This is a genomic window from Paenibacillus sp. IITD108 (assembly GCF_036541265.1).
Lineage (GTDB): Bacteria > Bacillota > Bacilli > Paenibacillales > Paenibacillaceae > Pristimantibacillus.
In genome coordinates this window covers 57,672-115,342 of sequence record NZ_JAZHCT010000004.1, presented here as the reverse complement: position 1 = coordinate 115,342, position 57,671 = coordinate 57,672, and the positions used below count along the sequence as shown (strand labels likewise).

The window sequence follows — 57,671 nt, the reverse complement described above, 5'->3', positions numbered from 1 at the left end:
CTGCCATTTTATTGAGGAAGTAACGGTCATGTGAAATAAACAGAAGCGTTCCCTCATAATCGACTAGCGCAGCCTCCAATACTTCCTTGCTGAATAAATCCAAATGGTTAGTCGGCTCATCCAATATTAAAAAATTGGCTTCTGCAAGCATAAGCTTCGCAAGCGATACGCGCGCTTTCTCGCCGCCGCTCAGCGCAGAGATGCGTTTCAGCACATCCTCGCCGCTAAATAGAAAGTTGCCTAATATCGTGCGGATGCGTGCTTCTTCTACATGCGGATAAGCGCTCCACAGCTCTTCCAAAACAGTGTTATTGCGGTTTAAGTGCGTATGCTCTTGGTCGTAGTAGCCGATTTTGACATGGGCGCCAAATTGCAATGTACCTGTTCTTGGCTTGTGCTCGCCGACTATAATTTTGAGCAGTGTTGATTTTCCAATCCCATTGGGACCAATAAGTGCTACAGTTTCTCCTCTTGTCAGCCGGAAGGATACGTGCTCAAAAAGCGGCTTGTCTTCATCATTGAAGTCTATCGACAAATTATCCACAGTAAGAACTTCTTTTCCAGTCATACGTTCAATTTCAAAGCTGAAGCTCGCCCGTTTAAGATCTGCAAGCGGTCTGTCGACTCTATCCATGCGTTCAAGCGCTTTACGGCGGCTCTGTGCTCTCTTGGTAGTGGAGGCGCGTACAAGGTTGCGCTGAATGAACTGCTCCATTTGAGCAATTTCATCCTGCTGCTTTTCATAGCGCTTCAAATCGGATTCATATTGGGCCGCTTTAAGCTCAATATATCGGCTGTAATTGCCGGTATAGCGTTTTGCGGCATGACGCTCAATCTCAATGATGGTTTGCGTGAGCGCATCGAGAAAATAACGGTCATGAGATACGACCAGAATTGCTCCAGAATAAGCGCGTAAATAATTTTCGAGCCAGGTAAGTGTTTCAATGTCCAAATAATTGGTGGGCTCATCCAGCATCAGCAAATCGGGAGCCTGCAGCAACAGCTTGGCCAGCGCCAGTCTTGTCTTTTGGCCTCCGCTTAATGTTTCAATCAATGTATCTGGCGGGAACTGTCCAAAGCCCATTCCGTGCAGAATGCTTTGAATTTTAGTGTTGACTTCAAAGCCGCCCTGATCACGAAACCAATCAGAACGCTTGGCATAGCGATCAAGAATTTCCTCGTACTTTTTTTCATCGGCATGAAGACGGGGATCAGCGATTTGCTGCTCGAGATCACGAAGCTCCTGCTCAGCAGCTATAAGGTGCTGAAATACAGAACGCATCTCAGCCAATATCGTTTTGTCCGTTTGCAGACCGCTGTTTTGAGCCAAATAGCCCAGCTTTGTTTCCTTGGACTTATGTATGTCTCCAGAATCACATCTAAGCTCGCCTGCAATAATTTTGAGCAGAGTAGATTTTCCAGCTCCGTTGACACCAACTAATCCTATGCGATCCCGTGCTTGAATTTGAAAAGAAATATTAGTTAATACAGCATTAACGCCGTAGCTTTTTGAAATGTTAGAAACCTGCAGCAGCATCTTTTTAAAAGCCTCCAATATAGTCAATATTGTTCAAAGAACGGCGAAGCCGTTTATCCTGTTGTAATAAATTATAATCTTTACTATGCCGGAAAAATAGTTCTCTTCGTAGTGTACCATAAACTAGCATCTTCATTGGCGAAAGTTGTATAACAATGGTACACTACATATAGATGAAATCATGGCAAAAATGCGGAACGGATGACCAGTTATGGAATCTATACATAATGAGCCGGCTAAGCAGGAGCTGCGACGCTCGATGAGCCGGATGAGAGACAGCCTTGAGCTCGAAAAGCGAAAAGCTGCTGGAATGGCAGCAAGCGGCCATCTTATACAATGGCTTAAGCAGAGAAACAGCACTTCTGTAATGATATATATTGCTTTTCGCAGCGAGCTTGAGCTTACTGAGGCCATGCAATGGAGCTGGGACAACGGCATAAAGGTAATTGCGCCGAGAAGCATTGCTGCAGATCATTCGTTAGAGCTTTATGAAATAAACAGCTTGGAGCAGCTGCAGGCCGGAGCATATGGTATTATGGAGCCTGATCCTGCTGTATCCAGAAAGATAGACTTGTCAGAGCCGCCGGATGTCGTTGTAGCGCCCGGCATCGCTTTTGCTTCCAATGGGGGAAGGCTTGGTTACGGTGGCGGGTATTATGACCGTTTTGCGCAAAAGCTTCGGCAAAGCGGCAAGGCGATTGAGACGATTTGGGTGGGTGCTGCATATGAACAGCAGCTTGTCGATCATCTTCCAACCGATAAGCATGACCAGTTTATGGACTGGCTGGTAACAGAGAACGGGATGAGAAGTGTATTAAAGAAGAAATAATATTAATCTCATTAATCATCTCTCCATGAACATGTTATAGTAGAAGAGATATATATTAAAAAAGATAATTTATCGCAAATAAAAAGGCTTAACTAGAAAAAGGATTTATGTTTATTTTATAGAAATATTTATTGAGGATGGGAGGAAAGTGACATGCAGTGGAAGGTTGCTTTGTTAACGGCTAGTGACAAGGGGTCAAGAGGCGAGCGGGAGGATACCAGCGCTCAGGTGATACGGGAGCTTGTTGAGGAAGAACTCGGCGGCGTTATTGTCGACTATCGTATAGTACCTGATGAACAGGACGAAATCATGGCTGCGCTAATAGAGATGACAGAATACTATCAGGCTGATTTAGTGCTGACTACTGGTGGAACAGGTCTTGCTCCTCGTGATATTACGCCAGATGCTACTTTGAAGGTTATTGACAGGGAGGTTCCAGGCCTGGCTGAAGCCATGCGGATAGGCGCTTTGCAAAAATCAAGAAGGGCGATGCTGACAAGAGGAGTGTGCGGCATTAGAGGCACCTCGCTTATTGTAAACTTGCCGGGCAGCCCCAAAGGTGTACATGAAAGTTTGATTGCTATTTTGGACCAGCTGCCGCATGCACTTAGTATCGTATCTGGCAAGTATGGCGCATTGACGGAGCATATTGATTAATGTATAGTCAAATAATTGTCATACAATGAAGTTTCATGCCATGCTAAGGTTATGTTATTATACTGATAGCTGCAATTAATGATCGTTATCTATTGTTTTATATGGAAGTGACCAAAGTATTATAATAGGTATACGGTATGAGAATAGTTAGCCTGCATTAACAGTGCTAAGGAGGAATAAAGATGGGTGGAATAGGTGCAACAGGGATTATATTGCTTGTGCTGGTAGCGCTCCTGCTTTTCGGTCCGAACAAGCTGCCTGAACTGGGACGAGCTGTAGGCCGCACACTGCGCGAATTTAAATCCGGAGCAAGAGAAATTATGGATGAGGATGACAGCAAGAAACGTGTGGAAGTCAGCCAAACCGAACAAAAAGATAAGGACAATAAGCGGTTGCCGGATTAATCGGGCCCGCTTTTTTATTGAATACAATAGAGGCTATCATAGAGGAACGCGCATGAGGAGGTGAGCCGTTAGCAATGGGGGCAAAGGAAACAAGCAACGCAAAGTCTGCTGCAGAGAGTATTGCCGAAGGGGGACTTATGTCCGTTTTTGATCACTTAGGCGAGCTTCGCAAAAGATTAATTTATATTATTGTTGTATTGGTGCTCGGGCTTGTTATTGGCTTGCTGCTCGCACAGCCGATGTACAAATTTTTAATGAGCCAGGATCCTGCCAACACGATTTCACTTCATACCTTCTCACTATGGGACGGTATTAGCATGTATATGAAATTCGCGTTTATTATTGCGCTAATCATAACATTGCCATTTACAGTCTATCAGCTATGGTCTTTCGTTAAACCAGCTTTAAGGGAGAATGAGCAGCGCTCAACGCTTAAATACGTGCCACTTGCATTATTTATGCTTTTGATCGGCTTGGCATTTTCGTATTTTGTCGTTTTTCCGCTGGCATTTAACTTTACCCGTATGGTCGCAGGCCAGCTGGAGCTGGAGGAAACATTCGGTATAGCCCAATATTTTTCATTTATGTTCAATATCATCATTCCAATTTCCTTATTGTTTGAGCTGCCTTTAGCCATTATGTTTTTAACGGCGATTCGCATAGTTAATCCGATTAGATTGCGTAAAATGAGAAGAATTGCTTATTTTGTAATGGTGTTCATAGGCGTGACCATTACACCGCCAGATATTATATCGGACATTTTGGTCGCCATCCCGCTAATCTTATTGTATGAACTAAGCGTATGGCTGTCCGGCATGATCTACAAAAAGCAGCTGGAAGCTGATAAACGCTGGGAAGAAGAGTTTGATCGAACGGCTGGGAGCTAGGTTAGACAGTAGTAAGTGAGTGCGGTAAAAATAAGTCAGATAGAAGCTAAGCCAAAAACGGAGAAGATCGCCAACCGCCATGATCATCAGGCAGGGGAGGCGATCTTTTTATGTATTGCCTGCTTTGCGTATGCTTTTTGAGGCTAACTGTATTTCATGTAGTTAGTTTTAGGTGATTTAGCTTTTTTATGATACTAAGGGGAAAACTCGGGTTGTTGGAAAAGCTCTGCAGCAGCTTAATAGCCCGGATAACAGACCTAAAGCGGTAAGCGGGAAACCATCGATTCGTTGTAGTATTTAATATCCGAGCAAAAGTCGTAATGCCAGCTGTTTAGAATTGTAACGGAACTGAGAGGCTCTATTTAACAATAAAAAGGTGTTTTAAAACTGTAACGGAACTGTGGAGCGCTATAGGTGATCTTTTCCCCGTTTAGGTAGTGATTTTGAGTAAATAAAGTCTCTCAGTTCCTTTAGATTTTAGAATAAGCTGATTTCCGTACAATAGCGTGTCTAAGGAGGGTGTCGATTAATTGCGATAGGGCAACAAGCAATCGAAAGGGATGCTACTACGATCAAGTTTGGGATTCCGACCGCTGTTGTAGTCCGATTTTTTTGATTAAACAACTCCTGTAAAGGATAAAGTTGGCCTACAAAGGCGGACGCTGCCGCTTCTCCATTCCCAATCTTGCTCTTCGTTCCCCTTTCTTATTACTTATCAATAGTTGCCAACAATTAATCGACACCCACCTAAGTTCTAATGTGGGTTATACCACCTGACCATTTCGTTTACTTAATTTTTTTTTATACAGCTGCAAGTTTCTATCCACTGCGAACATAAATTTGTTCTATAATTTTTTAGAATGTTTAGCGAAACGCAGCATACTTATGTACGAGGCTTGCGTATGGACACAAATTATTGGCGCAATGTTGTGAAAATTAGACTGTAGGACTTGAAATTACATACAAAAATGAGTATTATAAAAATGATTGTTAGCACTACACGCTTACGAGTGCTAACAGAATGAACATAAGCTATATTTTAGAAGGAGGCTATTTTCAATGATCAAACCTTTGGGTGAACGCGTACTAATCGAACCAATCGCGAAAGAAGAAACAACTGCAAGCGGTATTGTATTGCCAGATACAGCAAAAGAAAAGCCGCAAGAAGGTAAAGTTGTAGCCGTTGGCAGCGGTACGCTAAAGGACGGCGTGCGTGTTGCATTGGAAGTAAAAGAAGGCGATCGCGTTCTATTCTCCAAATATGCGGGAACAGAAATCAAGTATGAAGGCAAAGAATACTTGATTATGAAAGAAAGCGACATACACGCAATTTTCGGCTAAGACCGTCTAACGATACTTAATAATTAAAATCAGGAGGTTAACGATAATGGCTAAAGATATTAAATTTAGTGAAGACGCTCGCCAGGCAATGCTGCGCGGTGTTGAAGCTCTGACAAATGCAGTTAAAGTTACGCTTGGTCCTAAAGGACGCAACGTAGTTCTTGAGAAAAAATTCGGCAGCCCGCTCATTACTAATGACGGTGTGTCTATTGCTAAAGAAATCGAACTAGAGGATGCATTCGAAAACATGGGTGCTCAGCTAGTTAAAGAAGTTGCTACAAAAACTAACGATGTTGCTGGCGACGGTACAACTACTGCTACTGTTTTGGCTGGCTCCATGATTCGTGAAGGCTTGAAGAACGTTACTGCAGGCGCAAACCCTATGGTTATCCGCAAAGGTATCGAAAAAGCAGTTAAAGCAGCTCTTGTTGAGCTGAAAGCTATTTCCAAGCCAATCGAAGGCCACCAATCGATCGCTCAGGTTGCTGCTATTTCTTCTGGTGACGATACAGTTGGACAATTGATTGCTGAAGCTATGGAAAAAGTAGGCAACGACGGCGTTATAACAGTTGAAGAGTCCAAAGGCTTCGAAACTGAGCTTGAAGTTGTAGAAGGTATGCAATTCGACCGCGGCTACATTTCTCCATACATGATTACTGATACTGACAAAATGGAAGCGGTACTTGATAACCCGTACATTTTGATTACAGATAAAAAAATTACGAACATCCAAGAAATCTTACCTGTGCTTGAAAAGGTTGTTCAATCCGGCAAGCAGCTTCTAATCATTGCTGAAGACGTTGAAGGCGAAGCGCAAGCAACTCTTGTTGTGAACAAATTGCGCGGAACATTCACTTGCGTAGCAGTTAAAGCTCCTGGATTTGGCGATCGCCGCAAAGCAATGCTTCAAGATATCGCAGCTCTAACTGGCGGTCAAGTGATTACAGAAGAGCTTGGTCTTGACCTGAAATCAACTGACGTTTCTCAGCTTGGTTCCGCACGTCAAGTTCGTATTACAAAAGAAAACACAATTATTGTTGACGGCAGCGGCGACAAAGCTGATATTACAGCTCGCGTTAAGCAAATCCGTACACAATTAGAAGAAACAACTTCTGATTTCGACCGTGAAAAATTGCAAGAGCGTCTAGCTAAGCTAGCTGGCGGCGTTGCGGTAATCAAGGTTGGTGCGGCAACTGAAACTGAGCTTAAAGAGCGTAAGCTTCGTATTGAAGATGCTCTTAACTCTACTCGTGCTGCTGTTGAAGAAGGTATCGTATCCGGCGGTGGTACAGCTCTAATTAACATTTATGCTGCAGTTAAAGCAGTTGACGCTTCTGGCGACGAAAAAACAGGCGTGAACATCGTTCTTCGTTCTCTAGAAGAGCCAGTTCGCACAATCGCAGCTAACGCTGGCGAAGAAGGATCTGTCATCGTTGACCGTCTGAAAAAAGAACAGCTTGGTATCGGCTATAACGCTGCTACTGGCGAGTGGGTAAACATGATTGATGCAGGTATCGTTGACCCTGCTAAGGTTACTCGTTCCGCTCTTCAAAACGCAGCATCTGTTGCAGCTATGTTCTTGACAACAGAAGCGGTTATCGCTGACAAGCCAGAGAAAAACGCTCCTGCAATGCCTGATATGGGCGGCATGGGTGGAATGGGCGGCATGATGTAATCAAGGCTGTAAAGCCTTGTGAGGCAAGGGTTTCTCTTCGGAGAAACCTGGATTGCCCACATTGTGTAAAATGAAGACACCTTAGAGTGATGGAAATCGCTCCAAGGTGTCTTCTGTTATTTAAGAAAGTGAGGAGGTCTTGCTTTGGAGATTAAGCATCTTGAGCAATTTTTTGAATACGTAACTACGCCGAATATTGAGGTGTATAATGAGTTTAGCCTTCAGCACGAATTAGGTATTTTTTGAGAACGACATTCCCACAATATAAAGTACAGTTTGAACGGAATGTTTCGTATTTTGGGATTAGTCATACAGTAAAGAAGGAAATTGATATAAGTATTGTAAGTGGCAAGGATAGATTCGCTGTCGAGTTAAAATATCCGACGAATGGCCAGTATCCTGAGCAGTTGTATTCATTTGTTAAGGATATTAAATTTATGGAGCAACTAAAGGAACAGGGGTTTTCAAAAACGTTTACTATGGTTCTGGTAAAGGATCGCCCATTTTATGAAGGCAAGGACAATTCGGGCATATATGATTACTTTAGAGGAAGCAAGGTAGTTCAGGGAAGGATTTATAAACCAACAGGACAACTAAAGAATAGCGATTTTATTGATGTGGCTGGGGTGCATCGAATTGATTGGAGGTTATTGGATGATAGGAGGAGGTACTTCATTGTAGAAATATAAATTCTGCCCTAAACTTGCTAGGACAGAATTTATATTATACACCTCTCATCAACTCACTGAATTTTTGGGACGCTTCTTTTTTCATCGTTTTGGTGACATGAAGATAAACGCGCTTTGTGATCTCGTCGTCCTGGTGTCCTAATCTTTCCATAATCTCATGAATGCCGACTCCAGCCTCAGCAAGCAACGATGTATGCGTGTGACGCAATGAGTGAGGGGTTAATGCCTCGTTCAAGCCAGCGAGTCGTAGGAGCCTTCTCATGCGGTTCTGGATCGTTTTAATGAACTCAGGATAGCCCATATCTTTCCCTGTTTTGGCAAATACAAAATCTTGATCGTAATACACATCTCGATGGAGCATCTTAAGCTCATTTTGACGACCTTTCAGCTTCTCTAGCTCTTTAAATACCAGTGGATCTAGCTCGATGGTTCGTTTCGATGTGCTTGTCTTAGGTGTCAGCAAATGAAACTCAGTTGCCCGATTTGTAGGATTGTAATATGTCTTTGTTACGGACAACGTGTGTTCCTTAAAGTCGAAATCCTTCCACTTCAATGCACAGAGTTCACCGACTCGAAGTCCACTATAAGCAAGGGTCAGGAAGATTACATAGTCATTCGTTAATCCCTTCTTTTTCGCTGTTTGAAGAAGTTGCGTTAGCTCATGTTTTTCAAGGTATTTTATCTCATTTTCCTCCGCTTCAATTTGTTCAACTGTCTTTTGGGGGCGAGGCAACTTTGCATATTGCGTTGGATCGTTTTTGATGATTTCTAACTCAATTGCCTTGGTAAATAGCATTCGTCCTGTAGAATGAACGCCGGCAATCGTATTTAAAGCAAAGCCGCGCTCATACAAGTCTAGCAGGGCATTTTGATAAGCTTTTCGAGTAATGTTTTTCACCTGATGATTTTGAAAATAATCGAGCAATCGAGATGCTTCATGCTTTCGAACACGTATGGTACTAATTTTAACTGTAGTTTCATAAGGTTTCAGCCATTCATCAACTAAAGTAGAAAATAGCATTTCTTTTTCCGCTATATAGGTTCCTTCCATAAGCTCTGTATGCATCGCCGCACACGCAGCTTGAGCCTCCTTCTTAGTCTTAAAGCCACCCATTTGTCTTTGGATTCGTTTGCCCGTTAATGGATCTCGACCGATATCAAGGGTGAAAGACCAGGTCGCATCACAAGTACAGCGTTTTCCGGCGCACTTACAACCACGTTTTCTAAAGTAGCCTTTCATAAATAATCATCCTTTCTAAAAAGTGTAGAGATGGCAAAAGCCATCTCTACGTAGAAGATTCCGTTATGCTGATATCGCATTGGCATTCGCACGCTTGGAATCTAGCCATTTGAAGAAGTCGTCTCTGTATACGACTTTTCTACAGTTGATGACGAGTAACGGGAAATCGGGGGCTTTAGCAATTTCGTAAGCAGTTGAGCGTGAGACACCTAAAATTTCTTGCACGTTCTTGATTTGTAGAATTAACGGATAGTCCAATTTGTTCATAGATCGTAATCCTCCCATGTCGTCGTAGATTGATTGCTTGAAGAGCGACTGTGTAAAGCTCGGAGTCCCATATTGCTAATCCCTCTGCAAGATCAAACTCGTAACCATTCCAAAGGTTTAGCCCAAGTCGAACAAGCGCGTTTGTTTGCCCTGTTAACGGCGATGCATTACCGTTAATTAAGTTGCTGGGACCATTCTCTGCTAAGGATGCTAAATGCTCAAAATACCAGTCAAATGGACCATCTATTTGGTGTTCGAGCGAAAAGCACTTGAAGATTTCAGGGTGAGATGCAATGTAACAGGTTGATGCGTACTCTTGATTTATGCAACCAAATTTTTCAATGCAGCGCATAAAGTTAATTTTGTGCTGATTGTCGGTATAGAACATTGTCTCTTCGATTATCTGTCTCATTTACACACCTCGATTCATTATGCTATATACATAATGTATATTTATTGGCCGGAGTATTGCGCTTAGCGGCGTTGAGACTTGATTTGTGACAGCTTCTTTGAATTGTACTTATCAAAAGCACTCACGATATCAGGGCCGAATCCATAGAGAAGCTTAAGCCGAAGGAAAATTTGAGTTTTCACACTTGAAGCAAGCTCTATTGGAATTCGTACGCCATCGCTAATTGTTAGGTCGGATTCTTCCATATTTTCGCAGTCCGCAAATGACCGTCTTACCTTGGCGTGGAAATCCATGTGATCGAAAGATGTTTTCGTAAACGAAGTCATAAATTTGTATAAGTCGTCCGTCACTTGCTCCAGAGTTATAAAATTTTTCATATCTTATCTCCCCCAGCTTGTTTTTTCTTAAGGCGCTTGAGTTCCTTATGAGCTTCAGGGTGCCCATATTCTCGAGCCTTTTTTAAGTGGGACTTTGCCTTGGTGTCATTTGCCTTGAATATCGTACCGGACGAATAATGTGTTCCTAGTGAAAAATGAGCATCTACAAGTCCGGCCTCCGCAGCCAATTTCAATAGTTTTTTTCCCTTTTTTTGCGTTTTTTCTTCCTCTAAGTACAACTCGGCTAATTTGAATTGGGCTAAAGGGAAATCTCCGCATTTATCAAGCCATCTCATTGCTTTTTTAATATCGTCTTCACGATCATTCGTAATCCCCCGAATGTAGCTTTCAGCTAACCAGACGGCAGCCCAGGGGTTTCCTTCCTCGGCTTCATCACGCAACCGTTCGAGTGATTTACGATCATCCGAGTTGCAGTAGTAGGTATAAGCTACAACGATTTGCTCATGAATTGTGGGTGTATTTTTCTTGTAAACTTGAACTTGATTCATATACATTCCTCTTTTCTGGTTTATTGGGGTACCCTCCCGGATATATTGGGTACGATAAAGCCTTGATGTATCGGCGTGCTAACCAACTTGCCAAGATGCCAAGGTTAATGTGGAATTATCAAATAGTAAGGATATTATTCTTCTTCATCCCACAATCTAAAGGCATCCAAATCCAGCCGAATTACACTTACCCTCTGGCCATTCACTTTAATACGAACCGTTTTTGTGCCGTCCTTATTGTTATCAGGCTTTAATATTCCGCGCATAAATAAGCGGTCGATTAACGATCTTTTGGATACTGGAAATTCGATTCCTAGTCTGCCATAAAAGCTTCGAACTTCGCTGTATGCCAAATCAGGAAGAAGGTAGAGATTGCTAAAATCCCGGTAACCGATCAGTGATTTGTTCTCAGGAGCATCAACAATTCTATTTTGTCTTCCTTCAACCGTAATCTCTGGAATATGCGCACGATTAGAAGTTATGAGCTGTGCAAATGCATGGATAAACATATCTACTTCGTTGTTTCTCTTCAGATACAGGTTTTGATCTTGTATCCACTGCAGAAGCATGGATCTGTTCTCATCCATTCTAAGATCGAAATCGTAGAGCGTAAGAAAGCCCATCTGTAACCCATACTTCATAAAGCCGTTAAAAGAGGCATCTAACCATGATGCCGTTGTAATAAGACGGCCGTGCGAATCGGGATGCGCAGTCGCAAAAAAATCTTTGCTTGTTAAAAATGCTTGCTTTAGGTGTTCCACAAACTTTTCGAAATCTTCCGTAATCGCTTGCAGGTAGAATTTTATTGCTGTCGGGAAGCAGGTCCGATTTCTTTGGGCTGCAGTTAGTTTTTCAAGGTTAATGTCTTCTTTTCGAACTTGGATCATAAAGCATCTAGCCAAGGAGGAGAGGCTTTTAAAAACATTATCTTCAGCTGTTATCGCAGCTAATCCGCCGGGCTTCATATGCACCGCTTTGTTTTTAGACTCCATTTTCTGACGACCTACGGAATCTCCATATGCCCTAACGATGTTTTCCAACTTTTTCTCTGTTTCATGCCTTTCAGTGGAACTGATTGATGGTGCAATATCATCGATCAGGATTACTGTATCGCGCATGGTTACCATCATTTGTTCCATTGCGGGTCCTGTCGCCTTAAAATTGATTGGGACGGCATCGGCGTATTGCTCGTACATATTGAAAAATACCTTTGATATGCTTGTTTTCCGGCTTCCGCTTTCACCAAACTGATAGTATACAAAGTCCGGCTTATAGCTCCAGTCTTTAAAAACAGAGTTCATTAAACTTAGAAGCATAAATGAAAGAGCAGTATTACTTATTTCTATGGGTGCGATTGGAAGCATGGTGTTGAGAACAAATTTAAATGCACTTTTTTCCGAAATATCGGCGGTCTTTAAATGAAATTCCTTTAGCGAATCATTGATAATAACATGGTCTGTGTAATGTTTCCCAATAATATTCGTGCCAGTGACATATATGCTTTGCCCGTTTGAATCCTTAATCCAACCCAGGTTACAATACTCGTCGACATAGGGGACGAACTCGTTGATACGACAAATAATGTCCTGAATATATTGTGCTGCATTCGAAATGTTTGGTGATATCCATACTTTGAACCCCCATTTTTCACGAATCCATTTCATGGATGAAAATTCTGTTGGACTTAAAATGACCGGTTCCAACAAAACCATATTCCTAATGCCCATTATGTGGATTTTGCGACTTATCCCGCCGGATCGATGTTGACGAATTTCTCCGCAAGGAAGAAAGAGGGTATCGGTTAGTAATTGAAATTTTCTGCTGTCGCCCTCACCTACTGCGACTTCAATTCCTCGCTGGCTGAATCGGTACTCAGGATAACTGCCGCTGAGGCAATCCGTAAGAAGTTCAACAGCATCCGATTCACATAGGGAGGAGGGATCAAGTCGCCAACGTGTAAACAGATCAAAAGAATTTTTACGCATTAAACTTTGCTGGTGCACTGTAACATCACGTCCTAATCTTTTCGTTTTTATTAAGTTGTCAAAGAGCCGACTTCTAAATAGATAACCTGCACATCATGCCGAAGATTGCTGTCCTTTTGCTGACATTCACGTTACCTCCCTTCCGCATTTGGTAATTTTGATTCTACTGGACTCACGAGCTCGTTATTAATAACCGTTTAGGAGCCAATTTATTGGTGCCCAAAATGGTAATAGCCCCTTCGTTAGAAAATATAAAAAAACCAAGTTCAGTATGGAACTGGACTTGGTCATAGGCATGATTCTTAATCTTTTTTTGTTTTCCGAACTTTATCAAAGGTTCGCAAAAATGAATTTAAGAATGTTTCTTTACGAAAGATGGGGCCAATTTCCGCTTCGCAATGTTTGACAAGATTTTCGGAAATTATGTAGGAGTTAAGAATCCCCATGAGTAAGGGCTCATTTCGAAACTCTTCAGTAATCGGATTGTCATAAAGTTCATTCCTTATCCACGATTCAGCATGTTTCTTAGACATAGGCAATTGAGTCTTTAGCTGAAACGATTTTAATTTAGTCTTATATATGATCGGCGCGACTAAATCGAAAATTACTTGTTGATTAGACGACAGATGATCCTCATTACTGGTGACGGGAAAAGAGATGTTATTGTAAGGTGCGTCAACGCGGAAGACCTGCTTTAATAAATAGTACGTATACATTTCCATGATCGGAAATGTAAATTGCGATAGCAGATAAAGGCTCTTAGTCATGTATTCGATGGAATCGTTCTGTTGATATTCGCTATATTTATTCAAGAGACGGTCGCCCAAGATTCTTTTTACCTCGTATTGATTCCGCCAAGCGTTTTTGTTTTTTTCTCTGCCTGATTGAACAATTCCTTTATCCTCATATTGAGTTTGTTGAAAGTAATGGTCAGCAAACTCAAACAAGTTGGGAGCAATGGTTTCGCTATGCGTTAGAAGGACTTTTATATACTCATTCCTAGAAAATACATTAGGAAGCAATCCCAATAAAACTATTGGCTTAATGAAATTAATGTTTTGGATCTGAGGGGTGCTTTCGACATGCGCTGCAATATGCTTTAATAGATCAAAGTTATAATTGGACTCAATTGTGTATCTCGAAACCGTACCGGAAAACCCTTCTTCTACTGATTCGTTCAATATCGCAACGAGATCACGAACGTTTTTATAGTTCGCAGATACCTGCGAGTATAAGGGATTGATGGCCCTAGACTGGATCGTTCGGGCAAAAAGGTTCTCTTGAAATGTAGGGAACAGAATTGGATCTGGACGTAAGTCGCCTGCTTTTTTTGAAGGTATGAAGTAGTTATCGCCATAGCATTTGTTTATTGCGTTTAATTGTTGATAAGGTTTGGACACATTCTTATCCTGTCCCTGATCCTTCAATAATCGATATAAACTAACGCTATCGTCAGTACCAAGTTTGTTCTCGAAGTCCATTCTCATCCGAATGTTTAAGTATAGGTGATCCGTTACGCTCTTACGAAAGAAAGTCATCTTGTTTTGTTGCGTGAATGCTTCAAGCACCTGAAAGGGGACAAATGGGAGGCACTCGTAATAAACGAAATCGACGATTTGGTTAATCGTTGGATTGTTTAGCATTCCTTGTTCTTTATCCGTTGTAAAGTCAGTTAAACCCAGCTGGTCGATAAGTTCTTTAATTCGATCAAGATTGAATATCTTAAACCCGTAAATAATGATCACTCCTTCTTGTCGGCCCACAACTTTATTTCCTGAGCGACTTCAGGAGTTAATACCTTATGGGCGATTCCTAAGCGAATGGTTTCTTCTATCCAATGAGAATCTTTTGAATAAGCCTTAATATAATTCAAATCAGCGTATGCTTGGTCAAGTTCGTTCCGAGTAAAGTAAAACAGTGCGCGGTATATATAACTAGATGGACCCAAACCAGAAACATATTCGTACGATTCGAAGTAGTCCTGCACATTTTCCGCAGACGCGACGTCCGACTTAAATCGAATAAAGAAAACGGCAGCTCGTAGATCCGGTATTTGCTGAAGAAAAGGGGATATCGTATCTTTTTTTGCAAGTTCGATAATCTGTGAATCGTAATCATCTTTGTATTCATCTGAGAAGTATATTAATTGTATCAGGGCGAACAAGTCTGCATATGGCTGCGTAGTAACTGTAGCCTTTTTTGATGAATAAGCGGAGCAAACTATCCTAATGAGGTAGTCACTCTCCGAATAATCCCCACGAGTCAATTTCTCTCCTGCCTGTACGTACGCCCCCAAACTTTTCCGGAATAAACCCAGTCTGTCTTCGACTTGCTTCTTTATTCTATCTATGTTGTCATCGAGAATTAGCTCATCCCGGTACTGCTCTTCTAACTCGAGAATCTCCCGAATTGTAACCTCGCCATCTAGTGGAGCCATTCCTTTCAAACGATCAAAAAAATTTTTGATATGGTGATCTGTAAATAACTTTGGGTAATCGTTCATGTATTAATCATCTTCAATCCTTTCAGTCTTTTTTTGCTCTTTCTAATAATATAGTCCGTGACAGCACTTCGCTGTATACGATGTGAATTTTTAACCTTGAATGACTCTATTTCTCCAGAATTCACCAAACTATAAGCGGTATTCATTCCAATCTGAAGAAGATCAGCTAGCTGGGGAATAGTCAAAATCTCATTGTAATCATCATACATTTTTTTCACCGACCTAACAGTAGTATTTGTTAGTCTACTGTTGATTAAATCACTTTATATTTCGTTATTTGACCTTATATTACTTTATAATCTCCATAACAGATTGTAAAGGATAAGCATAAAGGACAGTAAATAGATCAATCAGCACTGCTTATCCATATATTTGAGAATTAATTCACAAACTGACATTGAGATTGGTCAAGCAAATTGAGAGGAAGGAGCTTGATATATATGTATATATATTCCCTATAATAACTAAGTCAATTTTCTATTGTATGCAATACATTTCTGTGTTGTAACGAGTAGATTGTAAATTACAAAACTGTAGAAAGTACATCACTATTACATTTAAAAGAAGGAGTGCTACTATGTATCATACTGCACTTTTATTCCAGCCTATACACGCACTTGATTTTCCTAAAGTATCGTCTTATCTAGCAGCCCTATCTAAAGAAAAGAAATCCAGGCATTTTCCTGATACATTATGTCCCGATTTGCATATCTACCCTTTATACGATAAATATGGAATCATTATTATGCTACGTCGCACAAGGCTAAAAGATTCAAATCGAGCAAATTCAAATGGACGAGGTGTTGAAGTCGACAGCCAAGGTATTTATTATCATGCAATTGAAATACGATTAAACCCAAAGGTACTTATTCAAGAAAACGAATATGTGAAGGTTGCAAGAGCAAGTGACTACAATGATATCCGGGGTCAGTTTAAGAAGGTGTTAAAGCCAATTCAGAAGCTATTTGAGGGGAATCCAAGTCATGAAATATATCGATTTAACGAGTTATCTGAATATCAAGTTAAAAGATTTGATTATTGTATTAATATTCGGACCGAACTACATGAAGTCTATATGGGATTAATTAAAAGAGCTGACGTTCCTGCTCGATTTATAGTTATGAGTGAACTTGATGAGAAGACTGGAAGAAGAAAAAGTTACGACCAAAGCTTTTATCTCCAGACCAAGAAGCATTCAGTAGGTATTAATTTTTACAATAAACAATATCAAATGTATAAAGATTTTGAAGACTATGAGAGGCTCGAAGATGCTTGTAATATTATTCGTCTTGAGATCCAGTGTTTAGCTGGAAAGACTAATAGTATGAAGCAAAAACATGAGTGGAAATATCGAGATTTTATAAATTTTGCGAATGACGATATCTCGAGAAAAATGATCTATGATTACTACGAGAAAACAGTAGGATTCGAGGATTATTACACATTGGAAGAAGCCAAGAGACGTGTATTGTCATTTAAAGTCCATCGAAATAAAACCAAAGCAAAAATTGTTGAGGTGTTAGAGTTGGTGAATCAAAAACGCTCGATTCATAAAGCCAGATTAGAGTATAGCGACGAACTGTCGGATAAGAAGGCGGTAACAGAATTTAACTCTGTCATAAAAATAATAAAAAAAAGCGGCACAAACCCAGTAACCATTCCTGTAAATTGGGGATACAGCCATATTCCCAACTTGGTAGAAGAAATGGATAAGGAGTTTACGCAGCTATTGAGAGTTGTTTAATTAAATGTTCTTAAGGTAAAATGGGATTAGTCCAAAGTAGGAGAATGCAAATGCCCCTAAAGACGTGGTCTGTGTTTCATAATGGATGATGAAGCTGAAGCGCACAAAAATTTTCACCCGTTGATTTTTGCTATTTGCCTCCTGAATGATCTTTTCTGTTTCATATAACCCTTCATACTTCCAGTATCCGACACCCAATACTTCATTCAAGCGCTCTGTGATGGATTGACCTGAAAGATAACAACGATCTCCAAAGCTGTCGTAGTGATACTCGGATTAGGGGAATGGGGCGTTCAATTGCTGAAATAGACTTGATGCTTCATTGGCCATTCTTTGCTGCCTCCTTTTTGATGCTAAATTGCCGAAAATGGGTTGTTTTCAGACACATTCGGTAAACTTCAGGATGACGCTCCTTGAGCTGTTTGCTGTCTAATCCGGTTCGACTCTTATTTTCCCATTTCACCTTGTAAGTTTGAGCTATTCCGATTTCATGATTTCCCATAACAGATTTTATTCGATTCTCAAATTCAGTGATAGCTGACTCGAGAACCTTGAGCTGGTTCTTATTATCGAAATACGCTTCAATGTGCATGATCTCTTCCAGTGGAATGATGGTATTGTCCTCGGCTTTAGGGCAGAGTCGATTCAAAAGCTTTGTAGAAGCCTCAGAGCCGTCAAGAGGAGGGCAGTTGCTGACAAGTACATAATGATGCCAAAAATCATAAGCTATCCGTAGCAGCTGATTTATGAGCTCATCGTCACGCATAACCGCGTACTCCCTATATTTGTTACCGCCAATTAGTGTGGCGAAATAACCCCAATCTAGTCCTGTAACGAACATGTACCATTGTAGCTGAACGTAATAGTAGTCGGGAATATTGCCGTTGTCCCATTCATGACGCAGGTATTCACTAGCGGTTTTAATTTCCAAGATGCCACGGCCACGATTAGGACAAATAATCATACGATCCAGATTTCCGTAAGCCCAGCGATACTCTGGGTGGCAATAAATCACTTTCTTTTCTGTAATCGCCCACTCCGGATGCTCGCTAGCAAACTTACCAGCAATAAGTGGTTCAAGTCGGGTTCCCCATTCTGCGGCTTCATTGAATTGATCTTCAGGAGCTTCGCCAAGTTTTTCAAGGTAGACATGTACAGGTGTTCTCCACTTGGAAATACCGCAGATAGCAGCTAGGTCGGAACCACCGATGCCATTCCGACGATGATGGAGCCAAGTTTCGTGAGTTAGATTTTCAGTTTCAACTACAATATCAGCATGGAATTTTTGTGCCTTTGTCATAGTGAATCTATCCTCCTATAAATAAGCGAGGATTAATGTGATCGATCACATCAATCCTCGCTCCTTCAAACTTACGTAGGATGGATTACCTATAATGACATGATCCAAAACACTTATGCCAATCGTATTGCCAGTGTCTAAAAGCCTCTTCGTTATGACTATATCTTCTTCACTCGGTTCAGGATTGCCGCTAGGATGATTGTGAACACATATAATTGAAGCACTACTTCGTTTAATGGCTGGTCGAAACACTTCTCTGGGATGAACAATGCAAGCATTAAGCGAACCGATTGCTATGGTTTCCCAGCCAAGGACCATGTTTTTGGTATTCAGAAACATACAGACGAAATGTTCTTTGTTGAGATCTGTAAAGATTGGAGCCATGAGCTTATGAACATCTGTCGGTGATTTAATCTGATTAATAGGTTCAGAGGTTAAGGAGATTGTGCGGCCGATTCTAAGTGCGGTCACAATTTGCCGTGCTTTTGCCTTGCCAATTCCTTTGAGCGTAGTTAGCTCAGATTCATCAGCATGAAGTAAATCCTTCGGGGTGGGGAACATTGAAATGAGCTGTTCGACGACATAGCTGTCGGGGCTCTCATGGATGAGATTGCTGACTAATGTTTTATAGTCAGCGGACGGGTGATGGAGCATGGATTTATTCCTCCGTTCGTGGTATTGGGATGTAAAGGAAAAGAAAGATCCTAACACGGGAAGCGTATTCAGATCATAGAGCATACATATGAATGATAATCATGCAGTAGATAACAACATTTCATAGGCTTTATCGATTACAGCATTACCTTCAATGGTGCGGTTAAAGAGGTTCTCTTTAAAGGAAGCTGTCTCTCGCAATGGAGGCGCATGTGTGGCAAAGTCACTTACGGCGCAAATAAATCGATAGCCTGATTTATTAACGTGTGTTAGATCGGGAGCATCGAAGTATCTGATCTGTAGATCATTGCGTAGTTGCATGACATTTTTTTCTTGAAGTTTGGTCGCATTGTCTGACATAGGGAAGAGAAGCTCGATGTACTCCATGACCTTCTGATCCGATAGCTTGATGCGATTCAGGCGCTCCACTTCAGCACCTAGCTTATTCATATAGTGCTCAGCTAAGAGTATCGTTTTCTTCGCTTCACTAAGCTTAGACTTCACATCGCCTGTATGCATGGTCGTCCAGATTCTCTTTGCACTTGATAGCGCGAGATTCAATGTGTTCTGACATACCACTCGGATTGGTGTCATAGCGACTTTAATGCTGCCGCTGCCATCATGACTATTGGAGAAAACCATGTACGGACTGATGTGATCTCCCAGCACGATATATTGCTCTGGCAGTTTGGCTAGCAGCCAAACCTTCTTTCCGTTATGCAGACTCCCAGCGGTTTCATACCGCACACCTTCTCCAAGTAATTCATCGGTGAATTTGAATGCTTCATGATTCTGGACAATCGAATAGCGGTCAGTGACTACGCCAAGCACTCTGTGGTCGGTTTCTCGAATATTAGCCTTGTAGCCTGGGATGATCATATCATCCTGGGTTTTAATTGGTTTCTGAATCACTTTCCAATCTAACCCAGCGACTTGTAAAGCATCTTTTGAGCTGAGCGCATGCTCGACTCGATTGCCGAGTCCGTGCCATGGGGCTTCACGGGTGTAAAACATAGTTTCGATATTGTGTGCCATTTCAATCTTCTCCTTTAGAGTTGAAATTATAAAACACCTATGGCGTGTTACTGAAGTAAATAGAGAAATGACCGATGGCTTGGAATTGTCATCGGTCATTTCTCTATTCATGGATATAATATAGATTTGTGTTTTCTGGCTTTACGACAACACTTTTAGTGATTGTTAAGAATTCTACGAGATGCCTGTGTATATTCGTAATGAGGGCTATTTTCGATAATGAAGGGAGAAATTGATTTGGACGAACAACATCCGATTACGTTAGAAATCGAAGCAGAAAAAAATCCCTATTCTTATTTGCTATCCATTCCTGCTGAAGACTCCCGTTGGGAGAAATTCAAATGCTTTTGGCAACTGGAATCTCTTGACCCTGATTGGATATCAAACACGCGCATGCGAAAGCTGCGTTCTAAACAGATCTTGCTTGCCATTCTGAATGACCAATATTGCAAGAGTAATATTGAGATTACAGTTGATCATCAGGAAAGGATTATTACGTTCCGTTATCGCGATACGATAATCGGACAATTTCATCAAAGGATCATATCATTTATTCCTGTATATGCGGATGTCTATGAAGCTTCATATTCAACAATTGGACAGCGTAAGATTGCAAAGTCAGCTATTGAAGAAATTAGTAAAGCCATCTTTGGTGACCCCGCAGCAGCGAGGATTAGTTCGGCGTATAAAGAGTTTCTTGTGTTGCTCTTCAGTGCTGTACCGCGACAACCATCTGATTTATGGGTTTCAAGAGAGGCTTATGTCAATGCAATGAATGTAATCGAGGAAAAGTATAAATTGGAACCAGGAGATACGAATTTCTTGGAATGGAGGTTGACCTTGCTCGGTCGTTCACCAAGGCTAATAGATGACGAAGGGAGAAAATAAAATGAATTGTACCCAATGCAAAAAGGAAATGGATGAGAGATATATTATTGATGCCAAAGGAACGATATATTGTTCGGAAGACTGCATGGATCAGTACATGGAAGAGCGGGAGTCTTCTTATGATTCTCATCCATATGAGGATACATATTTAATTCTGCGACGGGGTTATATTGATCTACTAGATCATTGGGAGGATACATTGAACAAGGAAAAAATCAATCTTGAACTCTTGGTTGACGAGCTTTTAGAAGAAATAGATGAGTTGATCGATGATCATTCTGACTTTATTCGTGCTGAAGGAGACGACGGCCCATATGCTTGGGAAATCTATCAATATACGTTGAAGTTGAGGGAGCTTCAGAAGTATATTCTCGCATGGCGGCCAAATAGAAAAATGCTATACTGGGTTACAGGAATGGATACTAATTATGGAAGTTTGGATAAGAACCAAGAGGGAATTTACGATAAAATTTGCATGGACTTGTATTTGACCGGTTATGAGGATTTTATTCTCTATGTAATCAAGATTCATCAGCATCCCTATCACTGGGGATTGGATTATGTATTTGATAATCTGGATATGGCTAAAGAGGCGTATGAAATTTTAAAGCCGTTTTGTGATAAATATGGAGTTGAACTCTCAATTGTAGAATCTTATAAGTGTGAAGCCCATTGCGAGGATGTATTAGAGGCAGATGCTGACACTTATATCAATGGGTTTTTCTATTGTTATTCCTGTAGTGAGTCTCAAGAACGAGGAGTTTTTACGCTGCTAGAATTGAAGTCTGAACTTACTGGTATTGAAAAAAACAATGAAGAGCGCCAAGAAATAATCGAAGAGCGAAAAGATTGGGTGGCCCCGTTTAAGCGGAAAATTAAGCGATCTTGTAGAACGTATGGAATTGACACGCCGTCATGGGTTGAATAATATGTTGATTTCTTGTTTTTTTAATGAATACATCTACAGAATAACGAACGTTTAAATCAATGACAAGATTGAAGACATATGCCTTTTTTTAGTTTGTTACGTAGAAAGGGAGAGGGATAATTTCAATGGGAAAGGTGCCGCCAATTATGCGGCACCATGAACCGTTGTATATAGAGCTAAGCTCTTTTAAGTGTCAATCGTCCTATAGATCATTTGAAATTTGCAGTTTATCCTTAATTAATACCATCCGTCAATTGAGATGGACTAACTATTAAAAGCTTCGAAATTCCGACAATGTCCCCAACATGAATCATTTTCCGTAGTAATCCAGTGGATCTTTATCGCTATATATATAACCTGGTTATGTTTCTGCTGATTCTCTTTAACTAACATCTTCAAGCGTCTTATTGTTATCTTCCTTCTTTTGAACAGCGTCGAGTAGGGCGAGTTTATATTCAAAGGTAAATGAATCAATATCGTTTTCCACTGCGCCTCCATAGTAGATTAATACCATCTGTGAGTCCTTATGCCAGCTTACATCAGCACCAAGATTTTCAGTTACGAATCTTACAGGGATCATCGTTCTGCCTTTAATAATAACAGGCGGGACAGTCAGTGCTTTAGTAACTCCGTTAACAAGTGCAGTTTTACGATCAATCCATAATTCTATAGTATTTTTATTGAGCGTTATAGTAACTTTCTTTTCGGTACTATTCCAAGTTGTTGCACCGCCTAATTTGCTAATGATCGAAGCGATTGGTAGAAGCGTAGTGCCTTGACGAATAACAGGTGTGACATTATGATCATTGTCGTCGAAAAGATTTCCATCATCTGTAGTCAAAAGCCAAGGACTATTGATTTTCATTGCAAGTGTGATTGGATTAGCACCTGGAATAGTTGGTTCTTTAGGTTCCTCTGGTTTAGTTGTATCTTCCTCATCCCACGTGTACATGTTGAAAATCAGAACGTTGTCGTCCGGCCAGTATATCGTATCATTTTCGGGACCAACCACGATTTCTGATATGAAACTCAGCGGCACATAGATTCCATCACCCTCTACATACAGAGCTGCTTTTTCAAGCTTATAGACGTTGCCTGTTGATTCAAGGCAAGTTCCTGATTCATCTACTACGTATTCTGAAACTTCAGTTTTACCTTCAGTAATAGCATAACAACTACCTCTGAAAGTTACATATGAATGAGTTGATACAGTTTTAGTATCGTATTTGACGGTCTCTGTTCCACTTATGTCAAGAACGTTGAGTATTTTACCGATTGCAAACATTTCCGTTCCTTCTTTAACTACAGGGGAAGGAACATAACCCTCACTACGGCCTGACACCTCAACTTTCATTTTAGACAATACAGAAGAATCCAATAATTTCACTTTGCCTTGGACTAAAGTTACTAGATACTTTCCGTCTGGAGAAAAATTTACTAGATAAGGATTCACTGAATCACTTGATAATTCAATCAATTGTTTCTCAAATTGGTTTACCTTAAACACTTGATTTCCAATGATTGCAAAAGTACTATCAGCGTTAAATGAAACACTTCCACTTTGACCGATCTTGGCGATACGCTTATAGTCATTTTGCACATCGAATACAAGTGAACCATCTTGTCCGTTTTGACTATATGAAAGGATCAAATAATTCCCATCTGGGGAATAGGCCATATCAACAAAGTCACTATCCTTGGCGGGCCATTTAGGGAGGATATCACTAAAAGATTTTAAAATATCCCCTGTCTCAGCATCTCGGATTTGAAGAATGCCCGGTTTTCCAGATCCATAGTCTGCTTCATTTATGATAACAGCAAATTGTTTTTGTTTTGGGTGGAATCGGATAATGTCCGCATACTCATTAATCGACAACTTTAATATTTCTTTAGCAGACGCAAGATCAATGATCGAGATTTGTCCTCTTAAGCCAATAACGAGTGATTTGCCATCGTTTGAAAAGGCAAGGGAGTTCGCCATATTATCGTATCCAACCGAAATTCTTTTGTTTTCATTCCCTGACTGAGTATCATAGAATACGAGTTGTGATGATAACGAACTGAAAGGTGGACCTGCAGAAACAACAAGTTGCTTTCCATCTGGGCTAAAAGCGGCATCACGAACATACTGATACGATATATCAGTTATCTCTTTACTTTGACCGCTATTTAACCGCCAGATAAAGGCCTGTGTAGAATTACCCGCTGTAAATGCATAATTACTGTCCGGACTGACGAGTAAATGACTTGCATTTCCACCGACAAAAGTATTAGCGATTGGTAGATTGACTGGTGATTTTGCGTATACTGAACTACTAGCAAATAGAAAAAAGATAATAAATAAGAGAGTAAATAACAACTTTTTCATTTTCATGAGGCTATCACCTTTCTGTGTTATGGTTATATTGAATTGATTTGTTTGGAAAATGACTAGTCAAGATTAATTGATTCCATCATATCCCAAAACTCATCCAACAAATCATCATGCCGATCTTTAGAAATATCATTAATAACAAGATTTAGTCTTATTGCTTTAAAATTATTAAACACGATATAGTTTAAGTCTCGCATTAATCCATTCCTCATTGAATATGCAAATCCCTGATAACCACTTGTTAGATCAAGTTTTGTGAATGCATGGTATTCTCCGTCTGGATCATTTTCAAGATACCATTGCTCATCAAAACTGTACTGTTCTAGATACTCATTAAGCAAATCCGGATTACTGCTAATGAAATCGAAAGCTATTGAAATTTCTCCGATTTTATCTCTGTAAAGAATGGTATCACCCCAGGGTTCACTTGATGATTCTCCCCAGGATACTGGATAGAGAAGTGATGTTTGTGTATCTGGATCAACATATCTAATTTTATCTGTTTTTTCGGGATTATCTTGCTTTATTATGCCTTCTGTTACTTTTTTTGAGGATGCTTTCCCTTCCCAAAAGATTGCATTTGTAGTTGGTCCGTTCTTATCTACAGAATCAAATGTAATCAAGTGTTCGCCTATTTGATAGCTCAACGTCCATCCGCCTTCAAGATCGTTCTCACTTGGCGGATCAGTTTCACCTAAGATTTCTTGGATTTCATCAAATGTTTGACCAACCGTTACTCCTACAAATGAATAACCTACTGGAAAAGCTATTGATGCTATCTTTCCATATCCATTAGTTACTTGATCTGTGAAAAATATAATTCCTGGATACTTGAAAAAATATGCTCCTTCCCATACATCAATTGTTTCGGGTTCACCCATCAGCTCGACTATTTTGTCTGCATCATCACCAAGTGCTAGAGGAATACCGTCTATCTTGCCCTCATATAAACTATTAGGAAATGGAGAGACAGGCTTTAAAACCTCATGTTTTAGTGGTATTTCAAACGTAAATGGTGCTGTCCGTACTTCCCAATTATCACTGCTGCCTTCAAGCGTAACTGTGAAATTATCGCCGTCTATATTAATAGCTTCAAACACGATGATTCCTTTCGTTATTACGCCTGGCCGAATATTTGAACTATTAACCTCAGGATAATTTGCCTGGTAATTACTAACTCTCTCGAATTGTGTATTGCCTTGAATCAATGTAGAAGAGTAGGTATGGAAATCGATGGAGTTTGTTGACTCGTTTTTTATTGTGATGTAGATTCGAGTCTCCTGTTCGGTTAGTTCTACCTTGTCTACAGAAATTATGTATCCGTTCTGGTTCTGTTCCTGATCCATATTAATTGTCTTGATTGCAGGTGCAAATGCAGTTGCATAATCAGTTTTTGTAACTTTTTTTGCTATAATAGCTGGGGCTGTAATCTTTGCTCCGAAGGCATTTCTTCCTTCAAACATATCATGAACCTCTCCAACGATGTGAAGAATATCATCTTTTTGAATATCAATCGTAATGTCATCCAGTCTAATGATTGTATTTTTATGGTCATCATTTTGTGCATACACTTGGAAAGATTGATACTTAGCTGCTTTATCTGGTGATTGGAATACTCTTGCATAGAAGTCAACTTGATACCCCTTGTATGGCTTTGCATTTGTATAGAGTTGATCAAATTGTTCATCTGTCAATAATTCTTCGCGGCTTACTGTGCTGTTATTTATTGTGTTAGCAACTAATCCGATAACCACAAGTATTAGAATAGCTGCACCTGAAATCATCAATCCGATTTTTATTTTTCGGCTCAATTTGGCTGGCGTGCCATCTGGCATTAAAAATCCGATGCCGCTTAATAGTGATGTAATTGCCCCGATCATAGCGGCGATACCGATGTCTCCAGTCATCATACTTCCTAGTATTAGACCTAGTATCCCGTTCACAAGTTGTAAAATACCAACGATTCTCATTCGAGTCCTCCGGCTTGTTTGATCCTTTTCTCTTTTGAAGTTTTAATCAAGAATCCAATACCGGAGAGCAGAGCAGAAGTCGCTCCGATTATTGCTGCAATTCCGATATCGCCGTACATCATAGCTCCCATGGCAATACCAACCGTTCCCACGATTACAAGTAAAATCCCAATGATTTTCATCTAGCATTCCTCCAACGTTGTATTTTGTCTCGGGTAAATGCACACATAACAGATGCCTTCATAAATCCCTACGATTATCATTATTAATACACAATTGGTGATAATCTCAAGTGTATTAGAGCTTAGATCCTATAAGATGGTTTTTCTGTTTATAGTTCCAACTATCATTTTCATAAAGTTATATCAAGTCTCTACGTTCCCATTTGATATGGTGACCATCATCTAGCATGATGTCCAAACTATAATATATATTTCAACCATAGAGACTTACGCAATATGAATAAAACTTATCATGTGTAGGTTATGAAATATCTTGTACAAAGACCTGGCTATGATTTCGGCTAATAGAGTTATAAAATACCTGCTTTTAGGGTAGGCAAATTAATAGATTCTTAGGAATTTAGTTTTATTGAGATGATGGGTCGTTAAAGACAGCTGATATAACAGCATTCGTTATTATTTGATTTTGCGGTACATCATTGAAAGATAAAGCACCGGTCTCAAATGATCCGTCTTCATTTACAACAAATTGTAGTCTTGCTTTTACATTTGTGTCCTCATACATCATAAATCCTGTAAATTCCACAACTTGCTCGCCTGTATCAGCCTCAAAATGCTTCCAAGTAGGGCTACCAAAAAGCTATCAAATGCTACTTCCAATGTTCGTTCAGGATAATCAATAAAGTGTCCATTTTTAACTGATAACACATACGGATTGCTACTAGAAGCGATATTCGCAGTTGTATCGCCTATAGCGGTACTGATATCATTAATTGTCCTCCGTACCACATGCCGTAAGTACAAATAACATCACTACAATAAGAACGCGAAATTTGATGAATCTTATATCACTCCCTAATATTTTGTCGATTTGCAGCAAATATCCATCTTAGGAAATAGTTCTATTGCACCAATTATATACAAAGGATGAAATATAGTAAACACAAAAAAGCTTATAGTATCACTTTAAAAAGCTAATAGTTTATTATGTTAATCTCCCCAATTCACTAATGTTTAGTTGAGGGGAGGGATTTAAGTGGTTTATGAGAAACTTGGAAAGCGAATTCGAGAAGAACGACTAAAATTGAATCTCACACAAGAAAAATTAGCGGAGAAAGTAGATGTATCCGAAGCTTACATTGGTCAAATTGAAAGAGGAGAGAGGTCTATGTCTCTCGATACATTGATTAAATTATCAAATAAATTGGGTGTTACTGTTGATTTCCTTCTAAGTGATTCTGTTGATTTCAAAGAGGATCAATTTTTAGGACAATTAAGACAGATCATGTTGAATCGTTCAACTAATGAGAAACAAATGACTTTAGATATTATTAAAGTGATGTTTTCACATTTGGATAATTCCCGCTTGAGATAATGAAAGCAGGTTAGGCATAACCCGATTTAACGGCCAGAGTTAGTCTGACCGTTAATATAATAAGAGTGGTGGTTGATCAAGCGCTTGTAGTTTTGTTTTTCTCATGTATTTTCTTATGGAGAAAATTGATCAATTGCTGCTCTGTAAAATTTTCTTGTAGTTTTTTTAGAGTACCAGTCCTCGAATCCATCAAGCCTTCCAGCGAGTTCCTACCATGCCGCTTTAATTTGGTTTTGTATTGCGTTTCCTTCATTTTCTAGGTGTTCAAGTATAGATACTCTCTCAAATTGAATAGTACTCATGAATTGCACAGCGACAGATTAATCGTCTTGAATGGGAAATAGTAAAAGGATTAGTGTGCTTCACATTAATCCTCATTGTTTAAAACTGACGTATTCTTTATGACCGATGACGATATGATCTAGCACATCAATACCGATGGTTCTACTTGCCTCAATTAAGCGCTTCGTAAATTGCGACATCCTCATCACTCGGATTGGGATTGCCACTTGGATGATCTCTTTTGACGTCATTCTCACTAGGTGATATTATTTTTATACAGTAAATGATATCATCTAGTGAAGGGACGGGAGGCTTGGTGAAAAAGTTTCTTCTACGCATGACGGCAGACAAGTTCCAAACGTTATCGGAACTTGCCGAGATATCTCGAACGCCGAGTCTCAACCATTACATTAACGAAGTGCTTGAAGATCATATTACGCGAAAGAAAGGAAGGAGGAGCAAAATGGAGAAAGTCGATATCGGGGAACTGAAGGTAAGCGAGGTTAGGGAAGCGGTGACCGTTACCCAGCGCAAGTGGTATATGAAGATGCTGAGCAAGTACAATGTGTACTTTTTTTCCCCATCGAAAACGGTGACGCCAATGATGTACATTTACTTTTATGGCGACTCAAGTTGCTCACCAGCCAGATGCATCAGCCATGTTGGGAAGGTTAGCCACATTTACAGGAACGTTCAGGAAGATGAGATTCGGCATTTGCCGGAACTTAAGGCGTTGATGGCAGACCCGGAGTTTGCTGACCAGATCGATTCGTGGAAAAAGCACGGAACTTACCAGATCGCCGTTCTTTCGGAATTAGGGAAGCTAGCAAATCCGATTTTGCTGACAGAAAGTTACGTCAACCATCCAAAAATTATTGTAAATCGGACATCCTCAATCGTGAAAGGCTTTACTGCACACAAAATGGATGACTTATTTAGGACAGTGGATGGAGGTCACACGGATGAGGAAGACGCCAATTAAACCCTTGCTATCGTTGGTGGTTTTGTTTGCGGCAGGATGCAGCATGGCCTATCCAGTCCTTGGTTCTACGTGACGGTACTATGGAGTCGAAACTGCGAGTTCGATATTTTGAAACGAAAACATGGCGATCAAGTTTTACGTGGAAAACCAGATCGAGGATTACTCTCTACACATCAACACTGACGAGGACGAGAAGGAGCTATTTGACGGAATTCAGTGGGATGAAGAGGATGGGGCAAAGATAGTAGGATTTTGGCAGACAAAGGCGGTAGGTCCGCCGATACGAAGGCAATCGCCTTTATGAACAATGAACTCGGACTTAAGACAGAGTGTGTTGGCAGTGCGTCCGCGTGCAAGTAGTCATTCGAATAATATATGGGGACGGTGTTAAGTTGGTTAGGAAACTGGTTCGATTTAGCCTTAAAAAGGATGGGGTCGCCTTTTCTGAAAAGCAAAAACGTGACATTCAGATGCACGTGAATTACGACAGAAATTGGCGAAACTTCAAGGCTCTCATCTCAATCGAAATTGTATTGATTGACGATACTTCCTTTGTTGTCAGTGTCGAGGAGGAAGGCGATTCCTGGCATTCTAATTTTGCAAGGCTGCTCAACGAGAAGGCTATGCTTGAAAACCTATGTGTTGTTTTACCGAATGACCGGCAACTGTTTAATGTTGACGAAGAATTGCTGGGCTAATCTGAATTAGCAGTTTTCATAGGGGGACTTGCCGTCAGGATTCTCGATCGGTCAGGCGGCAAGTTTCTTTCTGTTCGGAGAAGATCATGATACGGTGTTTGTCAAGATAGTTGTCGCGAATTTAAGACAGCTATATTTGAGCTTTTTGCTCAGCTTGAACAATCTTCTTCGTCCAGGCTCCAATCACGGGTAGCCCTGACCAGCGACCAGGATTCGAGGTAATCGTCAAATATAGTACACCTACAATAAGCGGGAAATCTATGAGAGGATGAAGCTAATCGGAGGGAGCCCATAACGAAGAAAGAACATCGCCGTGAAGAAAGGACGGAGCGTATTGCAAACTATAAAGTGAGCGGACAGGCAATGAAAGTCTGGTGTGCTTCACAAGGCGTGACGAAAGATACCCTCAGATACTGGCTTCGGACCTTGAAGTCCGGGCATACCCCAGCCGCACCGAAGCGAGCCTCCTTTGTACCACTTACCCTTAGCGAGCCTGTCGAAGATTTGGTTTGACACTTACGAGAATAGAATATCCTGAACATAGTGTTCAGATGTTAATAAATTGGAGGTGGTAGCTTTGGCTGATAGGAAAGAGGCTCTACGGAAGCAATTAATACTCTCCAAACAATTCCAAGTTAAAATATTGCTCACAACGAGAAAGGAGATGACCTTCAACAAGTGGGAGGAGATCAAGCAGGATGAGTTGACCGATAAAGAGGTTGACATCCGATTCAAGATGGTAAAGCTGTGGTTAAGTGCTTCCTAGTATAACTTTGCTGTGGGCAAGGACAAAGATAGCTTCAGGCTGCTATTTGTTAAGGACTCCGAAGAGATCAAGGAAATGTGTAGATCAGAAGTAATTACAGGAGGGATGTAGACGCAATGTTGGAGAGAAACATAGGGACAGGTATTGGTGGAGAGAAGCCTAAGATGAGTAAGCTTAAGCTATATGGAATGCTAGCGGCTGTTCTAATCGTTGGAGGCTTTATAGCGACAATGGCTTACCAGACTCACTTGTTGAATGTCAGAGATGATGAGTTCTATGAGTCCGTAGATAGATGGTTTCATGACGAACTGAAAGCCAATAACTCAATGGCTATGTCATATGAGTGCGGCACTGGTTATATAGACTGCTATCTAATAAACATCAATATTGACGATGAGTTTGACTCCTATTCTTTTTTGGACAAACATGATTATATAGTAGAAATTACGGATGCCTACGACAAGAAGCGGAGAAGTTCTTTACGAGATACTAAAAAAATAGATGACCGCAGATATATAAGATGGGATTCTCCTGAGTCAAAGGTGGTTCTTATCACTAGCCAGAACCAATATAGCTACAATGGCAAGTTTACTGATTCAGATGGTAAAGTGTACACGAGAGACGAAATTTCCACTATAAAATACCCAGAGTCAACCAAGAAAAAGACAGAGCAGAAAATTACTGTCGGTATGACTGTGGAAGAGGTAGAGAAAATACTTGGTAAGGCTGATGAGACATTATGGACTGAAGCAGATTCCTTGGGAGATGTCAGATACCGATATTTCTATGTGGGGAAAGGCTATGTGTACTTTGCTGACCATGTAGTTTGGCAAGTGCTTTTCAAAGACTATCAAGAACCATAACCTATCGACTAGGTGAGGTAACATCTCACCCATTTTTTTTATAGCACCCAAATTTCTACCATATTATTATATTAGGATATGAGCTTGGATTTAGAACATCTAGCTCGCAGCATCATTTTCTTTGGCTTCTTCTCGTAATGGCAAGGTGAGAGCTACTTGAGTAGAAGGGAATAATTACCCAAAGAGACACCATTCACTATGAGGCCGCTGAAAAAGTCCTTCTGATGTAGATGAGGTACAACCAACCAAGAAAAGTGAGGAGGGGTTGTACCTTTTTCTTGTATAATTAAATCATCAAAGGGAGCTGGTGAGCCAAATGATTCAACTGCAGCAAATGCTGGTTGTAATCCCTACTGCATCAGAGTCCTGAATAGGCCAGTGTGCTTCCTTTATCATTATTTTCCTCGCATCGACAAATTGCTACAAATATTGTAAAATATTGTACGTTGCAGTGTCGATTGAAAGGAGTGCTCCATTGTGGATGTATGTGAATGCAGTAATAAGATTGAAGATCTGCGGAAAAAACTAATCCATGCTTTTGAATTAGCCAGGTCCTTTACTGATAAATCTGTTATTGATATTAGTGAGGCTCTAGATAAGTCACTAATCCTTTATGAAAATTGTAATTGTAGAAAGAATTTTGCAGAATCTATGGGTATATCCAAAACTAAGAAAAATGATATACAACTAGCTTTAAAAGAAAAAATGATTCAGGTTATTACTGCAAGGCAATCAAGAATCTTTTCAGATCTTTCGAAAACGAAAAGTTACTGAGAGTAAATTAAAGCCCACCTGCCACCTAGGGCTTTTTCAAGGAACTTGAGATAAAATTAAGATATTTTATGTTGCAATTCATAAAATATCCGGTTGATGTCTTGCATGATCTCGCATTAGGTGCTCAATTTATTTGTAGTATTGGAACCTAGGTAGGTAATAAGGATCATCACAGCAAACTTTAGTATTAATCGTTCTTGACATTTTTCGACGTTTCTAAGTAAAATCGTCTTAGGAAAATTTAGGAATATGGAGGGTCTGAATTTGCTTAAAAAATTTTTTTCAGTTGTTCCTGGGTTTAGGACAGGGCGATTATGGAAACGAATTTTAGCTAGTATAATGTATTTTGTTATATTCATTGTCGTTGCTGTTACCTTAGGTAACGCTAGCTCCTCTGTGTCATCTTTGGACAGCACTATTTTAAAGTGGGAAAGTGCGGCCTTCATATTTTATTTAATCGTAATCCCTTTTATTATATTGACGAATATAGGAAACTTAAGGAATCGATTGCCGTTGTTTAGAAGTCATAATGCAGTTAAAAAGATCACAGCTTGGATATTATCTTTTGTAATAGTACTTGTAGGACTGTCATATACCAGTTCCTTTCTTAGTAATAAGCATTCACCTGAATATATAGCTCTGGAGCAAAAATTAAGTGAGGAACGGTCTATTCAGAAAGCGCTTGAAAAGGGGCGGAGAGAATCCGATCAACAGGCTAAATTGGCAATGGAAGTTGAGAAGGAAGCAGTACAAGTGCATGGCAAGCAAGCGCAGATGGATAAAGAAGCAGAAAAGGCAAAGAATCAGCAAGAACCTGACAAACAAGCTAAAGGTGAGGCTGAAGAACAAGCCAAATTAGTTAAGCAGAATCAAAAAATCATAAGCCAAATTGATAATGTCATTAAAAAGGGTGACTCCAAAAAAATACTAGATATCTACTATTCATCTGATAATCAAGCTAAGGAATATATTGAAGAGAACATCTCCAAGAAATATCTCGAGATTTTAAGCGGAAGTAAGGAGATATACACTAGTAACGAAGTGGATAAAATAAAAAAATATACGATGAAATGGATTTTATAAATGAAATTGCTAATTTGAAAACAAGCGAAATTGGCATTTTGTTGACAGAGACTAAGGCACTAATAGAAACGAATACTGCCTTAATAAGCTTCAATAAAGAACATCCTAATTTGGGATATGGAATCATAAAGGATATCTCCGAAGTCCAAAATATTAACTGTTATGTGAACTATAGAATTAAGAAAAGTGGCACAAAAATAGGGGACTTTACGATTGGGAATGATAGCTATTCGGACGAATACTTTATTTCAAGCTATTCTTATTCGCAAATATTCGGTTACTTACCATCTGATGATTGGACGGCCGTTTTGCAATTGAGCGAGGCTTCGAGCTTGTCAGAATCGGGTATTTATGAAACAAGTGTAGTAGAAATTGGTACAACAAGACTTATAGACAGTAAAGGCTTTGAGAAAGACTACCCTCGCTATCGAGAAGTAACTCAAGAAGATCTTGATAAATATTATCAAGTTAATGAACTGGTGAGTCAGCAAAATGAGCTTAATCATTTAATCAATATGAGTATAAATCGTATTACCGAGCGTCTTTCATAAATCTGGCTTCAGCGTCGGAGGTCTTGAATGGATCATTTCGACATCATACCCACCAGCATATTTCTTACCGGCTACATATTCTACAAAATTTCTGATTTGGGCCAATATATTTTGTGACAACAATCCTCTTTCAGACTCAAATAATATAAAAATAATATTTCAACAAAGGAGGTTCCAGCATTAGATGTTTTTATCATGCAGGAACTTCCCCAGTGTTGGCTAATTCATCACCTACTACCAGTAATCAAAACTAATTAGATCAGACATGCCTAACTTCGTAATTCAATTATCGAAAATAGCACTATGGAATCATTCGACAAAAGTAAGTAATTTCCCGCTACATATTACAAATGCTGTAGAAATTTCTGTTGATTCCTTAATATATACAGCCTACAGGAGATTCTCAGCCATGCGATATAGAGGAGGGTCATGACGTGCGTAAATTTATGAAAGAGAGAAAATAAAGATTCAAAATATGAAGGCTCTGCAGGCGAGGAATTTAGAGAGAAGGGCCATGAATATTTCGGTGCGGCAGAGCCGCTTGGTTAAACGAATGAGATCCATCCCGTCAGTACCTATTCTGTACCAAATCCCCTGTGTAGTGAGGATTGCATTGATTTCATTCTCAGGTCAAATGCTCTTGGCAGTGTGGTATGAGCTATCCAATATTCCATCAATGGATATTGTGTTCCATATTGCAGTTGTTTCTCTATTCGTTCTAATATCCGTATACATAATCATTAAGTTTTTGAAGCCAAAAAAAATCGAACTTTTATGCAAATGGACTCTCTGGTTATTTACCATTCTTTTACCTTTGTATTCCATAGAGCAAATCATTCACATGTTATAAATCCTGAATTAATAAAGCGTGAGGGGCTTCCGCCCCTTTCTGCTACTCCTCCATTTTGAAATAACGTTTTAAATCGGGGGCGCTAATTGCTTAACATCTGTACTATATTCCTCCCCTGTAACATCAGAACGAGTATATTTCTCATCGAGTAAATCAATCAAATTCTCCACTTGACCAAATGTATTCAAGACAATCTTGTCATTACTAAGTATAAACTTCCCTGACCATCGAGGTAATGTTTGTATTCTTTCCAGTAAGAGTTCAGCAGACAATCTAAGCACAGCAGAATTCTTAATTCGCATCATCTTTTTAGCATATGTTAATTGACTACGTTCTGCATATAACGACAACTTTTCTAGGTTATCTACCAAATCAATATTGCTAACCTTTTCAATAACAGTTTGAGCGGAATTCCTGATAAACGTTTCGAACCTAAAACTACGTTGCATAAGTGAAATATCTTTAGTGACAATCTCATGCTCGATAATAAGCAAATGAACTTTCTTGGCAATCGGAAATAGAGAGAGGGGCATTTCTTTAAATACATCTCCATCCTGTATAGAAAGCCACCCTTTTTTTGATTTGTTTGGAACCGTGACCGCATAAATATGTTGATAACCCCATACTTTAGTATCATCTCGCTTAAACATAAACAAAAGTCCCTTTGCCTCTGGTCTATCATCCATACTAAATGTATCCAGACTATCAATAGGTGTATTTAGCATATTAAATGGTCGGTATGCATCAGTTTGTTCTATCACATAGTACTTATGCTGATTATCCGCAATTTTTTCTGCCAGCTCATATTCCGCCTCAGGTGACAAATACTCCTTAATAATATACTCAGATATATCAGCCCTTATTGCTTCTTTAAAATTCTCGTGCTTATTCGTCCTTCTATTACCCGGGCTTCCTTCGAATAGTATCAATCGCTTTAATACGTCGTTTTTCATAACTACAAATGCTTCAAATCCGTATTCTTCATTTTGGAATATTCGGTTGATGCTTTCAACCGTTCTTTCTCTATGCATTGTATCGTTCTCCTTACTACAAATTTTTATTGTCGTTAATAAATAGTAATTCTATGTAAACAGCATAATGTTTTGGACAGAAACTATCATGATTCGACATTGAGCAAAAAGAAGTAGATTGAGGATATTATTTCTCGACATAGCGCCGTTGGCATGCTAATAAGGAAATGATAATGTTTGCATAACAGAAAGAAAATGAGTATGGAGCTAGTAGTTTTTATAGCATCAGACGCTTCACTTTTTTCCTTCTGTTTAGCATGAATCGACAAAAAGAGAGGGGAATAAATGGATGTTTAAATTTATAAGCATGAATTCACTAAAAGAGAGCCATTCCTGTAATGAAGTAATTTAAGCTTTGAATGAAAAAAGCGCCTCTAGTATACTGGGAAACGTTCGGTCCAAAGAACAAAACCCAATACGAAAAGAGGCACTCATCATGAAGCATAAGCTAAAAAAGAAAAAGAATCAACGGATTACACGAATTACCGGATTGACATTGGTCGTTGGAGCGGATATTGCCAAGCGGATTCACGTGGCTCGTGCGGTGGATTTTCGCGGCATCGAGCTTGGCAAAGACTGTGTGTTCACCAATGATCAGGAAGGACTAACGAAGCTCGCTACATGGATGAAGGAGCTCGGACAGACACATGGCAAGACAGACATCATATTTGGAATCGAGCCTACTGGACACTACTGGTTTCCGTTAGCCGCCTTCTTGCAGGATCAAGGGATTCAAGTCGTTGTGGTCAACCCGCATCACGTCAACAAGTCGAAAGAGCTTGAAGATAATTCACCGACGAAGAGCGATTACAAGGATGCCAAAGTCATCGCAAAGCTCATTCGAGACGGGAATTACTCGGAACCAAAGCTGCCGACGAAGGAATTTGCAGAACTGCGGATCCTGATGAACCTACGCGAGAAGGTGTCGGACAATTTGACCCAAGTCAAAGGCCGAATCGGCAATTGGTTGGATCGATTTTTTCCAGAGTACGCAAATGTGTTTAAAGACTGGAGTGGCAAGGCGTCGCTCATGACCATGCGAGCGTTCCCGTTGCCTGCTGACCTCGTGTCCAAGGGCGCTAGAGACGTCCTGGCGTATTGGAAGACAGAAGTCGGGCGTGGCGTGGGAATCAAGCGAGCAGAAGCACTTTATGCCGCAGCAAGCGTCTCGATCGGTCTGACAGAAGGCGTCGTTGCCGCCCGAGTGGAACTCAGCACGCTACTGGAGCAATTTGACTTGTTTAACAAGCAGCTCGAAACGATTATGCAACAGGTGGCCGAAATCTTGGAGGGCATTCCAGGAACGGGAGAAATGTTGACTGTGCCTGGAATCGGTGTTCTAACCGTAGCTGGATTTCTGGCTGAGGTGGGCGATCTGAATCACTACGATCACGGTCAGCAGATCATTCGTCTGGCGGGCTTAAATCTCATGGAAAACAGTTCGGGCATACGGAAAGGACAGACGGGTATAACCAAGCGAGGGCGATCACGTCTGCGGGCGCTGTTGTTCCGTGCAGTGATGCCGTTGGTTGCAAAGAATCCAGAGTTCCAAGCGCTTCACCGGTATTACACGACGCGAAGCCAAAACCCGCTGAAGAAAAAACAGTCCCTCATTGCCCTGTGTGGAAACTGATTCGTGTTCTCTATACCCTGGGGACAAAGCAAAGAGTGTATAACGCCATTGATGTTGTTGGCCCCGTTCGGCAAGCCCAGCTGCAACAATTGGTTGCATAAATCAAGGAAGCATCACCTGCAATATCGCTTATTCACATGTGAACAACCCGACAATGGAAGCACCGGAGAAGCCGACGCACGACACACCGTAAGGGTAACAACCCTGTAAAGGAGCGAAAAACGGCATCCACCCCTTGAGAGGTAGAACGAAGGAATGTAAGGGCATAGACCCAGCGTGACATGGGAGGGTGAACCCCAAGGGTGAATGTGGAGATCCACTGTACGATCATAACTAATTATCCACAGTTTTGGAAATGAGAAGTTCCTAAGCTCTGTTCCCGCTTACGCTCTTACAGAACATCGTGGTGTAGATTATATTCTCCACCAGTATCTCTCAAGCTGTCAAAGTTGAAATATTAAGAATGAGCGAGAAAACAAGAGAAAATATTATTTTATAGTGGGAGGAGTAATAAACGGATGCTTAAAGTTGTGAGATGGAAGGTCTTCATGAGTATATTATTATGTGCGGTAATGTTGCTGGGAATGGTGTCTCCTGTAGGAAATGCTGTTGCCAATAACATGCAAGGAACAGAGACAGTTTTGGCTGTTCAACCAATCAAGATTGCAACTGTTGGTGACAGCATTACTGCAGGTTCTGGAACTTCTTCGGGAGAAAGTTATCCTGATCAATTGCAACGGCTGCTGGGAAGCGAATTCCAGGTCAATAATTATGGAATTAGTGGTTCTACTTTGCTGAAACAAGGGAATAAGCCTTACTGGAATGAAACCCAATATAGTAACAGCAAGAACAGTTTTCCGGATATTGTTGTCATTCAGTTGGGAACAAATGATTCCAAAGATAGTAACTGGTTATCACATAAAGACGAGTTTCTGACAGATTATAAGGCACTTATTGCTGAGTATCAGGGGCTATCCTCTCATCCTGAAATATATGTAGCGTTACCACCAAAAGTATTTGGCTCGAATTCTAGCAATATCAAAGGCGAGGTACTGGAAAACGAGATAATTCCGTTAATTACACAAGTTGCCAAGGAAACAGGAACTACCCTCATTGACAATTACGCAGCAACAACCAATTTAGAAGCTTACTTTCCAGACAAAGTGCATCCTAATGACATAGGAGCTTTTGCCTTAGCTTATAACGTTTACCGTCATTTAAAACCTTCTGACGATCAAGTAGCGGCGGTGTTTTATGAAGGGGAATCTTATACAGGTCAATCTTTTTCGTTAAATGGAGGCGCATACACTAGAGATATGTTACAAGCGATAGGCATGTTTGACAGCGGCATATCATCACTAAAAGTAAACAAGAGCAGTCTTATTGAGACATATGCCAATAGCGATTTGACAGGAGAAAAAGCGACGTTCCACACTGACACTCCCTCGTTAGCGAATCAGATATCTTCATTGAGAATCATCGTACCAGCGGAGCCAATTCGATATGAGGCAGAAAAGTTGACGGCTGCGACCTCCCATGGAAGAAATATGGTTAGTGTTGATGACCATGCAGCTAGCGGGGGGAAATGGCATAGAGCTGATCTGAGTGGTGTGGGTGAGTATATAGAATATAAGTTGTCTATTCCTGCAGCTGGGAACTACAATGTTACATTTAGAACTAAAAATCACCCGGGAAGACCTATATTTCAGACCTATATAAACGACACTCCTTATGGCTCTGTACATAATGGGTATCAGCCCGAGCCTGGAGGTTATCAAGAAGTAGATCTTGGAAATATTACATTTGATACGGCTGGCGAACAAACTATTCGCTTCCAAATTACAGGTAAAGATCCGGAAAGCACTAACTGGTATATTTCTATTGATTATATTCAACTTATTCCAAGTTCGTTGACTATCAACCAAGTGGAAATAGAAGGTGACGGATATATAGGCAGTGAACTTAAGGCGAAGGTAAGCTTTAATAGTGGATTACATGACGCGAATGAAAGCGACTTCACTTATAAATGGTATCGCAATGGGGTTGAAATTCCAGGAGCTGATAGCCAAACTTATAGGGTATCTGAAGAGGATGAAGGAAAAGTGCTCTATGTTTCGGTAACGGCAAAAGATGTTTTTGGCACAGAAGGGAATACATTACGCAGTGCTGCCATTGAAATTGGAGAAATTATGTCTACAAATTCATGGCTTCTGGAAAATGATGTGCTGAAAGCAAAAATTGAGTTTACTAGTGCAGGCGCCATAAAGATGACCAGTTTTTATAATAAGGCTGCTGAGAAGGAGTATTTGCCACAGGGAGCTGCTCCAAATCAGTCGACACTTTTTCATTACAATTATCGTTTTTTAAAGGAAGGGGCGACTGGGCAGGAGCCGGCTATCACAACAGCCAGTTTGAATGCCAATGATCCTGTATTTACGCTGGGTGAGGTAGTTCATCAAAATATTGAAATGAAAACTTCCAATGGAACAGTACAACAAATCGGCGAACGCTGGGAAATTCCAGTTACAAAGAATGAACTGACCATCACGCTTTCCTTTGAAGTCTATGATGGCAAGGCGGGCATAAAATATCAGGCTTATATTAAAAATAATAGCCCAGATAAACGTTTGCAAATTACGTCAGCAGATGTGATCAAGTTAGATTTTCCTGATGAATCGCGAAATTTACATTATTCATGTATTACGAAATGGTACAGTACAACTGCTGGGGTTGATGCGAGCAATTGCGGTAAATCTAGTGAGGATATCAAGGTTGTCATCAACCGCTATGATACAGGAGACGGTTTTTATATTTCTCCAGAGGTGAACGGAAAAACGCAAACTTACAGAAGAGGAAGCGATACTTCGAAGCCATACATGGGCAAGTCTTTTGCTGGCATTGATGCTTTTACTGGCGATCAGGTTAAGGTAGCGGTTAATGAAGAGGTATTTAAATTAGTTTTATTTCCGCAGGAAGAATTTGAATATATTGCGGTTAATATGACAGCTTTCAAGGGTGATATTGTCGATGGGAAAATGGCTGCTGAGGAGCATCTCAGAAAGAGATTTCGTTACAACGATACGTCGACTATTCTCATGACCAATGATTGGAGCTGGGGGCCGCCAGATAGTCCACTTCCAGACCTCAGAACAGAACAATATTATCGAGAAACAGTCATTCCGAAAGCGAAAGAAGCTGGTTTCGATATGATTATGTGGGATGATCTATGGAATACAGAGGAGTATAATACTCCAGGAACGTTTAGGGATTCGATTATTGCTATTCCGAGACTAACGAACAATATGGCAAATCTTACTTCATTTTATCGGGACAATGGATTTATATTCGGAGCATGGTATTCGATGTCGGGAGGTTATCATAATAGTGGAAATGATCTAGCTGACCCAGCAGTTATTGCTGCTAAGAAGGGGATGATAGAAACTCTGATTAATGACTATCAATTGAAGCATCAAATGGTTGATTTAACGGAGTATTGGTTGAATGACAACGTAACCGATTATTCACATCCTACTGACAATGTGTATAGGAAAAACGTGTTAACTCGAGATGTTTTGAATGAATTGGTAGATAAGTATCCTGATTACAAGGTTAAACTTACTACGGAAGTGGATATCTACCCGAGTCAAGGTGATCGTTCTAATGAGTTGCTTCATGTCATTAACAATGGCTGGACGACTTCGTCAACAGAATTAGGAGAAACGATCGATATTCAAAATTACACCAATTTATTCGGTCATTTGCCGCTTAACTCTGCTTATTTTAACAATGGTGACATGAAGAACGGTAGGATGGCGACTTTCTACAAATATATGTTTGCTAGAAATGTTAAACACGGATCATTGCCTCATGAGTGGAGCCAAACTTCCATTGATCTAGTAAGTGCATTTAATGAGTGGAGGAAATCAGCACGTATTCAAGACTTGACTAATACGATTATTCGTCCTGTATATAACGGACAAGGCTGGGACAGCAATGTAGCAGCTAACTGGGATCAATCGACCGGGCCTTATGCAATGATGTATGTATCAGAGCAGCAGGATCAAGCCTTGCTTATCGCAACGGATGCCGGAAAAGGTGATGCGGCTGCACTTGAGGTGGATCTGAGATGGCTGGATAAGACGAAAAAGTATTTGATTCAGGATATTTCACTAGATGATACGGGCGAGTTTACTTACCGTTACAAAGGTTTACTAACAGGTAGTCAGCTAAGTAGCTTTAATATTGATTTTACAGAAAACGTTGCTAATGCTAGAGCTTTTTGGATAACTGAATATATCGATCAGGATTATCAGGTGTTGTACGCGGATCACCGAGTTGACGGTTATGAACTCCGAGTAAATGCTGATCACAGTATGGTTGTAGAAGCTTCAGGAAAACCAGGTGCAACGGGGAAAGTTATGGTTCATAGTAAAGCGGAAAACAAGGTTATGATAGTGGAGCTGCAATTTGACGATACCGGATCAGCGGTTGTAGAGATTGCAGAATTTACGGAAACCCCTGAGCCATTTGTTGTAACTCCACCTGCTAAGCTTACTGTACTGGCTGCTACCTTGCATCATTCTGGAAAAACTACAGCAGTTGGAGGAAACTCCAGATTAGCTGATGGTGGAGGAACTACAGGTACGTCACCAACGGGTGAAACTGTGAAAGCTTCGGAGAATGTTCTCATTTTTGAAAACATTGTAGATACTGACAGCTATATAGAATTTAAAGTATCTGTACCACAAGCCGGTGTTTATAACGTACAGGCAGTCTCCAAGTTTACGACCAGCAGGGGAGTTGGGCAATGGTATGTCGATGGTGAAAAGGCAGGAGAACCATGGAATCAATTGCATACGAAAGATGAGATGAAGTTTTTTGACTTTGGAGATATGACCTTTGCTACGCCTGGAGAAAAAGTGTTCAGACTTCAATATCAATCAGGTATCAAAATGTTAAATGTGGATCGGTTTGAGTTTACGCCTAAAGTGAAGCTGGATGAAAATATTCCGGCATCGATTGAAGTAACTGGGGAAACAACATTGGAACTAGGCGATACATCAATGTTGCAAGCGCAAGTAAATAATCTACATCCCGTTTACGTAGATGGCGACCAAATCAGATGGATGATAGAAGAACAGAACCCTGTCAGTGGCACCGGCAATGTTATTTCTCTACGTACAGATGGGCTTAAGAGTGAGATTATCGCTAAAAATCCAGGTACAGCGAGAGTGAAAGTGGCAAGCCTCGTATCTACTGAAGCTGTAACCTATGTGGATATAACAGTAAATGCTCCTGCGTCTGCTATTGTAAGTCTGACGCCAGTAACAGTCGTTACCTATATAGGAACGGCACCTGTACTGCCAGCAGTAATTACCACTACGTATGGGGATGGAAGTAAGGCGGAATTAGCAGTGAGTTGGAATACGATAGATCCCGTTCAGTACCAAGAGGCAGGTCAATTTGTTGTATATGGTGCAGTAGAGGGAACGTCACTAGAGGCTGTAGCGAATATAACTGTTAAGGCAAATACTAGTGGTCAACCAGGTGGTGTGTATCCAGGATATAACAGTGATGATGACGATGATAATGTTTTGGAAGAGACGCCTAAGCCTGAGTCTGAGCATGTTTTGGCAGTAGAAGTTACATCTGAAGAGTGGAACAAAGCTATTAAAGATGCACGTAGCGGTAAGATAAGCTTACAAATTCCACAACAACAGACAATTACGGATTACCATATTAACTTACCAGTGGAATGGGTGTTGGAAGCAGCCAAATCAGACCAATTGACTACTATTGAGCTTTTGGTAGGTGGAGTAGCTGTAACTGTTGAACTGAAGGATATTGTGGCTAGCCAATATAATAACGACCAACTGCAATGGCAAATTGTGCAAAAGAAAGCTACGGGCAAACTTGCGGCACAAGCGGAAGGACCAGTTTATCAAATTGATATATTGGCAGATGGTCAATCATTATCCAAAGGACTACCCGCTCGCTTGGCGTTAGGAGTTGAATTACGAGCTGGGCAGACACCTGAAAAAATGATTGTATATCTCATTACTCCAAATGGTGATATGCGGCCAGTAGTTAGCGCTTTGTATAACAGTGAGGAGCAGGGTATGATATTCGCCGGCAGTTTGGATCATGCATATGTGGTCGTTTATCGGGATGATATCCGGTTTGCCGATATTGCAAACGTACCATGGGCAATATCAAGCATTGAAGCACTGGCTGCTCGTAATATTATTGAAGGTGTAGGACCATATACATTTGCACCTAGTAAAAATGTGACCAGGGCAGAATTTATTACGATGCTTATGCGTATTTTCGGCTGGGACAGCAATGCTGCAAGTGATTCGAATTTTGCAGATGTACCAGATAATGCTTGGTATAGTGGAGCAATTTCTGCGGCATTTGAACGCGGCATAATTAAAGGGAAAGGGAACGGATTGTTTGGACCAAATGAAAATATAAGCAGAGAAGATATGATGGTTATGCTCTATCATACGTTGAACGTGGCTGGAATAGAGCTACAAGCAGTAAACGGCAATACATCAAGCTTTATAGATAGCGCAGAGGTTAAAGATTATGCAGTAGAGGCGGTGCTGAAGATGCAACAAGCCAGCATTGTCAACGGCAATGGGGCAGGATTTTTCTTGCCACAGTCTCATGCATCCCGCGCTGAAGCGGCAGTTGTACTATATCGCATGTTGCCGTTTATGAACTGAAGTTTAATTGTCATTACCTTCAGTCTACTTCGATAAATCTAATCGATTTGCGGGGGAGAAGTACGGGTACTCGATCCAGAATGGCATAATTTCGATGCCTATTCATTGTACGGACAGCTTGAAGAAGTAGAAGAAATCTTTGTACAAACTTGTTAGATGGAGTTTCACGATTTTTTAGTATGCAAATAGTTATGTTTCTATAAATCCAGCAAGAGCGATTGTATCTTTGTTCTTCAGCAGAGCAAAGTAATCTACTCTTGCTGGATTTGATGCTCCCATCATACAGTTATAGACTCCGTTTAATATGGGCAGTTTAATATACTAACTATAATGAGCCAAAATGGATACAGGAAATGGAAGGGACACTTTACGCCAGCTTGAACTGCTCACAAACGACATGAAAGGGGCCCACTTTTTGCCCACATTCATATACGGCTCGGAATCGATCCTGCTGGACTTGTTTTCGGACAAGACGTAAGCCGTCACCAAACGCAAGAGGTTGTGCCAGGCCGGTGGTACAGTACAGATGGGTAGACGCAAGCAAGGCCCATAGACGAATAAAGGCCGTGGCGGAACGCACTTGATAGGTATCAAATCCCAGATTGGTCTTGGACTGTCGGAAAAAGATTTCAATTGGCCAACGTTTGGCATAGTAGGTTGAAATGGTTTCGGTCGCCAAGGAAACATCGGTGCATAGGAACGCACGCAGCGCTTTTGGTTCTCCAAATGCTTGCTTCGACCAGCACAACAGGACAACAGCATTATCGATCTCGTTCAATGCACCTTCGTACCGATACGTCCAGTAAGAAGAACCGTTCATGGTCACGAGGCGAACGTCTTCCTTGCGAATGTGTGAGGCAAAATCCTGAACGGAAATGCGAACGCCCTGCGGGTAGAGATTGCGATTGGTCTTCAAAGCCCCAATCAAGTGATAGCTTGCTGCTGCATAGCTGTCGATGACACGAGGGCAGGTAAACCACTAATCAACCAGCACGTATCCACCATGAGTCGGAAGGGGCATCGACACGGACATATCGCAAAACCGGTCTATCTTTGTATAGACGGTGCCATCAAGCGTGGTCTTCGTTTTGTCATAAAGATCAATCGAATGGATGAGTGATAAGTCTGCACATTCCACAACAGTAGCTTGAGCCTGGTGGCCCCACACGACTTTGCCAAGTAGATGTGAATGATTATAGGAGCCTCAGCCTGTGACGAAGGCTTGGTCTTCTGAGCAATCGTATCATTATGGATGACAAACATCGGCTCGGCTGTCCGTATGGACGCTTGCATCACATGACGAAGGGATTCGGCCTTCACTTTGGTTTGCAGTACGCCTTCATCCCACTTGCCCTGAGCCGGAATATGGCCGAGTGTTGTCCGGTGGCAATTGCTGTATTCTGCCAGATCTACCACTTTACCGCGAAATCCTTCCGCGGTAGCTGCCGTCATATACGTCTCAATTTGTGCCAAGACCGGCTTTAAAAAATACAAGGGTAGCCGATGTTGCAACAAATAGTTGCGTAGTGTGACATGATCGGGTACGATGGCGGTATGAGACATAGCAGATTCTCCTTCGTGTAAAGATGTGTTGTGGTGATTATTTTTACCACAAGGAGATCGCTTTGTCTCTATTCTTTTTTAATTTACAATTTATTGGAAGAAAATTTGCTCATTTATAGATACTAATAAAGATATAACGACATTTTTTTAAAAAACTATCATCAATCGTCTATTAACTATTCTTGATCGACATTCTCTAAAAACGGAAGATTACAGATATTTTATCTCAAGTTAGCGTCGTATCTCTTTGATGTAAGGAATGATAATATACTAATCAAGCACTACTGAAAGTGCTTACAAATTTATTTCGAGATAGGAGAGAAAATGTAATGTTTACAAAAAAAATGGGTAAGATGTTAGGAACAGGTATTGTGTTAACGGCTCTTGTTGCATCATTAACAGCATGCGGTGGAAGCGGTAACGGTAATGGTAATAACAGCAATAATAATGTGGTTGACAACTCACCTTCACAAAGCCCAACTGAAGTAACAGAAACAAAGAAAGAACAAGTAAATCTTCGCTTCTCATGGTGGGGGTCGGACGCTCGCCATCAAGCAACTTTGGAAGCAATAGATGCTTATACAGCTCTTAACCCTCATGTGACGATTGAAGGAGAATATCAAGGTTACGATGGGTATCAACAAAAAATTATGACACAAATAGCGGGGAATTCTGCTCCCGATTTAATGCAGCTCGATTATCCTTGGTTACCTGATTTGTCTGAGCAGGGAGACACTTTTGTAGATTTGAGTAAAGAAGAAGCAATTGATCACTCTCAGTTTCCAGCTAGTGTACTAGAAGAGTATGTATCTATAGGCGATAAACTAGTTGCATTACCAATGGGAACTAACGGTTACGGTACCATGATCAACAAAGCGTTTTTTGACAAATTCGATCTTAGTGTTGATACACAATGGACATGGGAGAAGTTGATAGAAGAAGGTTCGAGAATTAACGCTGAGAACAAAGATCATTATTTGTTTGCGATTGAGCCTGGTACAACAACTGGAGGACTTGGAGAATTTGTATTAAGTGAATATCTGTATTCTAAAAACGGCGAGTACTGGATTTCGGATGCTCCTGCTATAACTGCAACTAAAGAAGATATTATCGAAGCACTATCGTTGATGAAAAAGTTATTTGATAGCGGAACAGCACAACCACTTGGTGACGCGGCTTTATTTACGAGCAAAATGGAACAAAATCCGAAATGGGTAAATGGTGAAATCGGGATGGTGGTTGACTGGTCAGCTACTGTGTCTAAATATAAAGCAGCTAGCGGTGAAGATAAGTTTGCGGCAGGATTGCCAATTTTCGCAGATGGCGGTAAATCAACTGAAGTGAAGTTTAAGCCATCCATGATTCTGGCTGTTAACAAAAACTCGGCACATAAGGATGAAGCTGTGAAGTTTGTCAATTGGATGCTCAATAGTGAAGAGGCAGCAATGATTTTGCAAGATACACGTTCTGTACCGACATCAGACATTGCGATGAAAGCATTGGTCGATGCTAAAGTGCTGGATGACGATGTTGCGATGATGGTAGATAACGCGTTGAAGAATCCAATGTCATCACCACCAACTGTTCAGAATAAACCGGAAATTGCTGATATTATTCGCGATCTTTGTGAAAAAGTAGTATACGGCAGTTTGACACCGGAAAAAGCGACAGAACAATTGCTGGAGCGGTTAGAGGATAAATTTCAAGAGTTGAAATAGACATTGACTTAAAGAGCAGGTGAGGAATATGGGAATTAGGGTAAGGAAGTGGAGTAAAAATTATATTGGGCTTTTATATATTTTACCTTGGATTATCGGTTTTTTGATCTTTCAATTTTATCCATTTGGCGCTTCGTTCGTTTATTCGTTTACTGATTATAGTATTACGAATAAGCCCAGCTTTGTAGGTTTAGATAATTATATAACGATGTTTACAAAAGATAGTAATTTCTATCAATCATTAGTTACGACGTTAATTTATGTTTTTTTCTCTGTACCACTAAAGTTAATATTTGCTCTACTTGTGGCAGTGTTGCTTAATGTCAATATCCGTGGTGTTAATACGTACCGTACATTGTTTTACTTGCCATCGATCTTGGGCGGAAGCGTTGCGGTTGCTATATTGTGGCGTTTCCTATTTATGAAGGAAGGTTTTATTAATGGGTTATTGGCAAAGGTCAATCTTCCTCCTATCGATTGGTTAGGTAGTCCGAATATTGCTCTATATACGCTAGGATTATTAGCAGTATGGCAGTTCGGTTCTTCAATGGTATTGTTTTTGGCCGGATTAAAGCAAATTCCTCAGGAATTATATGAGGCTGGACGTGTTGATGGTGCATCTCGTCTACGAATGTTCTTTATGATTACATTGCCTTTACTAACACCGATTGTCTTCTTTAATATTATTATGCAATTAGTAAATGCATTTCAAGATTTTACAGGAGCATTTGTTATTACCAATGGCGGCCCAATGAATTCTACTTATTTGTTTGCGCTTAAACTTTATGACGAAGGGTTCAAGTTTTTCAAGATGGGTTATGCATCAGCACTGTCGTGGATACTATTCTTACTTATCCTTATTGTCACATTTGTTCTATTCAAAACTTCGAAGTATTGGACGCATTATGAGGATGGAGGGGATAAGTGATGGTAGCTAATCAATCACGACTTCGCACTTTGGGGAACCATCTATTTTTAAGCATATTTGCGCTCATTATGGTTTATCCATTAATCTGGCTATTTTTTGCATCATTCAAAGCGAACAACGAAATATTCGGATCATTGTCGCTGCTTCCTAAAGAAGTGATTTGGGATTCTTATTCAAAAGGATGGAAAGGAAGCGGTCAGTTTACATTCGGTGTTTTTCTCTGGAACACTTTCAAAATGGTTATTCCGGTTGTAGCCTTTACTCTCATATCTAGTGTATTTGTAGCTTACGGTTTTGCTAGATTTCGGTTTCCGATGAAGAACATACTATTTGCAATTATGATATCGACGCTTATGTTACCAAATGCGGTAATCATTATTCCAAGGTATATTTTATTTAATGAGTTTGGGTGGCTTAACAGCTATTTGCCGTTTACGATGCCAGCATTGTTTGCCTGTTATCCATTTTTTATTTTTATGCTTGTCCAATTTTTCCGTGGTTTACCTCGTGAATTAGATGAATCGGCAACGATTGATGGCTGTAATTCTTTTGTTGTGCTAGTACGCATTTTGCTTCCACTATGTAAACCGGCTTTATTCTCAGCTGCTATTTTTCAATTTATATGGACATGGAACGATTTTTTCAACTCGTTAATTTATATTAACAGTGTCAAAAAATTTACATTAGCGCTAGGTTTACGGATGTCTTTGGATATTAGTTCAGCTGCAAAATGGAATGAAGTAATGGCGATGTCTATGGTAGCTATTATTCCATGCGTTATCATTTTCTTCTTCGCTCAGAAGTATTTTGTTGAAGGAATTGCGACTACAGGTTTAAAAGGATAAACATACTGACACAGAAGCAGTCGCTAACGTAATTAAGTTACAGCGACTGCTTCTGGCAGTTCGAAAAGTAGATTATATTCGTTCATTATATTCATCATTATTTTACCAATAGGATCTAATTGAATATTATTTCCAGTTGACAACGTTTGTAAATATAAGCTAAATTGTGGGTTAAAGTGATAGGTAGACGGTGAAAAAGCATTTGTCTGGCGTTTGGAGGGTAAGCATGTATAACTTACTTATTGTAGATGATGATTATGAAATTCGAAACGGTTTGTGCAAATACTTTCCTTGGGATTCTATCGGTTTTCGTGTAGTCGGCAATGTCGAAAATGGCAAAGAGGCCTATGATTTCATTCTCAATAATGAAGTGGATGTTGTACTTTGTGATATTAAAATGCCAGTGATGTCCGGTCTTGATCTAGCCTTAAAACTCAATGCTAGTAATTCGCATGTACAGATTATATTTTTTAGTGCCTATAAAGATTTTGAATTTGCACAAATAGCGCTCGAGGCGGGAGTGAGGCGTTATCTGCTGAAATCGACCAACTATAACGAGTTGATTCGGGCGTTCTCCAATATTAAGGAAGAATTGGACAATATAGAGGAACTGTCTCAGAAGTCGCAAGATCAGCAGGATCCCTCTGGTGGTTTTACGGAAAAAGTCATTGCCACAGTAAAGCAATATGTAGAAACGCATTATCGAGATGTGACGTTAGAAGTGCTATCTCAACAAGTTCATATGAATCCTGATTACTTAAGTAAATATTTCAAAAAACATGCAGGTCAGTTGTTCTCTGATTATTTGACAACTGTAAGAATGGAGGCAGCTGCTCGATTGTTGGCAGATATTCAACTCAAAATATATGAAGTTAGTGATATGGTCGGTTATAGTAATTCCTTTAACTTTACAAGAGCTTTTAAAAACTATTATGGAGTAACTCCAGGTGATTATCGAAATGGAAAAACTCATCTTGACTCCCAGAAAGAGGTGAAGGAGTAAATATGAAAAAATCTTTTTTCGTGAAGGGGTTATTAAGATTTACTATACCACTATTAGTACCGCTCATTATATTGGGCGGTTTTTCCATTGTTGCTACAACTAGTTATGTCCGTAATGAGCTTGATACTAATAATTATAAGATGTTAGAGCAAACACGCAATACGATTGAATTGTTGTTCAAGGAACTTGATTCTGTTCACTACACATTAAACTACAATTCGAGAATGATTACTCGGATACGCTCTTTGCTGACAGGCAACGAGGCTAGTCCAAGTGATATTGAAGCATTGAGTAATGTGATGACGATCATTAATGCTCCAACCAATATACGACCACATATACATTCGATTTATTTGTATTATGACAACGCTAAGAATAACTTCTTGGTATCTAATGAAGGGAGGGTGAATTTTACATCCTATAACGATAAAACTTGGCTTGAACGTATCCATAGTATGAAGCAATTTAACAAGGAACGAGATATTGAAACACGCAAAATTAAAAGATATGCATTCGATCGCAGTGAGACGGATGTGGTTACTTTGTATAGACGATTCGTAGCACCTGGACAAACGAAAACGGAAGGTTATATCGTCGCCAATTTACGTAGCAAAGCACTGGAACAAAGTATGGAAAAGTTACTTTACCAGAAACAACAACAACTTTTTATCGTGAATAGTAATAAAGAAATTATCGCATCGACGACCGGTACTGATTATACGGAACTTTCTAATATTGCTAATATGGATTTATCTGAAACACATATTTATGAATCAGCAATATCCAAACAAAACTATGTCGTTTCTAAACTTAGTTCCAATGAATATGATTTGGAATATATTTCTGTAACTCCGAGAAAAGGGTTTTATCAACTATCTAATAATTTACTTTATGTAACTATTGTACTTGTACTCGTCTCCCTTGTATTAGGAATTATTCTAACCCACTATATTGCGCGACGTGATCATCGTAATCTCTTCCGGATATTGCGAATAATTAGCCATGCGGAGCAAGGAATGCCATTGCCGCAGTTGCCGGAGAAAGTAACTGATGAAAACAGCTTTATTCTGCAAAGCATGATCAAATCGTTTGTGGAACGTAGTTCGCTAAAAATTCAACTGACAGAAAAGAAATATATGCTGCAAATGATGGAGTTAATGGCGCTGCAATCTAATATTAACCCGCATTTCATGGCAAATACATTGCAGACAATATTTTGGAAAGCAGTTGCTTTAACAGGTGGACAAAATGAAGTAAGCCGAATGATAGACCATCTAACGGGCGTTGTTCATTATGCAATTAGTACTTCGAACAAAAAAGTGACATTAGAAGAGGAAATTTATAACACTAATAATTATACCGAAATTATGAAAATACGCTATAAAGATAAGTTTCAGTTGGAATGGGATTATCAGGATGAAGTATTGTATGTAACCGTGATGAAACTATTACTCCAGCCTCTGATAGAAAATGCTATTTATCATGGGATTAAGGAAAGCGAACGCTTCGGTAGAATCCGCATTAAAATACGTAAACAGCAAGGAAAACTCTATATTGCAATTGTAGATACCGGACTTGGAATGGATCGTCAGCGCTTAATGGAATTGCGGCAACTATTTACAAGCGAGGAAGAGCCCAAGCGGATCGGGCTTTACAATACTTACAAAAGATTGCAAATCATTTATGCTAATCAGCATAGTTTTCGCATTCGAAGTAAGCTTGGATGGGGAACGATGATCGAATTAGTGCTGCCAATCGATGAGGATTGATTTTGTACCATTTGCTGAACATACGAAGTCACGATATCAGGTCGCTCAGGTGATAGTCTAGTGTTTGTTGTTGGGCAACCATTACCATTTCATTGCGATGATTTCCACATGGCGCAGCTATGCTAATCAAGTGCTAAATGTATTTCCTCAGGCTGTTGAAAAAGACATATTAATCTGGAGACGGCTTCATATACCTTTTTCAACAGCCTGGCAAAATGCAGTTAGCTAGCCCCCTATGTCAGAATAGTTGTCGTACCCCTCAAAAGAACGTATAGTGAGGAAAACGAGAACGAGGTGGATGACAATGAATCCAGTACTGTTACTGCCAACCTATAATGTCAGACTATAAAAGAAATAAAAGCAAAATATCCTGATGCTAATCTCCAGGCAGCTGTCGCTGATCTGGGAACAGAACAAGGATGCCAAGAAGTTATTGAGAAGTACTCTGAAGTAGACATTCTTATTAATAACCTGGGAATTTTTGAGCCTGTACAATATTTTGATATCCCTGATGAAGATTGGTTTAAGCTGTTTGAAGTCAACATCATGAGTGGTGTACGACTTGCTCGCAGCTACCTGAAACAAATGATTCAAAACAAGAAGGCAGAGTCATCTTTATCGCTAGCGAGGCTGCGATTATGCCATCCCAAGAAATGGCTCATTATAGTGCGACTAAAACGATGCAGCTCTCGCTCTCCCGCAGTTTGGCTGAACTGACTAAAGGAACAAATGTGACAGTTAATACTATTATGCCTGGCTCCACTTTGACAGAAGGAGTGGAAACGATGTTAAATAGCCTGTATCCAAATGAGAAACTGACAATAGAACAAGCAGAGAAGCGATTCATGAAAGAGAATCGGCCAACCTCCATTATTCAAAGGCTTATCCGACCAGAAGAAATTGCAAATTTTGTCACCTTCTTAAGTAGTCCTCTCTCCTCCGCCATTAATGGTTCCGCGTTGCGAATAGATGGGGGATTAGTACGCAGTGTGTTTTAATAATCAACAATAACATATATCGTAGACAAACAGAAGGCCACATTATTGCGGCCATTGTTCCCTTATCTTATTATACCGGTTTGTTTCATAGGAGGTATACGACAATATTCAATATCAGCCCATAGAAGATGAACTCACTGAGTCTGCTTACAACCTACTGATCCGTTCATCGAACGAAAGTCTTGGAACAAGCAGCCTGTAATCGGTTAAGTATTGGTTGGAGTGGCCGATGATCTGCTACCTTCCCTCCCACTCCAGTAGCTGAATGATCTGGCGAACACTGCAGCCGGGGACTTCCCGTCGGGTCGAATGTTTTTTTTAACCGGAGCGGTGTGCTTTGTCTAATCTGTTCCACGCCTGATGAGAATTGTGTGCAAACGTAGAGCAGTAATAGAGGACTTAAACGGCCCTATCCGTATGCATGGCCATATCTGAGTGGGAAATAGAGGATATTTTCAGCGTTATTGGCCCGTATGAGACTCGAAAACGATAGGTCAGAACTAAATAGCTCCGTTTATAACCTTTAATTTGCCAAAGACCGGCGGCGGGCAGCGTCACACAGTCACCAAGCCCGTTCTTTCTTTTTTGTGTCGAAGTGTCCGGGTTTGTTTCGCATAGATTCTTTTGGACTGCTCGAAAACATTATTTATGGATATATATTACCAGTCCAACTATTGGTATACTTGCAAGCATAGTGTTCATAATCAACAGAAGGAGGAATGTCGATGTTTAAAGTTTTGGTATCGGATCCGATCAGTGATTTTGGATTGCAGCAGCTGACGAGCGCTAATGATGTGGAGGTTACAAAGATAACGGGGCTTAGCGAGGAGGAGCTTGTTTCCATCATCCATTCCTACGATGCGCTGCTCGTCCGTTCGCAGACGAAAGTTACCCGGCGCATCATGGAAGCCGGCGTTCACTTGAAGGTCATCGGCCGGGCAGGAGTCGGCGTGGACAATATTGATTTGGATGCTGCAACGAGCCGGGGGATTGTCGTGGTTAATGCGCCTGACGGCAATACGGTCACGACGTGCGAGCACACGTTTGCGATGATGATGGCACTCGCCCGGCATATTCCGCAAGCTTACGCCAAAACTGTGGCTGGGCAGTGGGATCGCAAAACATTCCTTGGCGTTGAATTGCGAAACAAGACACTCGGCGTGCTCGGGCTTGGCCGTATCGGGATCGAAGTGGCGAAACGCGCAGCGGCTTTCGGGATGACCGTTATCGGCTACGATCCCTTTCTGTCGGAAGAAAGGGCAAACAAATTGGGCATTAAGCTTACGACAGTCGATGAGATTATACGGACAGCTGATTTTATGACGGTTCATACGCCGCTAACGAATGAAACGCATCATATGATTGCCAGGCCGCAATTTTACGTCATGAAGCGGGGGATGCGCATCATTAATTGCGCCCGAGGAGGAATTATTGACGAGGCGGCTCTTGTTGAAGCGCTCGATGAAGGGATTGTAGCAGGTGCCGCTTTTGATGTATTTGAACACGAGCCTCCGGCGCCGGATCACCCGTTTTTACAGCATCCCAATATAATTGTTACCCCGCATTTGGGTGCGTCTACCTTGGAAGCGCAAGAGAATGTAGCCCTTGACGTGTCGGAGCAAGTGATCCATATTCTGAGGCATGAGCCGTTTAAGAATGCAGTCAATATGCCGGCCGTTCCGACCGACCTGCTGAACAAATTACAACCTTACTTCATATTGTGCGAGCAACTGGGAAATGCGCTTGCCCAGATGACCGATGGCGCCGTACGCGAGGTTACAGTGGAATGCTCAGGAGAGCTTGCCGATCTGGATATATCGCCGCTCATCCCTTATGTGCTGAAGGGGATACTTTCTCACCATCTCGGCAAGGAACAAGTCAATGTCGTTAATAGCGTTCACTTGGCAAAAGCTCGGGATATTCACCTTGTGGAGCGTAAATCATTGTTAACCCAAAGCTCATCCAATGACATTACGCTTCGATTAAAGACGACAATCGAGGAGAGATGGGTGACAGGGTCTGCTCTGCCCGGCGTCGGAGGACGCCTTGTCCGAATCGGTCCCTATCCGGTTGAGCTTTCACTCGAAGGATATATTCTGTTAATTTCGCAGATGGATAGGCCAGGCATCATTGGGCGTGTTGGAACATTGCTCGGGGATAACGGCATTAATATTGCCACGATGCAAGTGGGACGCAACGAAGTTGGCGGTTCAGCGGTCATGATTTTAAAAATCGATAAAAAAACATCCAAAAACGTGATGGAATCGTTATACGCCATCCCGGAAATCAAGCGCGTAAGAGAAATTACCTTTGACTAGATGGTTGTAGAAAGAGGGTGGGAGTCATGGGGCATCTGGTTGAAGACAATCTCAGAACCGTGAAGCAGCAGATGGTATTGGCCTGCCAGGCATCGGGGCGCAAGATCGAGGATGTGCAATTGTTGCTCGCGACCAAAACCGTACCACTCGGAAAATTGCAAATCGCTATACAAGCGGGTGAAACGTTGTTCGGGGAAAACAAAGCGCAGGAACTGCGGGACAAGTTCCGCTTATGCAGCAGTGGGCGGCATGATGTAATATAGGATAAAAAGCCTTGATGTTTAAGGGGGTTGGGGAGTGGGGAACAGCAATTCCCCACATTTTCCCCACATTAGGTAAAATGAATAGAGGCTTCTCATTAGTTGACCAAACTATTGAGAGGCTTTTTTTGTGTTCCTTTTATCATGTATTAATAAACTTGTGTAGATGTTTTATCAAGAATTACAATCATTGCGGTTTATCTTTTATGAATAAGGGTATAGATTAATAGCATTAATATCAAATAGAATATTTTTCTGTTTCAGCGAAGTATTCTTTACCGCAACTATTTATTGTCAGCAGTTTTCAAAAAATCTATATCCCAAGGGTGTTTCTTTTTTCATATGTTGTTAACCGTATAACCAATTTTCAATGGTGGAAGGATGTATGTTTATGCAAAAAACTGTTTTAATTAATAAACTGGATATTCAACGTTCACATATGTCGTTCATTCTTCCTATTGGTTATAATGACAGAAAAAAGAATGATTTTTCACAAACGTTGGAAAAAAGTGGATATAGCTATTTTCAAATGGATGAAAAATTAAGCGGAATGGACATTTACGGAGAAGGAATTGTAGTTAATGGAAAAGAGCTTGAACAAAACTTTCTTCCTTATGTCGGAAATAAAATTTTTCCAAGCTCTTTAAAAGAGCACGGATTTCACAGATATACAAAGCCATTCACGGAGGAATTTAATTTTAAACTTAGAAGTACTCACATGCCGTTTTTTATCCGTAGTGTAGATATTATTTTAGGACCTTTCGGAATAGCTTTTTTGACTGTTAGAGTCCAATTAAAGACCTTAGGAACAGAGCTTTCAGATGTTCTCGATTTTATGAATCATTTCAGGGCGGTCGAAACGAAACTGAAAGAAGAACAAGGAGCGGTTATCGTCAGTAGTGAAAGTGGCAGTCATTTGTCTATTAATGAACTTTTGTTTGAACATCTTTGTCCATTTTTGAAAGGGTTTATTCTGCATGAAAAAAAATTGAAGGGGTATTTTGGTTCTTTCCCCTTTTTTAATGACGAAAGAATGTATGCTTCAGCGTTTCTGTTCAGCAAGGAAGGATCACAAATGACCCAGGATCAATTGTATCGAATGGGAACTCTGGATGGGAGGACCCCTACCGGGGAGAAGTTCATCTCAGCAAATAATCCTGAATATATCCAACGTTATTTGGATCATCACTTACATGATCGATGGGCACCCAATTCCTATACCATAGTGACTGAACATGCATATATAACAGCAACAAGCGTCCTACCTAAAGATATATCGAGGGAGCTTAGTCAATATATGGGAACCCATTATTATAACTTTCTTTTGCATTACTTCTATAAAATTATGTTACTTCGAATTTCTTATGAATACAGTGAAATCGATTGGGAAAAAGATGATGAATATGTCAAGTCACTTATCAAGTTCATAACATTATTTTCCTCCTGGTACTTCTTCCAAGAAGTGAGTACAAGATCTGAAGGTAAAGAACTTTCGAAGATGTTTCGGGAAGCATTCAATATCGACAACCTTTTTAAAGAGGTGAACAAAACACTGCATGAACTATATAAAAGTCAAGAAAAAGATACATCCGCCAGAATGAATATGCTCCTGTTCTTTCTAACTGTTTTCACTGTGGTTTCTGGGATTTATGGTATGAATTTGGTTATCAAGGACTGGGAATCCCCTATTGGTTGGAAGGAAATTTCTACGTACACATTTCTTGAATGGGTATCTCTAATTACTGCAGTGGGCGGGATTGGACTCTCGGCTTATTTAATTGCAACGACTTCAGGCAAGTTGTTGATGAGCAAATTGCGGAAAAAGAAATCAAAATCTCGTATATTATGATTATTAGTTTCGAAGCCCAAGCTTCGTTAAACCATGATATGATTAGGATAGAAATAAGGAGCCGGATGGATTTTACAACGAGATGGGGGTATTGAATTATGAAAATAAAAACTGCTGTGTTAATAATAGGTCTAATTATTGCAGGCATATATATATATGCCGATAATACAGTAGAAAAAGCTGCTACCATTTCGGCAGATCATATTATTTTCGAAACATACGACGACGCATTGAAGTATTCTGATATTGTTTTAGAAGTAACTGCAACTGAAAATTTTAAGAATATAATAAATAAAAATAGCGGGTATTCCACTGGCTATACTGCGAGTGAAGTTGAAATAAACAAGGTTTTCGAAAACAGACATAAAGAACAAGGTGGTATTTTGTTAAAAGAAGGGGAAATCATTAAAATATTAG

47 protein-coding genes and 4 pseudogenes (2 of these 51 cut by a window edge) are annotated in these 57,671 nt (G+C 40.4%); 32 read left to right on the top strand and 19 right to left on the bottom strand.

The window, feature by feature from the left end:
• Window positions 1-1,537 carry the 5' portion of an ABC-F family ATP-binding cassette domain-containing protein gene (locus V1L65_RS04870; RefSeq protein WP_331697952.1) on the bottom strand. 416 nt of this gene lie to the left of the window's left edge, so only the first 1,537 of its 1,953 coding nucleotides appear in the window; its start codon is at window positions 1,535-1,537; its stop codon lies off the left edge, out of view.
• A gap of 211 nt (window positions 1,538-1,748) precedes the next feature.
• Here V1L65_RS04870 and V1L65_RS04865 point away from each other — a divergent pair, with 211 nt between their 5' ends.
• From V1L65_RS04865 to V1L65_RS04835, 7 genes are all read left to right on the top strand, one after another.
• Window positions 1,749-2,366, top strand: coding sequence for a 5-formyltetrahydrofolate cyclo-ligase (locus V1L65_RS04865; RefSeq protein ID WP_331697951.1), 618 nt, complete (start codon window positions 1,749-1,751; stop codon window positions 2,364-2,366).
• Window positions 2,367-2,519: 153 nt separating this feature from the next.
• A complete protein-coding gene (locus tag V1L65_RS04860; RefSeq protein ID WP_331697950.1) occupies window positions 2,520-3,023 on the top strand; it encodes a MogA/MoaB family molybdenum cofactor biosynthesis protein in 504 nt (167 codons plus the stop codon).
• A gap of 182 nt (window positions 3,024-3,205) precedes the next feature.
• Entirely contained in the window at window positions 3,206-3,427 is a 222-nt protein-coding gene (locus tag V1L65_RS04855) for a twin-arginine translocase TatA/TatE family subunit (RefSeq protein ID WP_331697949.1), read from the top strand.
• A 74-nt stretch (window positions 3,428-3,501) separates the two neighbouring features.
• Entirely contained in the window at window positions 3,502-4,314 is an 813-nt protein-coding gene (gene tatC, locus V1L65_RS04850) for a twin-arginine translocase subunit TatC (protein WP_442955669.1), read from the top strand.
• Between the two features lie 1,059 nt (window positions 4,315-5,373).
• Entirely contained in the window at window positions 5,374-5,655 is a 282-nt protein-coding gene (gene groES, locus V1L65_RS04845) for a co-chaperone GroES (RefSeq protein ID WP_028609403.1), read from the top strand.
• Window positions 5,656-5,701: 46 nt separating this feature from the next.
• Window positions 5,702-7,330, top strand: a complete 1,629-nt coding sequence (gene groL / locus V1L65_RS04840) for a chaperonin GroEL (protein ID WP_331697948.1) — start codon at window positions 5,702-5,704, stop codon at window positions 7,328-7,330.
• A 242-nt stretch (window positions 7,331-7,572) separates the two neighbouring features.
• A complete protein-coding gene (locus V1L65_RS04835; protein ID WP_331697947.1) occupies window positions 7,573-8,019 on the top strand; it encodes a hypothetical protein in 447 nt (148 codons plus the stop codon).
• 34 nt (window positions 8,020-8,053) lie between these two features.
• Here the strand turns inward: V1L65_RS04835 and V1L65_RS04830 are convergent, their stop codons facing one another.
• The 8 genes from V1L65_RS04830 to V1L65_RS04795 form a co-directional block, all read right to left on the bottom strand.
• The gene (locus V1L65_RS04830) at window positions 8,054-9,259 is read right to left on the bottom strand and encodes a site-specific integrase (RefSeq protein ID WP_331697946.1); all 1,206 of its coding nucleotides are present in this window, start codon (window positions 9,257-9,259) and stop codon (window positions 8,054-8,056) included.
• A 63-nt stretch (window positions 9,260-9,322) separates the two neighbouring features.
• Window positions 9,323-9,526 (bottom strand): helix-turn-helix transcriptional regulator, encoded by a 204-nt coding sequence (locus tag V1L65_RS04825; protein ID WP_331697945.1) that lies wholly within the window; start codon window positions 9,524-9,526, stop codon window positions 9,323-9,325.
• 474 nt (window positions 9,527-10,000) lie between these two features.
• On the bottom strand, window positions 10,001-10,315 hold the full coding sequence (locus V1L65_RS04820; protein ID WP_331697944.1) for a hypothetical protein: 315 nt from the start codon (window positions 10,313-10,315) through the stop codon (window positions 10,001-10,003).
• Window positions 10,312-10,824 carry a tetratricopeptide repeat protein gene (locus V1L65_RS04815; RefSeq protein ID WP_331697943.1) on the bottom strand — a complete coding sequence of 171 codons (513 nt, stop codon included), beginning with the start codon at window positions 10,822-10,824 and terminating at the stop codon, window positions 10,312-10,314. The genes V1L65_RS04820 and V1L65_RS04815 overlap by 4 nt, the downstream gene beginning before the upstream one ends.
• Before the next feature lie 134 nt (window positions 10,825-10,958).
• Window positions 10,959-12,809, bottom strand: a complete 1,851-nt coding sequence (locus tag V1L65_RS04810; protein ID WP_331697942.1) for a hypothetical protein — start codon at window positions 12,807-12,809, stop codon at window positions 10,959-10,961.
• A gap of 302 nt (window positions 12,810-13,111) precedes the next feature.
• Window positions 13,112-14,572, bottom strand: a complete 1,461-nt coding sequence (locus tag V1L65_RS04805; protein ID WP_331697941.1) for a hypothetical protein — start codon at window positions 14,570-14,572, stop codon at window positions 13,112-13,114.
• A complete protein-coding gene (locus tag V1L65_RS04800) occupies window positions 14,551-15,312 on the bottom strand; it encodes a hypothetical protein (protein ID WP_331697940.1) in 762 nt (253 codons plus the stop codon). Before V1L65_RS04800 ends, V1L65_RS04805 begins: the two co-directional genes overlap by 22 nt.
• Window positions 15,309-15,521, bottom strand: a complete 213-nt coding sequence (locus tag V1L65_RS04795) for a helix-turn-helix domain-containing protein (protein WP_331697939.1) — start codon at window positions 15,519-15,521, stop codon at window positions 15,309-15,311. The genes V1L65_RS04800 and V1L65_RS04795 overlap by 4 nt, the downstream gene beginning before the upstream one ends.
• 368 nt (window positions 15,522-15,889) lie before the next feature.
• On the opposite strand from V1L65_RS04795, the gene V1L65_RS04790 reads away from it, so the two are divergent.
• Entirely contained in the window at window positions 15,890-17,056 is a 1,167-nt protein-coding gene (locus V1L65_RS04790; RefSeq protein ID WP_331697938.1) for a hypothetical protein, read from the top strand.
• A 319-nt stretch (window positions 17,057-17,375) separates the two neighbouring features.
• Here the strand turns inward: V1L65_RS04790 and V1L65_RS04785 are convergent, their stop codons facing one another.
• The 3 genes from V1L65_RS04785 to V1L65_RS04775 all read right to left on the bottom strand — a co-directional run bounded on the left by V1L65_RS04785 (window position 17,376) and on the right by V1L65_RS04775 (window position 20,045).
• Complete coding sequence (locus V1L65_RS04785) at window positions 17,376-18,356, bottom strand: YqaJ viral recombinase family nuclease (protein ID WP_331697937.1); 981 nt, start codon at window positions 18,354-18,356, stop codon at window positions 17,376-17,378.
• 45 nt (window positions 18,357-18,401) lie between these two features.
• Window positions 18,402-19,010, bottom strand: coding sequence for a RadC family protein (radC, locus tag V1L65_RS04780; protein ID WP_331697936.1), 609 nt, complete (start codon window positions 19,008-19,010; stop codon window positions 18,402-18,404).
• 99 nt (window positions 19,011-19,109) lie between these two features.
• Window positions 19,110-20,045: a DUF932 domain-containing protein gene (locus tag V1L65_RS04775; protein ID WP_331697935.1), complete on the bottom strand. Its 936-nt coding sequence runs from the start codon at window positions 20,043-20,045 to the stop codon at window positions 19,110-19,112.
• Window positions 20,046-20,264: 219 nt separating this feature from the next.
• Between V1L65_RS04775 and V1L65_RS04770 the strand changes: the two genes are divergently transcribed.
• Both V1L65_RS04770 and V1L65_RS04765 read left to right on the top strand, forming a co-directional pair.
• Window positions 20,265-20,933, top strand: a complete 669-nt coding sequence (locus V1L65_RS04770) for a hypothetical protein (protein WP_331697934.1) — start codon at window positions 20,265-20,267, stop codon at window positions 20,931-20,933.
• Window position 20,934: 1 nt separating this feature from the next.
• On the top strand, window positions 20,935-21,861 hold the full coding sequence (locus tag V1L65_RS04765; RefSeq protein WP_331697933.1) for a hypothetical protein: 927 nt from the start codon (window positions 20,935-20,937) through the stop codon (window positions 21,859-21,861).
• Window positions 21,862-22,243: 382 nt separating this feature from the next.
• Here the strand turns inward: V1L65_RS04765 and V1L65_RS04760 are convergent, their stop codons facing one another.
• From V1L65_RS04760 to V1L65_RS04745, 4 genes are all read right to left on the bottom strand, one after another.
• Complete coding sequence (locus V1L65_RS04760; protein WP_331697932.1) at window positions 22,244-24,235, bottom strand: stalk domain-containing protein; 1,992 nt, start codon at window positions 24,233-24,235, stop codon at window positions 22,244-22,246.
• Window positions 24,236-24,291: 56 nt separating this feature from the next.
• Window positions 24,292-26,205 (bottom strand): hypothetical protein, encoded by a 1,914-nt coding sequence (locus V1L65_RS04755; protein WP_331697931.1) that lies wholly within the window; start codon window positions 26,203-26,205, stop codon window positions 24,292-24,294.
• Entirely contained in the window at window positions 26,202-26,387 is a 186-nt protein-coding gene (locus V1L65_RS04750) for a hypothetical protein (RefSeq protein WP_331697930.1), read from the bottom strand. Before V1L65_RS04750 ends, V1L65_RS04755 begins: the two co-directional genes overlap by 4 nt.
• A 406-nt stretch (window positions 26,388-26,793) precedes the next feature.
• On the bottom strand, window positions 26,794-26,973 hold the full coding sequence (locus V1L65_RS04745; RefSeq protein WP_331697929.1) for a hypothetical protein: 180 nt from the start codon (window positions 26,971-26,973) through the stop codon (window positions 26,794-26,796).
• 450 nt (window positions 26,974-27,423) lie between these two features.
• On the opposite strand from V1L65_RS04745, the gene V1L65_RS04740 reads away from it, so the two are divergent.
• Window positions 27,424-27,762, top strand: coding sequence for a helix-turn-helix domain-containing protein (locus V1L65_RS04740; RefSeq protein WP_331697928.1), 339 nt, complete (start codon window positions 27,424-27,426; stop codon window positions 27,760-27,762).
• Window positions 27,763-28,136: 374 nt separating this feature from the next.
• Here the strand turns inward: V1L65_RS04740 and V1L65_RS04735 are convergent, their stop codons facing one another.
• Window positions 28,137-28,244, bottom strand: a complete 108-nt coding sequence (locus tag V1L65_RS04735) for a JAB domain-containing protein (RefSeq protein WP_331698081.1) — start codon at window positions 28,242-28,244, stop codon at window positions 28,137-28,139.
• An 83-nt stretch (window positions 28,245-28,327) separates the two neighbouring features.
• Here V1L65_RS04735 and V1L65_RS04730 point away from each other — a divergent pair, with 83 nt between their 5' ends.
• From V1L65_RS04730 to V1L65_RS04695, 9 genes are all read left to right on the top strand, one after another.
• Window positions 28,328-29,026: a hypothetical protein gene (locus tag V1L65_RS04730; protein WP_331697927.1), complete on the top strand. Its 699-nt coding sequence runs from the start codon at window positions 28,328-28,330 to the stop codon at window positions 29,024-29,026.
• Window positions 29,027-29,165: 139 nt separating this feature from the next.
• Window positions 29,166-29,330 carry a hypothetical protein gene (locus tag V1L65_RS04725; RefSeq protein ID WP_331697926.1) on the top strand — a complete coding sequence of 55 codons (165 nt, stop codon included), beginning with the start codon at window positions 29,166-29,168 and terminating at the stop codon, window positions 29,328-29,330.
• Window positions 29,331-29,418: 88 nt separating this feature from the next.
• Entirely contained in the window at window positions 29,419-29,724 is a 306-nt protein-coding gene (locus V1L65_RS04720) for a hypothetical protein (protein ID WP_331697925.1), read from the top strand.
• Window positions 29,725-30,015: 291 nt separating this feature from the next.
• On the top strand, window positions 30,016-30,237 hold the full coding sequence (gene tnpA / locus V1L65_RS28710) for an IS66 family insertion sequence element accessory protein TnpA (protein WP_442955670.1): 222 nt from the start codon (window positions 30,016-30,018) through the stop codon (window positions 30,235-30,237).
• Between the two features lie 64 nt (window positions 30,238-30,301).
• A complete protein-coding gene (locus tag V1L65_RS04715; RefSeq protein ID WP_331697924.1) occupies window positions 30,302-30,490 on the top strand; it encodes a hypothetical protein in 189 nt (62 codons plus the stop codon).
• A 116-nt stretch (window positions 30,491-30,606) separates the two neighbouring features.
• A complete protein-coding gene (locus tag V1L65_RS04710; RefSeq protein ID WP_331697923.1) occupies window positions 30,607-31,353 on the top strand; it encodes a hypothetical protein in 747 nt (248 codons plus the stop codon).
• A gap of 477 nt (window positions 31,354-31,830) precedes the next feature.
• Window positions 31,831-32,127, top strand: a complete 297-nt coding sequence (locus V1L65_RS04705) for an aspartyl-phosphate phosphatase Spo0E family protein (RefSeq protein WP_331697922.1) — start codon at window positions 31,831-31,833, stop codon at window positions 32,125-32,127.
• Between the two features lie 264 nt (window positions 32,128-32,391).
• Entirely contained in the window at window positions 32,392-33,210 is an 819-nt protein-coding gene (locus tag V1L65_RS04700; protein ID WP_331697921.1) for a hypothetical protein, read from the top strand.
• Complete coding sequence (locus tag V1L65_RS04695; protein WP_331697920.1) at window positions 33,198-33,761, top strand: hypothetical protein; 564 nt, start codon at window positions 33,198-33,200, stop codon at window positions 33,759-33,761. Before V1L65_RS04700 ends, V1L65_RS04695 begins: the two co-directional genes overlap by 13 nt.
• Before the next feature lie 918 nt (window positions 33,762-34,679).
• Here the strand turns inward: V1L65_RS04695 and V1L65_RS04690 are convergent.
• Window positions 34,680-35,642 (bottom strand): DUF4868 domain-containing protein, encoded by a 963-nt coding sequence (locus V1L65_RS04690; protein WP_331697919.1) that lies wholly within the window; start codon window positions 35,640-35,642, stop codon window positions 34,680-34,682.
• Window positions 35,643-36,078: 436 nt separating this feature from the next.
• Here V1L65_RS04690 and V1L65_RS04685 point away from each other — a divergent pair.
• Both V1L65_RS04685 and V1L65_RS04680 read left to right on the top strand, forming a co-directional pair.
• Window positions 36,079-37,376 (top strand): annotated as a pseudogene (locus V1L65_RS04685) (IS110 family transposase).
• A gap of 417 nt (window positions 37,377-37,793) precedes the next feature.
• The gene (locus tag V1L65_RS04680; protein WP_331697918.1) at window positions 37,794-44,003 is read left to right on the top strand and encodes an S-layer homology domain-containing protein; all 6,210 of its coding nucleotides are present in this window, start codon (window positions 37,794-37,796) and stop codon (window positions 44,001-44,003) included.
• A 367-nt stretch (window positions 44,004-44,370) separates the two neighbouring features.
• On the opposite strand, the pseudogene V1L65_RS04675 reads toward V1L65_RS04680, so the two are convergent.
• Window positions 44,371-45,566, bottom strand: a pseudogene (locus V1L65_RS04675) (IS701 family transposase).
• A gap of 329 nt (window positions 45,567-45,895) precedes the next feature.
• On the opposite strand from V1L65_RS04675, the gene V1L65_RS04670 reads away from it, so the two are divergent.
• The 10 genes and pseudogenes from V1L65_RS04670 to V1L65_RS04625 all read left to right on the top strand — a co-directional run.
• Window positions 45,896-47,284 (top strand): ABC transporter substrate-binding protein, encoded by a 1,389-nt coding sequence (locus V1L65_RS04670; RefSeq protein ID WP_331697917.1) that lies wholly within the window; start codon window positions 45,896-45,898, stop codon window positions 47,282-47,284.
• Window positions 47,285-47,312: 28 nt separating this feature from the next.
• The gene (locus tag V1L65_RS04665; RefSeq protein WP_331697916.1) at window positions 47,313-48,212 is read left to right on the top strand and encodes a carbohydrate ABC transporter permease; all 900 of its coding nucleotides are present in this window, start codon (window positions 47,313-47,315) and stop codon (window positions 48,210-48,212) included.
• Window positions 48,212-49,057, top strand: a complete 846-nt coding sequence (locus V1L65_RS04660; protein WP_331697915.1) for a carbohydrate ABC transporter permease — start codon at window positions 48,212-48,214, stop codon at window positions 49,055-49,057. The genes V1L65_RS04665 and V1L65_RS04660 overlap by 1 nt, the downstream gene beginning before the upstream one ends.
• Window positions 49,058-49,283: 226 nt before the next feature.
• The gene (locus V1L65_RS04655; RefSeq protein ID WP_331697914.1) at window positions 49,284-50,060 is read left to right on the top strand and encodes a response regulator transcription factor; all 777 of its coding nucleotides are present in this window, start codon (window positions 49,284-49,286) and stop codon (window positions 50,058-50,060) included.
• Window positions 50,061-50,062: 2 nt separating this feature from the next.
• Complete coding sequence (locus V1L65_RS04650) at window positions 50,063-51,829, top strand: sensor histidine kinase (RefSeq protein WP_331697913.1); 1,767 nt, start codon at window positions 50,063-50,065, stop codon at window positions 51,827-51,829.
• A gap of 339 nt (window positions 51,830-52,168) precedes the next feature.
• Window positions 52,169-52,827 (top strand): annotated as a pseudogene (locus V1L65_RS04645) (SDR family oxidoreductase); the annotation flags it as partial.
• A 725-nt stretch (window positions 52,828-53,552) separates the two neighbouring features.
• Window positions 53,553-55,145 (top strand): phosphoglycerate dehydrogenase, encoded by a 1,593-nt coding sequence (gene serA, locus V1L65_RS04640; protein WP_331697912.1) that lies wholly within the window; start codon window positions 53,553-53,555, stop codon window positions 55,143-55,145.
• Between the two features lie 26 nt (window positions 55,146-55,171).
• Window positions 55,172-55,378: pseudogene (locus tag V1L65_RS04635) on the top strand (YggS family pyridoxal phosphate-dependent enzyme); the annotation flags it as partial.
• Window positions 55,379-55,796: 418 nt separating this feature from the next.
• A complete protein-coding gene (locus V1L65_RS04630; protein WP_331697911.1) occupies window positions 55,797-57,254 on the top strand; it encodes a hypothetical protein in 1,458 nt (485 codons plus the stop codon).
• 98 nt (window positions 57,255-57,352) lie between these two features.
• Window positions 57,353-57,671, top strand: the 5' portion of a protein-coding gene (locus tag V1L65_RS04625) for a hypothetical protein (protein ID WP_331697910.1). The gene runs 260 nt beyond the window's last position; only the first 319 of its 579 coding nucleotides appear in the window; it begins with the start codon at window positions 57,353-57,355; its stop codon lies beyond the right edge, outside the window.

Excerpts from the sequence above, each read along its gene's own strand:
- V1L65_RS04730 (WP_331697927.1), top strand. The coding sequence starts at position 28,328 with ATGATATCATCTAGTGAAGGGACGGGAGGCTTGGTGAAAAAGTTTCTT.
- radC (WP_331697936.1), bottom strand. The coding sequence starts at position 19,010 with ATGCTCCATCACCCGTCCGCTGACTATAAAACATTAGTCAGCAATCTC.
- V1L65_RS04825 (WP_331697945.1), bottom strand. The coding sequence starts at position 9,526 with ATGAACAAATTGGACTATCCGTTAATTCTACAAATCAAGAACGTGCAA.
- V1L65_RS04680 (WP_331697918.1), top strand. The coding sequence starts at position 37,794 with ATGCTTAAAGTTGTGAGATGGAAGGTCTTCATGAGTATATTATTATGT.
- V1L65_RS04695 (WP_331697920.1), top strand. The coding sequence starts at position 33,198 with ATGGATTTTATAAATGAAATTGCTAATTTGAAAACAAGCGAAATTGGC.
- V1L65_RS04630 (WP_331697911.1), top strand. The coding sequence starts at position 55,797 with ATGCAAAAAACTGTTTTAATTAATAAACTGGATATTCAACGTTCACAT.
- V1L65_RS04860 (WP_331697950.1), top strand. The coding sequence starts at position 2,520 with ATGCAGTGGAAGGTTGCTTTGTTAACGGCTAGTGACAAGGGGTCAAGA.
- V1L65_RS04665 (WP_331697916.1), top strand. The coding sequence starts at position 47,313 with ATGGGAATTAGGGTAAGGAAGTGGAGTAAAAATTATATTGGGCTTTTA.
- groL (WP_331697948.1), top strand. The coding sequence starts at position 5,702 with ATGGCTAAAGATATTAAATTTAGTGAAGACGCTCGCCAGGCAATGCTG.
- V1L65_RS04765 (WP_331697933.1), top strand. The coding sequence starts at position 20,935 with ATGAATTGTACCCAATGCAAAAAGGAAATGGATGAGAGATATATTATT.
- V1L65_RS04710 (WP_331697923.1), top strand. The coding sequence starts at position 30,607 with ATGTTGGAGAGAAACATAGGGACAGGTATTGGTGGAGAGAAGCCTAAG.
- V1L65_RS04670 (WP_331697917.1), top strand. The coding sequence starts at position 45,896 with ATGTTTACAAAAAAAATGGGTAAGATGTTAGGAACAGGTATTGTGTTA.
- V1L65_RS04690 (WP_331697919.1), bottom strand. The coding sequence starts at position 35,642 with ATGCATAGAGAAAGAACGGTTGAAAGCATCAACCGAATATTCCAAAAT.
- groES (WP_028609403.1), top strand. The coding sequence starts at position 5,374 with ATGATCAAACCTTTGGGTGAACGCGTACTAATCGAACCAATCGCGAAA.
- tatC (WP_442955669.1), top strand. The coding sequence starts at position 3,502 with ATGGGGGCAAAGGAAACAAGCAACGCAAAGTCTGCTGCAGAGAGTATT.
- V1L65_RS04795 (WP_331697939.1), bottom strand. The coding sequence starts at position 15,521 with ATGTATGATGATTACAATGAGATTTTGACTATTCCCCAGCTAGCTGAT.
- V1L65_RS04775 (WP_331697935.1), bottom strand. The coding sequence starts at position 20,045 with ATGGCACACAATATCGAAACTATGTTTTACACCCGTGAAGCCCCATGG.
- V1L65_RS04660 (WP_331697915.1), top strand. The coding sequence starts at position 48,212 with ATGGTAGCTAATCAATCACGACTTCGCACTTTGGGGAACCATCTATTT.
- V1L65_RS04815 (WP_331697943.1), bottom strand. The coding sequence starts at position 10,824 with ATGAATCAAGTTCAAGTTTACAAGAAAAATACACCCACAATTCATGAG.
- V1L65_RS04760 (WP_331697932.1), bottom strand. The coding sequence starts at position 24,235 with ATGAAAATGAAAAAGTTGTTATTTACTCTCTTATTTATTATCTTTTTT.
- V1L65_RS04650 (WP_331697913.1), top strand. The coding sequence starts at position 50,063 with ATGAAAAAATCTTTTTTCGTGAAGGGGTTATTAAGATTTACTATACCA.
- V1L65_RS04770 (WP_331697934.1), top strand. The coding sequence starts at position 20,265 with ATGAAGGGAGAAATTGATTTGGACGAACAACATCCGATTACGTTAGAA.
- V1L65_RS04830 (WP_331697946.1), bottom strand. The coding sequence starts at position 9,259 with ATGAAAGGCTACTTTAGAAAACGTGGTTGTAAGTGCGCCGGAAAACGC.
- V1L65_RS04800 (WP_331697940.1), bottom strand. The coding sequence starts at position 15,312 with ATGAACGATTACCCAAAGTTATTTACAGATCACCATATCAAAAATTTT.
- V1L65_RS04755 (WP_331697931.1), bottom strand. The coding sequence starts at position 26,205 with ATGAGAATCGTTGGTATTTTACAACTTGTGAACGGGATACTAGGTCTA.
- V1L65_RS04655 (WP_331697914.1), top strand. The coding sequence starts at position 49,284 with ATGTATAACTTACTTATTGTAGATGATGATTATGAAATTCGAAACGGT.
- V1L65_RS04865 (WP_331697951.1), top strand. The coding sequence starts at position 1,749 with ATGGAATCTATACATAATGAGCCGGCTAAGCAGGAGCTGCGACGCTCG.
- V1L65_RS04855 (WP_331697949.1), top strand. The coding sequence starts at position 3,206 with ATGGGTGGAATAGGTGCAACAGGGATTATATTGCTTGTGCTGGTAGCG.
- V1L65_RS04810 (WP_331697942.1), bottom strand. The coding sequence starts at position 12,809 with ATGCGTAAAAATTCTTTTGATCTGTTTACACGTTGGCGACTTGATCCC.
- serA (WP_331697912.1), top strand. The coding sequence starts at position 53,553 with ATGTTTAAAGTTTTGGTATCGGATCCGATCAGTGATTTTGGATTGCAG.
- V1L65_RS04785 (WP_331697937.1), bottom strand. The coding sequence starts at position 18,356 with ATGACAAAGGCACAAAAATTCCATGCTGATATTGTAGTTGAAACTGAA.
- V1L65_RS04790 (WP_331697938.1), top strand. The coding sequence starts at position 15,890 with ATGTATCATACTGCACTTTTATTCCAGCCTATACACGCACTTGATTTT.
- V1L65_RS04735 (WP_331698081.1), bottom strand. The coding sequence starts at position 28,244 with ATGTCGCAATTTACGAAGCGCTTAATTGAGGCAAGTAGAACCATCGGT.
- V1L65_RS04750 (WP_331697930.1), bottom strand. The coding sequence starts at position 26,387 with ATGAAAATCATTGGGATTTTACTTGTAATCGTGGGAACGGTTGGTATT.
- V1L65_RS04820 (WP_331697944.1), bottom strand. The coding sequence starts at position 10,315 with ATGAAAAATTTTATAACTCTGGAGCAAGTGACGGACGACTTATACAAA.